We start from the raw sequence: 53,802 nt of genomic DNA on the forward strand, positions 1-53,802 counted from the left end.
GCATCTGCCCCAGTCACCACGCATGGCCTCGCCCTGGCTCTATGTCGGCCCCGAGGCGCTGTACTGGAGCGTGCGCGCCGTCAACGATCTGTGGAAGCCCAAGGCGCTCTACATTTCCGAGAATGGCTGCTCGGCGGACGATCCGGTGTCGAGCGACGGCAAGGTCTATGACGGCGACCGCATCATGTATCTGCGCAACTACCTCACCCATCTCCAGCGCGCCGCGCGTGAGGGCTATCCCATCAAGGGCTATTTCCTCTGGAGCCTGATGGACAATTTCGAGTGGGAGGATGGCTACACCAAGCTGTTTGGCATCCACCATGTCGATTTCAAGACCGGCAAGCGCACGCCCAAGCTGAGCGCGGACTGGTATCGCGAACTGGTCCGCACCAACCGATTGGTGTGATGCTGACCCTGCCCCGGGCTAAGGTGCCCGGGGCAGGGGGCCATACAAAGATGAGGAGTGGGGTATGAACAAGATTGCGATGCTGGCGGCGCTGGCGGTCACGAGTTCGGCGCAGATGGCGTCCGCCCAGACACAGCCGCCACTGCCTGCGCGGGAGGTCCACATCGATGCTGTCGCATCTGGCACGCCGGTCGATCGCTTCTTCGATCTCTCGGTCGGCTCCGACTATCCCGGCACCCTGATCCGAGAGGACAGTCAGGCACAGTTGAAAACGGCGGTCGATGAGCTGGGCTTCCGCTACATCCGCTTCCACGACATCTTCCATGATGTGCTGGGCACCGTCCGCAAGGTTGACGGGCATATCACCTATGACTGGACTGGCATCGACAAGCTCTATGATGGCCTGCTGGCCAAGGGCATCCGTCCCTTCGTGGAGCTGGGCTGGACCCCGGCGGCGATGCGCACATCCGATCAGCAGCTGTTCTATTGGAAGGGCAACACCTCGCATCCCGATCCGGCGATGTGGCGCGATCTGGTCGCCGCTTTCGTCAACCACATGCGCCAGCGCCACGGCGAGGCCGAGGTGCGCAGCTGGTATTTCGAGCTGTGGAACGAACCCAACCTCGACGGTTTCTGGGAAAAGGCCGATCAGGCCGCCTATTTCGGCCTTTATGCCGATACGGTTCGCACCATTAAGGCCATCGACCCGCAGCTGCGTATCGGAGGACCGGCCACGGCGGGGGCCGCCTGGGTGCCCGAGTTTCTGAAATATGCCGATGACAACAAGCTGCCCGTCGATTTCGTGGCGACGCATACCTACGGCGTGGATGGTGGCTTTCTCGACGAGCAGGGCAAGCAGGACACCAAACTCTCGCCGTCTCCGGATGCCATCGTGGGCGATGTCCGCAAGGTGAGGGGGCAGATCGCCGCCTCGGCCTATCCTAAAATTCCGCTGTTCTTCACCGAATGGAGCACCAGCTACACCCCGCGCGACTTCGTTCACGACAGCTATATCAGCGCGCCCTACATCCTCAGCAAGCTCAAGGCCACGCAAGGTCTGGCACAAGGCATGAGCTACTGGACCTACACCGATCTGTTCGAGGAACCCGGCCCGCCGCCCACGCCCTTCCACGGCGGCTTCGGCCTGATGAACCGCGAGGGTATCCGCAAACCTGCGTGGTTCGCTTACAAATATCTCCACTCGGTACGCGGGCAGGCTCTGCCGACCGGCGACGATCAGGCGATGGTGGCCAAGGATGGCGGCAAGGTCTCCGCGCTTCTCTGGGACTTCCAGCAGCCGGTGCAGAAGCTCAGCAACAAGCCGTTCTACACGCGGCAGGTTCCGGCAACGCCGAGCCGTCCGGTGGCGCTCACCCTCTCGCATCTCAAGGCGGGCAGCTATCGCCTGCAGATCCACCGGACGGGCTATCGCGTCAACGATCCGCTCTCGGCCTATATCGACATGGGCATGCCCAAAGCGCTCAGCCCCCGGCAGCTTGCGCAACTCCAGCAGCAGACCGCCGACCGTCCCGAGCAGGACAGGGTGCTGCGCGTGGGCGTAGACGGCCATGCCACGGTCACTGTGACGATGCGCAGCAATGACATCGCCCTGGTCACCTTCGAACCCGTTACTAAGTGAGACGCCAGCCATGACGATGAACCGCCGCACGCTGTTTCAGGGCGCCCTTGCCGGGGCGGCGGTGCCTGCACTGGCGCGTGTCGCCGTGACCGGCGCACCTGCTCAGGCTGCTGCCCCGAAAGCTGAAAGGACAGCCGCGCCGCAATGGGGCGTGGGCGCCGATGGCCAGCGCAAGGCTGATCTGGGCAATGGCTTCTATCGCAATCCGATCGTCTCGGGCGATCACCCCGATCCCACGATCCTGAAGGATGGCGACGTCTATTACATGACGTTTTCCTCCTTCGACTCCTATCCGGCGCTTGTGATCTGGCGCTCCACCGATCTGGTCAACTGGGCGCCGGTCGGCCCGGCGCTGCACCGCAATCTCGGCACGATCTGGGCGGTGGATCTGGTCAGGCACGATGGGCGCTATTTCATCTATATCCCCGCCGATCCCAAGGGCGAGGGCTGGTCGATCTTCGTGATCTGGGCAGATGATATCGCCGGGCCGTGGAGCGAGCCGGTGGACCTCAAGGTCAGCGGCTGCATCGATCCGGGCCATGTGGTGGGGGAGGATGGCAAACGCTATCTCTTCACCAATGGCATCCGCATGATACCCCTGACCGATGATGGGCTGGCCACCAATGGCGCGCTGGTCAAGGCCTATGATCCCTGGCGCTATCCCGATGACTGGGTGGTCGAGAATTTCGCGCCCGAAGGCCCCAAGCTGCTGCGGCGCGGTAAATGGTTCTATCTGGTTACGGCCATCGGCGGCACCGCCGGGCCGGTGACGGGGCATATGGTGATCGCGGCGCGCTCTAAGTCGATCCATGGCCCCTGGGAGCATTGCCCGCACAACCCGCTGGTGCGCACGGTGAGCACCGCCGAACCCTGGTGGTCGCGCGGTCATGCCACGCTGGTCGAGGGGCCTGCCGGGGACTGGTGGATGGTCTATCATGGCTATGAGAACGGCATGCGCACGCTGGGCCGCCAGACCTTGCTGGAACCCATCGAATGGACACCCGATGGCTGGTTCCGTGCCAAGGGTGGCGATCTTTCGCAGCCCTTGCGCAAACCGCGGGGCGGCAAGATCAGCGCATCGGCGCCGGGCCTGTCGGATGATTTCGGCAGGGACCGCATGGGTGTGCAATGGAGCTTCCATGCACCCAAGCGCGATGAGGGGCAGCGGGCAAGCTATGGCGCTGGCGGCCTGACCATTACGGCGAGCGGTCGTTCCCCGGCGGATTCCTCGCCGCTGACCTGCCTTGTGGGGGATCGCAGCTATCAGGCGGAAGTGTCGATCGACCTCAATGGCGACGTCGAAGCGGGCCTTCTTTTGTTCTACAATTATAAAGCCTTCGTCGGCGTGGGCTTTACCTCGGACAAGCTGAAAATCTACGAATATTCCGAGGAATTGCCTTGGGCGGCGGTGCCGCATCAGGCGCGCAGCCTGCGCTTGCGGATGACCAACGACGAGAATGTGTTGACCTGGCATTATTCCCATGACGAGGGGCAAAGCTGGCAACGCCACGGCACTCGCATGGAGGTTTCGGGCATCCATCACAATGTCTTCGGCGGCTTTCTCAGCCTTCGTCTGGGGCTTTATGTCGCGGGAGAGGGCGGCGCGAAGCTGCGTGATTTTCGATATCGGGCGAGGGTGTGAAGATTGGCGGGCGCGACGCGCACTGCCACTGCGGCAGATGATTTTTCCATCGGATAGTCATCGATCTTCAATTGGATTGTCATGACATGGATAAAAATCAGTGATTCGTCTGCGAAAAGGGAATCAAACTAGTATGATTTGAATAATGATGAATCATATATGTCAACAAATAATTTAGAAAAATCTTCAATGGCGCTTTTGTGTCTTCATATTGATTCAAAATATAAAAAGAAAGCCAACGGATATTTTGCACAGAATTTTAAATATTTGACCGGATCGCGCCTTTCTCATAATCCTATAGTAGGACAAATGGTCGCAAGCGCGACGGGTCCGCTTTCAGAGCGAGAGGCGAAGGCCCGGCTCAGTGGGGATTTCAGGAGGGGTAGAATGCGGCGTTTCAAAATCCATACCCATGCAAGCATGATCAGCATGGCGGTGCTGTCTTTGGCAGCCACCCAGCAAGCTCATGGGCAGACATCAGAGCCGGGGGGAACGATCAATCCCGCAGATTCTGCCGCAATCGTTGTGACCGGGCGAAGAGCCGCGCTTGAATCTGCGGAGAACCGCAAAAAGAATGCGGCGACGATCGTGGATTCGGTTGTGGCGGACGATGCGGGCAAGTTGCCGGACAATTCTATCACCGAAGTGTTACAGCGCGTCCCGGGTGTGACCATCGTTCGCTTCGCGGCGATCAACGATCCCGACCACTATTCGGTTGAAGGTTCGGGCATCCAGATTCGCGGTCTTTCCGGGGTTGCTTCGCGTCTCAACGGTCGGGAGATCTTCAGCGCCAACGGTGGCCGCTCGCTGCTGTGGGGCGATGTGACCCCGGAGCTGATGCAAGCAGTCGATGTCTATAAATCCTCTTCAGCAGATCAGATCGAGGGTGGCACCGGTGGCTCGGTGGACTTGCGCACAAAGCTGCCCTTCGATTTCAAGAACGGGTTGCATTTTGCGGGCAGCGGCGACTTGAGCTACGGTGATCTGGCCCTGAAGACCGATTATTCGGTGTCGGGCATGGTGGCCGGCAAATGGAACACCAGCATTGGCGATATTGGCTTCGTGCTCGATGGTGCTTTCAGCCAGTTGACCTCGACCTCGCAATTCGTGCGTATGGAGCCGATGTTCCGGACCCGGATCACCGGAAACGATTATTACATTCCGGGCGGCTTCGACTATGGGCAGGAAAATTTCCGGCGCAAGCGTGACGGGATTTACGGTGCGGTCCAATGGGCGCCGAGCACGGCTCTGACCTTCACCGGTATCTTCTTCCAGTCGCGTTACCGCAGCAAATCGAGCGAGTTCGACTCCTTCGTCACCTCGCAGAGCCTGGCGGTTGATCCCAGCCAGAGCAAATTCGACGCCAATGGCGCGCTGATTTCCTCGCCGGCGGTGTTCCAGCGTGACAGTTCAACCTTCCTGCCCAGCAATGCGCCGATCACCGCCGGCGGCAGCACAGGTGCTTGGAACAGCCGCACCAAGACCCAGGACATATCCGGTGCGGTGAAATGGAATCCGGACCATGGCCGCCTGACGGTCGATGCTGCCTATCAGCACATCAATTCATCCTCGACGCAGCACCGCATGAACCTCTTCAGCACGGTGAATTATCCGACCAGTTATGGCCTGGGTTTGAGCGGCAATCTGCCATCGATCACCGTCGCCCCTACTTCGACCGCAACGCTTGGCGATCCTTCCAGCTATTCCTGGCAGGCCGCCATGCCGCATGACGAGAACAATCGCGGCAAGATGAATTCGGTCTCGCTCGATCTGACCTATGCCGTTGGCCAGGGGTTCATCAAGTCGTTCAAGCTGGGCGGCCGTTGCTCGAACCGGACCGAGCGCGATCTGAACAACAGCTATGCGTGGGCCGCACTGGGCCAAGTCTATAACGGCTATCCGATCGTCCCCTTCTCTGCGAGCCGGCCGGGAGACTATCAGCGTTACACTTTCGCGAACTTTTTCCACGGCGGGATCAATATCCCGTCAAGTCTTTATCTGCCTTCTTATAATTTTGCCGACACAGTCGGTGTGAATGAGGTGCATAATCTCTATGGCGGCACGCCCGGACGCGCTGAGGGCTATGTTCTACCCAACGACCAGACCGACTACAGCACCCGCACGCTGGCGGGCTATGCGATGGCCAATTTTGGCACGGAATGGGGGGATTCCTCGCTCACCGGCAATGTCGGCGCGCGTGTGGTCAATGTCAGGAACTCCAGCTCGGGCTATTTTCAGCAAAACACCGCCAGCTTCGTGCGCAATGGCTCGATCTATAATCTGAACAATGCCGCGCAGGTTCACGGTGGCGGTGCGGAATTCACCCGCGTTCTGCCTGCGGTCAACCTGACCTATTCGCCAAGCCGTCCGATCAAGATTCGTGCGGCCTACAACATCACAATGGACAACCAGTCGTTCAACGATCTGCGCGCTTCCGGGCAGCTGAGTGTTCAGACGACAGGCAATGGCTCTCCACCCTCCTTCGCCAACTACACGACCACGGCCGGCGATCCCACGCTCAAGCCGACGATGTCGAACAATTTCGACCTGTCGGTGGAATGGTATCCGCACGCAGGCACCAGTTTGCACGCGGGCGCCTTCTACAAGCGTATCACCGACTCGGTCGTCTATGGCGCCACCCAGCGTAATGTGACTGTCGCCTTCACTGATGGCACCACTGAGCAGGGCGTGGCGACCACCAATGACGCCCGCACCTCGAGCCAGGCTGCCACCGTCAAGGGCATCGAGGTCGGCGGCCGTGTGTTCCTTGACCGTCTGCCGGGCTGGCTCTCGGGCATCGGTGTGGAGGCGAACTACACCTACCTCGATAGCAAAAACCCGGGCGATCTCTATTACGACATCAATGGCGTGGCGCATAATGACGTGCCCTTGCAGGGTCTTTCTAAGCACAATGCGAATGTTGCGTTCCTCTATGAACACAACCCCTTCTCGCTGCGCATCGCCTACAGCTGGCGTTCGAAGTACCTGCAGTCGACCAATGCTAATGGCACGAACCAGAGCTACACATTCTACACGGCGCCGGGCGTGGGTAGCACCGTCGTCACCGACCTGCCGATCTATGGCGCCAATTACGGCACTCTGGACGGTGGTGTGACGGTGAAGGTGAACGACCGCGTGAGCTTCCAGATCCAGGCAACCAACATCACCAATGCAACCCAGCGGACGCTGATGGGCGGTTATCCTGGAGGTGCGTTGTATGGCCGCAGTTGGTTCCAGAGCGACCGCCGTTACCGAATGGGCCTCAACGTCAACTTCTGATTCCTCACCCTCCCGCCAAGCGAGGCCTATTGGCGGCCTCGCTTGGCGGAACTTCCAAACCCGCCGTCGCCTCTGTGCGACGGCGGGCTTTTTCCCAAATATTGTCAGGCGCGGTAGATGCTCTGACGGCCGTCGTAGCTGTGGCCAAGTCAAGGCAGGCACATCTTGAAGGCGCCCACCGAAATCATGACCGCCCTTGTCGAAACCATGGAATTCTGTCGGCCGAGCCATAGCCAGCAAGGCGCCATACGTGGCCAAGCTGTTGGCGATGGGAACCTGGCCCTCGTTGCTCGCCGCCGTCAGGAAGAAAGGGGTTTCGCTTCGGTGAGTCGGTTTTCTACCGAGGGAGTCTTGCGAAGCTGGGTGCCAGCGTTAGGGTCGAGCAGCGCATCGTGCGATGCCAGCATAGACGAGCGGCGGCGCGAGCACTGGATAGATCATGCCCACCAGATCGGGTCGGGCCGAAAGGCGGAGCGCCGCTTTGATGGGCTCATAGGTGGCTTTGGCAAAGCGCCTGTCGATGCTTCCAGTCAGAAGGCAGCCCGTTGAAAAGCCAAGCACCGATACGTGCATGCGACCAATGTCGATGTCTCCGCTATTCATTACAGTGATCAACAAGAAGTCAGGAAAAGAGGGCAGGGGCATGAAGACATCATTGTTGGAATGGGCGCTGTCCGTCGCGCTGTTAATAGGGGGATGCCTTGCCGCATCGCTGGCCTGGGCCGCGCCTCCGCCGGTGGCCTATGACTGGTCGAATGTCCGCATCGGGGGCGGCGGTTTCGCGCCGGGAATCGTCTTCAGCACGGTCGAACCCGGGCTTGCCTATCTGCGCAGCGATATGGGCGGCGCCTATCGCTGGGATGCGCGCGCCAAACGCTGGGTGCCTTTGCAAGACGGCGTCTCCGAAGGCAGCTATATGGGCGTGGAGAGCCTGGCGGTCGATACGGTGGATGCGGGCACGGTCTATCTCGCGGCGGGCATGGCCGCCCGCATGCCCTCGGCCATTTTCCGCTCCACCGATTATGGCGCGCATTGGCAGGTGACGCGCGCGCCCTTCGCGATGGGCGGCAATGAGGACGGGCGCGGGCTGGGCGAAAGGCTGGCGATCGATCCCTTCGACCATGCGCGGCTATTCTTCGGTTCGCGCCATCAGGGCCTGTGGCACAGCGAGGATGCCGGGGCGCATTGGCGTCCGGTGAGCGCCTTCCCGCTGGCCGGCCTGGGCTTGCCGAAAGCGCCTCGGCAGACGCATGGCGGCCTGTCCTTCGTGGTCTTTGATTCCATGCGCAAGGGTCGCATCTTTGTGGGCAGCGCCGATCCCGGCCCGCAGCATCTGTTCCTCTCGGAAGATGGCGGCGCGACATGGCGCGTGGTGCCGGGCGGCCCGCCCGCCGATCTGCTGGCCGCCAAGGCCATGCTGGGGCGCGATGGCATGCTAACCGTCACGCTCAATGACGGGATTGGGCCGAATGGTATCCGGCGCGGTGCGGTCTGGCAGCTCGACGCGATGGCGATGCGCTGGCGCGAGGTGACTCCGCTGCGTGGGGCCGAAGCGCCGCAGGGCGGCTATATGGGCGTTGCGGTTTCCGCGAAGGACCCGAAGATGATGGCCGTCAGCACGGTCGATCGCGGCAATCCGGTCGACACCGTCTGGCTGAGCCGCGATGGCGGCGCGCATTGGGACGAGCTGTGGCGCCGCTCGGTGCGCGATGTGTCGTCGACGCCCTTCCTCGATTTCAACGGCAAGGCCAATTTCGGGCACTGGATCGCCGGGCTGGCGATCGATCCCTTCGATCCGGGCCATGCTGCCTATGTCACCGGCGCGACGGTCTATGGCACGCAGGCACTGGACAAGCCCGGCGAGATGGCGTGGCAGCCCTGGACCCAGGGCATCGAGCAGACCGCCGTCATCACCCTGACCAGCCCGACCGGCGGCGCGCATCTGATCTCCGGCTTTGGCGATATTGGCGGCTTTCGGCATGATGATCTGGCGGTTTCGCCGCCGCGCATGCATTTGCAACCCTTCCTGACCAACACCAACACGCTGGATTATGCCGGGCTTGCGCCCGCGATCATGGTGCGCAGCGGCAACACCCATACGTTGAAGGTGCCCGATGCCTCGCTGGCGTGGTCGGCGGATGGCGGCGCATCATGGAGAGGTCTGCATCTGCCGCGCTGTGCGCCGCATGCCGATGGCTCGCCCTGTCCGGAGGAGACGGGGGATGCCGCGATCACTGTCTCCGCCGATGGCGCGGCCTTTGTGGCCGAGACCGACAAGCCGTTGCTTTCGCGCGATCATGGTGCGAATTGGACTGCGGTTTCGGGCCTGCCCCGCACAAGGGTGACAGCGGATAAGGTGGATGCGCGGCGTTTCTACGCGCTGGATTTCGCCAAGGGCCGCGTTCTGCGTAGCGACGATGGTGGGGCCAGCTTCCATGCCGTGGCGGGCAAGGGCCTGCCGTCAGATCTGACTGCCGCCCACTCCACCAACCGCGAGGACCCCGCGCCGCTGCTGGCCGAGACGGATCGTGCGGGCGCGCTTTGGCTGGCGCTGGGCGGGGCACTGTGGCGCTCGACCGATTTTGGCGAAAGCTGGCAGCGCAGCGGGCAGGCGATCCGCGTGGAGCGCTTCGGCCTTGGCAAGGGGAGCGTGGCGGGTTTTCCGGCGCTCTATGTGCTGGGTAGCGTGGCTGGCACGCGCGGCCTGTGGCGCTCGCTGGATGGCGGCGGGGCGTGGGCACGCATCAACGACAATGAACATCAATGGGGCCTGCGCATCCGCATGGTCTCGGGCGATCCGCGCCTGTTCGGGCGGGTCTATGTGGCGACAGACGGGCGCGGATTGATTTTCGGTGACCCGGCGAAGGGGAAATGACAGACATGCTGACGAAACTCGCGCCGCTGGCGCTGGCTTGCGCCCTTGCAGCGCAAACCGCCGCCGCTCAGACGACCACCCCGCTGCCCCGGCTGGAAAGCCGTGGCGGGCATCATGCGCTGATCGTCGATGGCGCGCCCTTTGTGATATTGGGCGGGCAGGTCAACAATTCCACCAACTATCCCGAGCCCTTGAAAACCGCATGGCCGGTGCTGGATGCCATGCATGCCAACACGGTGGAGGTGCCCATCGCCTGGGAACAGGTCGAGCCGGTGGAGGGCAAGTATGACCTCTCCTTCCTGCAGGATCTGCTCGATCAGGCCCGCGCGCATGACAAGCGCGTGGTGCTGCTGTGGTTCGGCGCATGGAAGAACACCAGCCCGTCTTACACGCCGGCCTGGGTGAAGCTGAACAATGCCCGCTTCCCGCGCATGAAAGACCCGCAGGGCAAGGATCACGGTGTGCTCTCGCCGCTGTTCCCCGCGACCATGGAGGCAGACCGCCGCGCCTTTGCGAAAGTAATGGACTATCTGCGCGATCATGACCGGCAGAACACCGTCATCATGGTCCAGCCCGAGAATGAGACCGGCTCCTACCGCGTGCCGCGCGATTTCTCGGCGGAAGGCAACCGGCTGTTTGCGCAGCAGATTCCGGCGACATTGGCGCGCAAGACAGGCAAGTCCGGCACATGGACACAGGCCTTTGGCGCTCAGGCCCCGCGTGCCTTCAACACATGGTATGTCGCCAGCTATGTCAATGCTTTGGCGCAGGCGGGCAAGGCGGTGAAGGCGCTGCCGATGTATGTCAACGGCTCGCTGGCGGGGCCCTCGAACGTGCCCGATCCCACCGGCGTGGCCAGCGGCGGGCCGCAGTGGGATGTGCTGGACATCTGGAAAGCGGCGGCGCCCGCCATCGATCTTGCCGCGCCCGATATCTATGATCGCGCCAGCGGCAATGTGATCCAGTATCTTGACAAATACACCCGGCCCGACAATGCGCTGATGGTGCCGGAAATCGGCAATGCCAAGGAATTCGCGCGCTTCTTCTGGCCCACCATCGGGCGCGGGGGCATCGGTTTCTCACCCTTCGGCATGGATGCCAGCGGTTACTTCAACTATCCGCTGGGGGCCCGCGCGCTGGATTCCAAGGAGCTTGCCGCTTTCGCCCTGCCCTATGCCACGGTGAGCAGCATCATGCGCGACTGGGCGAAGATCGCCGCCACACGCCCCACCTGGGGCACGGCCAAGCCCGACAATGGCAGCGACCAGTCGGTGACGCTGGGCCCATGGACCATCACCGCCAGCTGGGGCCAGTGGCAGTTCGGCATGAAGGACTGGACCTGGATCAAGGCCGATCCGGCGCCCTGGGCCAGCGAGCCTGTCGGCGGCATGGCGGTGGCCCAGCTTTCGGACCATGAGTATCTGGTCATGGGCGACCATGTGCGCATCAGCTTTTCGCCCGCAGACAAGCGCGATGACGGCATGGTCGTTTCGGTCGAGGAAGGCACCTTCCGCGATGGCAAGTGGGTCACCGCGCGGGTGTGGAACGGCGATCAGACCGATTACGGCCTGAATTTGATCGACCGACCTCAGGTGCTCAAGGTCACCACCGGCTCTTACGCCGATGGTAAGCGTTAGAACTCCCTGAAGAAAGCAGAGCGGTTTGCTGCTGTCAGTGAGGCGGGAACGCACATCTATGCCTTGCCTGCTTGGATTATTTCATTGTTGATCGAGCAGGCTTCGCCTCATCGCGTCGCGGAAGGGTATTGGAAGCTGCTTAATCTGTGCATTAGCGCTCCTCAAGAAGGGTCACAATTTTCTCATGAACACCGCGACGCAGCGGTGAAAACCATGTTGCCACCACGCTGCCGACCAGACCGATACCGGATAGCAGGGCCATGATCAGTCCAATTTTTTCGGCAGTTTCAGAGGCCACCGGCAGGTTTGGTCGGTAGCCAATGTACGACAGTGAGAGACTGTAAATACCTGCGGAAAGCCCGAGAGCGGCCTTTTGAATGAGCATGAACAAGCCGAACAGCACGGACTCGAGCCTTCGCCCACTGCGCCATTCCCCAAATTCGACCGTATCTGGCAAGGTACCCCAGTAGCCGACCTGGATCCCGGTCGTGATGACCTGCATCCAGGCAAAGAACAATGACGCGCCCAGCACCGAGCTCGGGCGCAGGATAAGAAACAAAGCGAGACCAATAAGGCCGAAAGATGCTGAACTGAGCCATAGGGCCCGTTTGCCGATCTTCTTCCCGATGGCGCCCCAGGCAGGGGCAGACATAAGAGACACGACCGCTGCTGCTGCCAAGGCGTAGCGGGCGCTGTTTTCATCGCCGACAACATATTTGAAATAATAAATCAGCGATTTGGTGATTGCCGTCGTTGACAGTGTGGCAAAAATCAGTCCAGCGACAAGGGATAGAAAAGCAGGGTTGGCCGCGATCACCCTTGGGCATTCGCGCAAGTTCAATGTGGGCGAGGGTACGCCGAGAGGCGGTTCTCGGACTGCTCTAACCGATATCAGGAGCATGAGTGTCGCTGCGATGGCGATGAGAATAGCCGTCCGGGCAAGCCCGCGGCCGGCGTCACCATGTCCCAGTACCTGAACAAGCGGTTGGGTAGCAAAGCCAATTGTCACCGTGGCGGCCGCCCCGAAGGTCATACGCAATGATGCCAGTGTCGTGCGCTCACGAGCATCAGCGGTCAATCGTGCACTCAGAGATGCAAGAGGGACGCCCACGATTGTGTAGCTTATCCGAAAGAGAAGGTGCGTCGCCGAGACAATGAGAAACAACGCAAGTCCGGTCGATGCCGGCGACCAATAGAGCAGCGAAAAGCTCAGGGCTAGCGGTCCGGCCCCAAACATCATCCAGGGACGGTACCGTCCCCACCGAGTGTTCGTTCTATCCATCAATATCCACATGATAGGGTCGATCAGGACATCAAAAATTGACGCAAATGCGTAGATCAACCCTGCGGATGCGACGGGAATTCCGACAATATCTGTATAAAAATAAAGAAGAAAAAACGTGCTGCTCTGCCAGTATAGATTGCACCCGTAATCTCCGGCTGCATAGCCGAGCTTGCGATGAAAAGGAATTTTCGCATTCATACTCGAGATGATTCCGGCGTTGGGTGCGCGTGTTGAGACCGATTTCTGCAGAAGAAAGATTGTTGCTTTCTGTCAATATGGCATATTCGATCTTATCGAAGTGAGCTCAATCACGCAGGCCCTTACTAAGGTTGTTTGGACAGTTTTGTGATCTGCCTCACACCGCTTGCCACGATAGCGTCTTCAGCGCAGCCCGGCTTCAGGCGCGATCCAATGACCTCGAACGTCAGATGGTCAGAGGCGGCGTTCGAGTAGATATATCCGGAATGAGCGTCAGGGCCGCTTGCCAGCGTGACCATAAGGGTCTTCGATGCCGGTGAGACCGCCTTGAGCCGGGTCGCGATGGCGCTGTAAACCTCACCATTGACTGTCACCAGATTGGTGTCGCCGATGCGCAGGGCTCCAACCTGAATTTTAACGTCTGCGCCGTCCCTGTAGGGCGGACGCACGCCTTGCCTCGCGGACATGTCGATCCGATCCCGACCGGGACAGGTCAACTCTTCTGCGGAACCGGTGATTGCAGGCCCAGCCTGCCAGCTGACATCCGGATTTTTGAGCGCCTCGATCGCCGCTTCGCCAAGCAGGACGCCATAGGCATGGACTAGCTCATCATTGAAGCCTTTGGCTTTCTCATAGGCGGGCTCGTCCTTCGCCGATATGGGGTGCTGCATGGCTTTGACGCCATCCGCATTGCTGTTGAGCGTCAGGGAACTTTGATACCATGGCTCGACCTGGCCAATGCGATCATCGGCGCGGTCCGCGTCGCCGTGGCGTGCCCCGGCCAATTGCAGGAAGGGGACCTGATAGAGCGCATTCTGATCACCAGAGGCGCCCTGGGCAAAGATGGCCACGGTCTTTCCATCATAACGCCGCTCGATATAGCTCGAGGCATCGCCGGGGAAATCGGCGCTGATGATGCCGGTGAGATAGTAGTCGATGGGGTGGGCGGCATAATCCATATAGATGCCGATCGGCGTTCCGTCGGCGGCGATAAAGCCGAGAACCGCAAGGGTCTTGTCCGATGGTCCGTTGCGGTCAGGTCCCTGATACCATGTGTCGTGGGCAAAGATCTCCTTGTTGACGTTGATGTCGAGAAGTGTGTGCCCATAGCCGACACGGGCTGGCTGAGCCTTGCCTCTTGCTGCCTGCACGGCCTCGACCATCGCCGCATTGACCGTTTTTACCGTGGGCAGATTGTCGGGTGGTGTGTCGCCGGCGGCGGCTTTCGTGCCTGCCGAATGGCTATGCACGGCCGAGGCCATGATGTTGGTGCGGGGGCATCCGGTGACGCGCGCGATCTCCTGAAGTGTCTGCTCCGATCCGCGCATGCTGCCCTGCTCGACACCAATCAACGCGCCGCAGGTCGTGCCATTGGCAAAATAGATCGCACGCACATGCAGATGGTCCCGGATCGATGTGGCCGGAAGGATCGCGCTTGTCGTGCCCTCTGGCGTGAGGGCCTCGATCGGCGGCGTGATATCGACAATGGCCGCTCCTGCCACGAATGTGTCGCCAGCAAGTGCAGGCGTGGCCAGCATGGCGCTGGCCAACAGGCCCGCCAGCGACTGCATCAGGAACCCCCTGGGTTTCAACGATCCCTTTGACATGATGTGCATCTCCCGAGCTTGTTGTTTGTCCGGATGGAGCCTCGCACGAGGCCTTGCCCCCCTATGGCTTGTCTTCAGCGATGATGGTGACCGGGCCGATAAGGCCGGAGGGGCGAAGCGGAGCGTCCGGTTTGTAAGGCATGCTCAATTCCTTGGCGGCGGCCGATGGGGATGTGCCGGGCTCCACCTTGCCGTCGGCGGCGGTGAAGGTGATCTTGTGCGTCACCCCCGGCTGGACGTCGCCGATCAGGCGGTTGACCCAGAGATTGACCGCGCGGATTGCGATATGGTTGCGGCCCAAGGCAAGGTATGGTGTGACATCGAGGCGATAAGGGGGCTTCCACGCGGTGCCGACGGTTCGGCCATTGATCAGCACTTCCGCGAGGTCGTTCACCTGACCAAGGTCGAGCCAGAGACGCCGTCCGCCGCGCAGATCGCTCTGCTGCAGGATCACGTCCTTGGTGTATGTGGCGATACCCGAGAAATAGCGGATGCCAGGGTCTCCATTCTCTCGAAAATCAGACAGCGTGTCGAACCTCGTCGAGGCGGGGGCGCCGCGACCGGGCTGGAAGCTGACGGTCCACGGGCCGCCGAGCTGCGCGACTGCCCGCATGACCGGGGCGGGCAGGGTGGCCGCATCCCGGGTCGCAGGCTTGCGGAACACCACGAAGAGCGAGCCGAAGCGGTCAAGCGGGACATCGACCTGTGTACGACCCTGCGCGATCCGGTAAGATGCCGGCTGAACCATGCCCGTCGCCGGATCCCAGAGCTCGGGGATCTTGCCGGTCACCCGAAAACTCGCTGAAATGGCTTGCGTGCGATCGATGCGGTTGGACAGGAAATAGGCCTCGCCGTCCTTCAGGCGCCGATGCATGAACATCACATGGCTGTCGGGCTGAGGTTTGGCATAGGTGAAATCCGCCGACAGACCGATCGAGTCCAGCGCGGGACCGGCGTCGGAACCCACATTCGGCAGGGGGTAGACATGGCCCTTGCCCAGCTGAACTACTGTTTGGCCACCGTTGCCGCCCGGCCACAGCTCGTCGAGGACTGCTTTGACGCGTTGGGGATCATCGGCAAGGCTGGGAGATCCTTCCGGCCGCTGTGCGATCAGGGTCGCGCCTGCCGCGACCAGATCGCGGACCTTTTCCAGCACCGGAAGCGAAACACGCGCAGTACCCTTTCCGAAGACGAGCGCGCGATAATCCATGCCCGATGCGGTGGTGAGCCTGCCGCTGGCCGCGCTCAGCTTTGTCAGGATCGCATCGGCATTGACATAGTCGTAGCGATAGCCTTCCGGGATCGATGGGTAACCGTCAGGATAGGCGGTGATGACCGGGCCAGCCTCGCCGTAAAAGACCGCAAGATCGCTTGCGGCATGGCCTTGCTGCAACAGATATGAAGCGCGTGAGAGATAATCGACCCAGGGTTTGGCCTGTTCGGCCCAGGTTTCGTTTCTGGTGAAATATTGACCGGGCCCGAGCGTCATGCCCGGTCCCTTGCTGACGGGCTGATGCGTCGAGGTGTGAATGACGAAACGGTTCGAGCCGGCGAGCAGGATGGCATCGGCGGTCGGCTTTAGGTCCCATGGCGCGGAACCGAAGCGTGGCCCCCCGGTCAGGGACTCTGTCGCGGTGATGTTCTGCCCGTAGATATGGGCAACCGAGGCCGACTCCTGGATGTCGTTGAAATAGACCGGTTCGATTTCACCGGGGTGCTCGACCTGCCACATCGCCCCCATCGGCACGTCGGCGGAGGCCTTCATTTCCATGCCTTCGCCCATTGTGGCGTAGATTGCTTCATGTGCTTCGCCGTAGCGGATCAGGCCATGCTCGTGGAGCATCGCCGTCAACTGGTCATAATGGTTGACCTTGAGCAATTGCTGCAGGGTTCGGCGCCAGTCCCATAGAAAGGCATCGCTGCGTTCAGGGCTTTCGACGACATATCCGGCCAGAGCAGGCAACCACGGCGTGGGATCATAGCCGCGCAGCCGCTTGAAATCCGAGAGGATCAGCGGCGTCCAGTTCTCATTGCTGGCCTCCCAACTGTCGAACATCATCGCGCGCAGGCCATGGCGCCCCATCTTGCCCGCGGTGGCATCGCGGTACATGGCCAGATAATGATCCATATAGCGCTTGACGGCGGCGGCATCGAGCTTGTCGACCTCCAGCCCGGTCGCTTCGGGAGACGCGGGCCGGTTCATGGCCCCGGTCAGTGAGTAGCCGATCCGCAGAATCTCCCAGTTGCCCGGGGGCGGGGTCCAGTCCAGATGCCCATCGGCTTTCATGCGGGCCGTAAGATCGATTTCCTCGACCGTGCGGATCGCGGCCTGCGTTCCCGCTGTGCCCGAAGGCAGGCCATAGTAATCCCCGTTCGTGACAAAGGCGGCCTTGTCCTCGAAGGAGTGGATCGTTGCTTCGGGGCGCAGGACAAGTTCATTGATGGGCACCAGATCCGGGGGCGGGGCAGAGGGCTGCGCAAAGCGCGGCACCCGGCGTTTGGGATCGGCCGGTTGCCTGATGCTGACAAAGCGGAAGTATCGCGCCTGCACGCTGTCGATGGAGATGGTCCGCTCGGGAGCACCACCCTGGATCTGCGCGCCCGTATCCTGCCAAACGTGGCCGTCCTGACTGGACTCCAGGCGGAATGCGAGCGGGGGAACGCCGAGCTTGCGTGCCGTGAGCCCGTCATAATAGTGGGAATTGAGCGAGGTGGCGAAGGTCAGCCCCCGGATCGTCACAGGATGACCGTAGTCGAACTGGACCCAGGAAAGATCCCCGGTTTGCGGCCCGGCGGGCAGATCGATCGCGCTGCGCTCGATATCGCCGTCTGACAGGCCATCGGGGTTGAGCGTCCCGCTGCTGGCGGTGATGACCGGGGTTGGCAGGCGGATATCCGCCGGGATCCGGACGGCGAGGACCTTTTGATCGACATAGAGTTCGGGCGGATTCTGGCCGGGTGCGCGGCCGCCCAGAATCCAGCCTGCGGTGCTCGTCTGGAACAGGCCGGTGGCACTGGGCGGCTTTGCCAACATGCCGTCGAAGTGCTGGCCATCGGTGATACGCGTCACCGACCATGCCATTTTCTTCATGGCATCGGGCGCCTTGACCCACGGGCCTCCCGTTTCGCTCCATCCCGGGGAGGCGGCGATGCCCAGTTCCAGATTCAGCCTGTCGGCATAGGCTGCCGTGTTGCGGAACACCTGCTTCCAGCCAGGGGTCATATAGGGCAGCCGCTTTGCGACCACTTGGGGTGTGGCATGACCGGCGTCAAAGCTCTGCAGGCCGGCTATGCCGATCCTTTTCATCCAGTCCATGTCCAGGCGCACGCCGTCCCATGTGATGTTTCCGTTCATCCAGTGCCACCAGACCCGAGGTCGGGCGGCGGGGCCGGGTTGGCTAAAGCCTGCAAGCAAGGGATCCGCCGGGGCGGGCTTGGAGACATGGTCCTTTCTCTCCCGCGCAAGTGACGGGGAGGTTAGAAAGCTGGCGGCCAGCAAGCCGATCGCAGCGAGTTTGAGCGCGCGCATTGTGTTTCCCTCTCCCTTTGCATTCTATGTTGTGCGGGACGTGATGAGATTGCGTCGCTATTTCGCGACTGTGACCAGGTTCCGGCCGCTGTGGAGTTTTTGGCTCGTGCCATGCCACGCGAATGAGCCTGGCAAATCATCTGGCAGAGTGATGTCGAAGATGCGCCGGTCGCCCTGCGTCTCCATGACGACCGAGACTATGCCGTGAGGCGTGGCCGCGTTGGCCTTGAACTGGTGCAAGGCGCCGGGATGCGGCTCCACACGAACAGAGCCATAGCCGGGCGAGGCCGTCTGAATGCCCGCGACGATGCCAAGGAGATCGGCTGTCGGGTGCGCGCTCCATGCATGGGTGTCCGAGCGAGTGTTGCCGCGCCGCTCGGGCCATGTCGTGAAGTGCTGGCCCATCAGCCCTCGCCATGTGGTGAGCATGGCAGGATAGTGGTCCGCCCATCCCGCATGCTCGACCGCCCGAACCAGATACCAGGCAAAATAATAGCTCGATTCAAGAATACCGTCTGGCGCCTCGATGCCCTCGGGCCGTATCGTCCTGGTCAGAATGTCTTTCATGTCGCTGCGCGGGGCGACATCGTAGAGCACGGCCAGGCTGTTGGTATGCTGGCTGAAGACAGTTTTTGACGGATCGTCGGCATAAAGGCGGCGTTGGGCGTCCCAGCATTGGCCGTTGATTGCCTTACGTAGCGCGCTGGAGCGGCGCTCGTAGTCTGTCGCGACCGCGCCATCGCCAAGCGCGCGTTCAAGGTCTGCGGCCTGGCCCAGGGCGCCCAGATAGACCAGCGATGTCATGCAGGATGTCCCGCTGGCCTTATCGAAGGAGGGGAAGGCCTCCCGTGCCATGGTCGGCTCGCCCACCCAATCGACAAAATTCCATTCGGGGTTACGTGTCAAAAGACCGTTGGCGGCGATATATTTGGCGTACCAGGCAAACACCTTGCGCGTTTTGGGCAGGTTGCGCCGCAGCACCTCGGTGTCTGGCTGTTCCAGCCAGTAGTCATGCATCATGCCGACCCAGAGCAAGGAAAACGGCGGGATGATGTTGCGCATGACATTGGGGTAGGCGCTTTCGGTGGTGCCATCAGCATATTGCGAATTGCCGAAAGCATCGATGGCCTGAACAGGGAGCCTGGCATCGCCCGAGACGGCGTAAGCGATCCGGGCCATCAGGCGCGTGTCGCCGGTGTACTGCAACTGCTCCCAGTAAGAGCTGTCCATGAAGGTCTCGTGAGCGTCGATCCTGGTCGTCCGCCAACCGATGTTCCATATGGCATCGAGGGCGGGATCGTCGCTGACAAACGAGCCGCGCTTCTCGAACGGATAGCCGGTTTCGCGCAGCGACAGGCTATCAAGGATCAGCGGGGCATCTGTGGTTTTCACCGCGATATCGAGATAACGCCAGGTGCGCCACCACAGCGGCGCGAAACTTTGCCCGGCGGTGCCGTCCGCAAGATAACGATCGGTCAGTCCCAGCACTTGCCGGTTGCCAACCTCGTTGCGATCGCCCTTTTTCTTGTCCGCATCATACAAGGCTTCTGCATAGCGCAGCGTCACCTGCGCCCCTTTCCCGCCCGAGAGCGCTAAAGCGGGATATGCTGAAATCATCGTCCCGCGATCGAGCAGGATGTGGACTTCGCTGTGTGCAGGGACCGTCGTCGAGGATTTAGGGAAATTGGTTGCACCGGGCAGATCGCTGCGCACCACATGGCCTGCCTCGGCGTTGGAGAACAGCATCTGAGGGAGCTTGTCTTCAACCAGTGTCCAGGGAGATGTCTCACTTGTCGCGAGGGCGGGGACGGCATTGGTCCACTTGCTTCCGCTTTCGAGAGCCGCCTGCCAGGCCTTGTCCGTTGCAGCCCCATCGACCGTTTCTTGTGAACCCGCAGCGTAGAAAACCTGTCCTAACTGGTCCTTCAGGGCAAGGAAGCCAGGGGTGAATTGGCGGTCGATAGCCTTGGCAACGCGCCAGCCTGCACCGCTGTCGATGGTGCCGGCTGTGCCGAGCCCATGGAGCCAAAAGCCTGTTCGCGCGCTGACCTGTGCCAGCGGGCTGGTCTTGTGAAGAATATCGGCGTCCGGCGTGACAGCGTTCCAGACCTCTGCGGTGATCACATTGTGGCCGCTGGCAAGATAAGGGGCCAGATCGAGGCGTTCATACCGCCAATGGGCAAGATCCCCCCGGGCAGGACCGGCAGCCACCCGCGCACCGTTGACGTAAAGGACGAAGCGGTTGTCGGCGCTCACTTCAATCGGGAAGCTGGCAGGCATCTGGGTGAGGTCGATGCTGCGCCGGAAATGCAGCACGACCGGGCTCTGGCCCGCACCGGCCTCCGGATGGGTGATCCATACAGGTTCCGCGTGGAGCGTGGCGCCAACTCCGATGAGCCATGCCGCGATGATTGAAGAGACGGCTCGGCGCCGCTTGAGCCCGGCGCTCATCGCAGAACCGAGCTGGTAACCGCTGCGGATGCGGACATCTGGACATTCTGGGATGATGCGCCAAGTTCGACGCGGTAAGCGCCAGCACGCACCTTCCAGCCTTTGTCGGGGCTTGACCAGTCAGCCAGCAGCTTGGGATCGACAACAACCGTCACCTTCCTGCTCTGGCCCGGTGCGAGGGATACGTTACCCCAGCCAATCAGGCGCTTGCCGGCAGTGCCGGCGCGATCCGTGACATAGAGTTGAGGGACATCCGATCCGGAACGTTCGCCGATATTCTTGACCGAAAAGTCGATTGTCAGCGTCTTGCCGCCCTTGATGTGCATGTCCGAATAGGCAAAGCGCGTGTAACTGAGGCCGAAACCGAAGGGAAACAGCGGCTTGAGTTGTTTGCGATCATACCAGCGATAGCCGACGTCGGAGCCTTCGATGTTGTAGTTGACGTCGAAGGGCTTGAGGTCATGCGATTGCGATCCCGGTTCGCGCGCCGGATCGGGTGTGTCGTCCACAAGAGGACGTGGCAACTGATCGAGGGACTGCGGGAAGGTGATCGGCAGTCGCCCGGTCGGCTCCGTGTCGCCCACTAGCATGCCAGCGATCGCTTCGCCGCCGCGCGCACCGGGGTACCAAGCCTCGGCGACGGCAGCGACCTTGTCGAGCCAGGGCATCAGCACCGGGCCGCCCGTTTCGAGCACGACGATGGTCTTGGGATTGGCAGCGGCAACGGCGGCAATGAGTGCGTCCTGGCCCTGTGGGAGGTTAAGGTCTCCGGCGTCGAGGCTTTCCGTCGTCCATTGCGTCGCGAAAACGATTACGACATCGGCATTCTTTGCAGTCGCCGCGGCCGCGGTCGGGCTGAGGCCCGCATCGTAGGTGACATGGCTATCGGAGTTCAGCCTGGCTTTGAGTGCCGTCAACGGCGATGAGGGCTGAACCATCATGTCGCGGCCGCCCTGAACGGCCAAGCGCAGGGCAGGGCCCCCTTCGGGGGCAACCTGGGACGATCCGCCGCCGGACATGACCCCGATGTTTGCGTAACCACCGATCACGGCGATACGCTTTGCGCTCTTTGCGAGGGGCAGCACGCCATCGTTCTTGAGCAACACAATGCCTGCCGCCCCGGCATTCTGCGCGATGGCGTTATCGGCTGCTGTATCAATCGGGTGAATGTGCGGAGGATGATCGAACAGCCCTGAAGCGATCATCGATCGCAGGATGCGCCGCGAGGCATCGCGCACGCGGATCTTGAGCGCGGGATCTGCGGCAATGGCCTTGGCAAGATCCTGGCGGAAATAGGGACGCGCATCATAATGGTCGCCCGATTCCCGGTCGAGCCCGGTGCGCAGATCGTCGATGCTGCGCACCGCGCCCCAATCCGACATCACGAAACCGGGATAGCGCCAGTCGCCCTTGAGGACGCCGTTGAGCAGGAAATCGCTCTGGCATGCGTGAGGACCGTTGTAGCGGTTGTAGGAGCACATGACGGCGCCAGGCTGGCCGCGATCCATCGCGATCCTGAATGCGAGCAGATCGCTGTCGCGGGCTGCCGGTTCTGCGATCACCGAATTGACGATATGGCGACCGGTCTCTTGCGGATTGACCGCAAAATGCTTGACCGTTGAAATCATGTGGCTGTCCTGGATCGCTCGGATCGTCTCGCCCGCCAGTGTTCCTGCCAACAGGGGATCTTCCCCGAGATACTCGAAATTGCGGCCATTGCGAGGCTCACGCGTGAGGTTGACGCCACCTGCGAGCAGAACATTGAAACCCTTGGCGCGTGCTTCCTGAGCGATCATCGCGCTGCCCCGATAAGCAAAGTCGGGGTTCCATGTCGCGGCCAGTGACATGCCGGATGGCAGCGCGGTTGCTCCGTCCTTGCGAAAGCCGTCAACCCAGGCGACGCCAAGACTGGCATCCGTTTCCTGCAGCGCCGGAATGCCAAGGCGGGGAATGGGAGGCGTGAAGGAAGCGGATCCGACCGCACCTGGGGACAGAGGCTCCCCGGTGCGGTCAGGGCGCGCAAAATCACTGTAAAGCAGGCGGACGCGCTCGGCATCGGTCATTTGTGCTTCAAGCGCCGCAGCTTGCTTGTCCGGCGATCCGGCGGGAAGCGAGGGAGCCGCGTGAGCAGCAGTCGTGCACAACAGCATTGCGACCATGGATCCGCTGAAACTACGCAATTGTCTCTCCTGTAAATCGGTTGGTACCCGCTCTCCTGAACGGAGCAGGTGTTTGTGATAACGTTGGCAGGCAGATCGAAAGCCATTGTCCTGCGAGTATCGCTCGCGCTCCGGGACGTGCGGTTATGCGCGTTTCCAGACACGATACCGCCTGGAGGAAAGATTTATAAGAATTTGTAAAAAATGACTTTTGTGTAAGTTTCGACTTTCAGTGGGGTCGGCATGCTTGTTAGACGATCTTATGATAACGTTGGCAGATCGGTCAAATCTAACGATTGAGCGGAAACTGATCAGCCCCATTCTCGCTTTGCCAGAAGCGCCGTTCGATGCCCTCCGGATCCATCTCGATCCGGCAGGTATCGGAGATGATCATAGTGGCGCGCTCCTTGATCGTGAATGCGGGCCATGATGGCTGACCCAAAGCGCCGGGCACGCCGTCGCGCGCAAAGGTCGCCCACATTTCACTCATCGTCCGGGCGGTTCGCAGACGGGCCGGACTTTGCTCACCCCTGAGATTGGCCGTGTCGAACTTCATTGCAATGTCCGAAGCATGGGGCGAGCCCTGCGGGTAGTCGGTTCCCTCCACGAACTGTGGCGAGCGATAATCGAGAATATAGGAATAAACGGGTGCAGCATGCTGGGCTGCCTTGGCTTCCGCGATATGAAGCGCATGCGCCCGCCATGGTCGTGCAGTGGTGATCGCAAAGAACAGTTGTGACGGTGAGGCAGCCGGCCTTGAGTGCTTGAACGTCTCGATCCAGGCGTCTGTTCGTGATCCGAGTGTTGGTGACAGACGCGCTTTCAGTCGGGCTTCATCCAATTGAAAAGCTGATCGGTCCAACCGATTGAAAAACACAGTCTCGTCTTTGCATCCACCAACGATCAGGGGTTTCGCGCGCGACATTGCCGGAACGGTGTCTGCGAAAGGCTCGGCAGGAAGATAATCACCGTCAACGATAGGCCCGAAGGAAATCGGGCGCTCCCCGGCTGGCGTGCCCGGCGGCGGTAACGTACCGGGAGCAAGTGTGTTGGCACCCATTTGGGCCTGTAGCAAAAGCGATGCGGGCATCGTCAGCAATTGGCGTGGATCGCTTATATCCAAGCGCCGCATAGCCTCACGAGCCAACTGCGTAGCATGGTCAGGGGTGAGGTGACCGGGACCGACAGGGCTCTCGATCGAGGCTTTGTTGAAGTAACTCGCTGCTGCAGGCATAGTATAGAGACAAGCGGTTTTTCCGCCGCCGCCGCTCTCGCCGAAAATCATCACATTGTCGGGATCACCGCCAAAGGCGGCTATGTTGCGCTTCACCCAGCTCAGTGCCGCCACCAGATCGGTCAGTCCCTGGTTTCCAGCGTATTCCGGCCCGAGCAGCCCCCCTAAGTAGAGATAACCCATGATTCCGAGCCGATGGTTCGCCGCGACGACAACGACATCGTGATCTCGCGCAAGGTTGCTACCATCCTGCATGCGCGCTCCGGCCGACCCGGTCACAAAGCCGCCCCCGTGCTGGTACACCATGACCGGGCGCTTCCTGCCGTCAGTCGCCGGCGTCCAGACATTGAGGAACAGGCAGTCCTCTGCCATTGTCGGCTCGTCAATGCCCGACGTCTGGTTCGGTGGCTGAATCGAAGGCGGGCCGAGGCGTGAGGCGTCCCGTATGCCAGTCCATGAGGTGAGGGGAGGGGCGGCTTTGAATCGTTGCTGGCCGGAAACAGACCCGGCGTAGGGAACGCCCTTGAACACTGAAATCCCGGAAGAGCGAACACCGACGAGGCGGCCCTCCGCTGTTTCCACGACATCGCTGCTCGTCTGAGCGGCATGGGTATGAAAGGCTGGAAGCAAAGCGGGAATGAGCAGACCGCTCGTACCCAGAAGCTTGCGCCTGTCGAAGTACAGGATGCTTGTCATGACGCTGTCCTCTCTGGCTTGCCTGACAAGGCCATTCATTTGTCCCATATGTTATTTATCGATCCCATTTATTGCAATGGAGATCCGTCAGTCACATAAAAATTTCCTGCAGATGTGACGTAAGTGTCTTGGAAAAAATGGAATTATAGAATTTTCATGCCGGGGCGTGGTGCGACTGGGATCCACGTTGCAAGGATCATGCAAGGGATGCATGCTCACCCAACAAGAATGGGTGGCCGCCGGATCAGGCTATGGTCAGTCGATTCGACGGCTTCGCCAGTGCGGCCAGGCTGAGCGTGTCAGAGGTCAGGGGGGCGTGTCGTCGAGGCCCGCTTGATGAGGGTGAAGTCGAAGCCGATCGCCTTCCTTTGCTTGGAGGAAAGCAGCTGTTCGACCGCGCATCGTGCCATTTCGGTAAGAGGCTGTCTCACCGTGGTCAACGGTGGCCAGATGTGGCGAGAGATAGGGCTGTCATCAAATCCGCACACTGACAGATCCCTGGGTGTTATCATGCCCAGCTCGCCCGCTGCGGCGATTGCGCCCGCTGCCATGAGGTCATTGGAGGCGAAGATCGCCGTCGGACGTCTTGGGCCAGAGAGCATGGCTTGGGCAGCCCGGACGCCTGAATCGTAACTGTAATCCCCCTGGCCCACGACGATATCGGAACGCTGCAACCCGCATTCATCGACCGAATCCCAAAAAGCCTGAAGGCGGTTTTGGGCTGATGCGTGATCTGGGTGACCGGCGACAAAACCCAAACGCCGGTGGCCGAGTTCCACGAGGTGGTGCACCATTTCCCCGGTGGCGGCCGCATCGTCCATAGTCATTGCGGATGATCGGTCTTGCTGGCGGGCAGGAGCAAGTCGGGTGTAACGGATCCCGCATTCGTCGAGTGCGTCGAGTAGAAAGTCGTTATCGCATAACGGAGGCAGGAGCACGGCTACATCGACTCGGAGAGCTTTGACGGCTTGGCGGATGCCTGCTTGGGATGCCAAGGCCTGGGGGCCGAGTTCCTCGACGACGAGTTGATAACCGAAGCCCCGACACGCTTCCAGAGCTGCCAGCTGAATATCGAACAGGTAATTTGCGCTCAGTCTCTGGAATATCAGGCCGACCGCGTAGGTTCGCGCACTGGGAAGGGCTCTGGCCGCAGCGCTCGGCACAAAGGCCATTCGGTCGATGACCTGCTGCACGCGTGCCCGCATTTTTTCACCGACATATTTCTCACCATTGAGAACACGCGATACCGTTCTGATCGATACCTCGGCCTCTCGAGCAACATCGACGATTGTAACGTGAGGCTCGACCGGCGCAAAATCGCCGGCTGCCTCGGGAACCTCTGCGATACGATCCGACATTTCAAATTATCCTATTTCCCGAATCGAGCGCCGACCGCCGTGGGGACCGCTGTGGTCCGTGTAAAATCATCATACGCGCTTTGCCAGCTTATGGCGGGTTTGGCGGAAATATCGCTGACATCGCCGAGGAAATCCCATTCTAGAAGGGTGAAGAGTGCGAGGGACGGTACCATGCTGCAATGACCCTCTTGGCCAACTGTGCCATTATATCCCATATTGTGGTAGTCATTTCATATCTTGACTTGCACGGTGTCCGGTCGCATTAGGAGAGGGCGGCGCGATAGATCGTTCGCCCATTCCGTCAGCGTAAGCTGAAGGATGGAAAAGGGGAGTTGGTTTCTTAGCCGCTGACGACAGCGGACGGAGTTGTCGCTGGGCGAAACTTTATCGCTATGTTTCAACATAATAATCGATTGAGCGTGTTCTAATCGCACACTGATAACGTTGGCAGAATTCACTATGCCGGTGATGATAACGTTGGCAGAAATCCGGTGCTGATTCTGATAACGTTGGCAGAATTAAATATTTGGCTCCGTTTCACCAGCGAGGCGGGCACATTTTTTCAAAATAATCCGTTGAAAATACGGGAAAAAGGGAGGTTTTCATGAAGGTCCGAATGTATTCTGGCTGCAGTGTCGCTGCACTTGCCCTCATCGGCGCTACCACCGCGTCTGCCCAGTCCGCGCAAACTGCCAGTCCGAATTCCGCAGCAGATGCCGCAGCCGCGCAGCAGCCGGGCAACGCTGGCAGTAATTCGTCGTCGGCAGCCGCCTCGATAACGTCTGCCCAGGAGATCGTCGTTACCGGGTCGCGAACGATCCGTACTGGCGCGGCTGCTCCCACGCCTGTCACGACCATCTCCAGCCAGGCATTGCTGCAGACTGCTCCGAGCAACATCGCGGACGCGCTGAACCGTCTGCCGCAGTTCCTTGGCTCGTCGAGCCAGTATCACAGCGCTACCTTCAACGCGACGACTGGACTGCAGGGCAATTACCTGAATTTGCGCGATCTTGGCCCGCAGCGTGTTCTGGTCCTGCTTGACGGCACCAGGATCCCGCCCACGTCTCAGACCAACGCCGTTGATACCAATATTCTGCCTCAGATGCTGATTGAACGCGTGGACGTGGTCACGGGTGGCGCTTCGGCCGCTTATGGTTCAGATGCTGTGAGTGGTGTCGTCAACTACGTGCTCAACAAGAAATTCAAAGGCGTTGAACTGCAAGCACAGCGTGGAGTCTCGACGTACGGCGATGCTCCGTCTTATCGACTTGGTCTCGCTGCGGGCACCGACTTTGCACAGGGCAAGGGGCATTTCGAATTCAGCGTAGAGCATTACCGCAATGACGGTATACGCAGCCAAGCGGATCGTCCGCTTTCGTTCGATCGCGCACTGATGGTCGGTAACGGAACGCAGGGCAATCCCTATACCCAAGTCAAAAACGCGACTTTCAACGATATCACTTTTGGTGGCCTGATCCGCTCGGGCCCGCTGGCAGGCAATGCCTTCAATCCGGACGGCTCGCTTTATCGCTTTCAGCCGGGAACCCCGACCGGAACCTCCAATGTGGTCGTTGGCGGACAGGGGGCCTATGTTCCTCCCACCGTACTGGTACCACAACTGGAAACGACGCAGGCATTTGCGCGCGCGTCATATGAATTCACGGATTCGATCTCGGGCTTTGTGCAAGGCAGCTACGGTCGCAGCAAGACCGGCTACCTCTCGGCTTTCGACACCCGTCGTGCAGGCACCAGTGCCGGGATCACCATCGCTGCAAACAATCCCTATCTGTCGCCTGCAGTTGCGGCTGCATTGGGCGGACAGAGCTTCGGCCTGTCCCGCCTATTCAGCGATGGGCCCGGAGATCGTCAGACCTCGCTCACACAAAGCTACAATATCCAGGCTGGCCTGAATGGCAAGCTCGGCGCCCTGCGTTGGGATGTGGAATACACCCACGGGCAGTCGCAATTGGACCTCGAGCAGACCGAGCAGAATAATCGCAATTTCTACGCTGCGGTCGATGCCGTTCGGGCGCCGAACGGTCAGATCGTCTGCGGTGTGACGCTGCGTAATCCCACTCTGCTCCCCGGCTGCGTGCCCTTGAACGTGTTGGGAACGGGTAATCTCGATCCCGCAGCGATGAATTTTATCTATCAGACTTCGCGCTCGCGGATTACCAATCGCCTGGACAGCATCGACATCAATCTTCGCGGCAATCTCTTTAACCTGCCGGCCGGGCCGGTTGCCTTTGCGATCGGCGGTGAAGCACGCTGGCAGAAACTGCTTGAAACGAGCAATGCGGACCCGGCTGTTGCAGTGGATTACACCGGCATCTCGGGCGTGCCCACAGGTGTCCTACCCTTCATTTCTACAAATGTCGGCGCAGCTGCGGGGCAACAGACGGTCAAGGAGGCCTACGCCGAACTTAACGTTCCCCTTCTCAAGGACGTCCCCTTCGCGCGAAACCTCGAGTTGAACGGTGCTTTCCGTTACACGGACTATAAAACAAGTGGCGGCGCCAAGACATGGAAGATTGGCGGCGTGTATGAACCGGTGAAGGGCGTCAGGTTCCGCAGCACGGTCTCGCGTGATATTGCGGCGCCGAGCCTTTTCAATCTCTTCGCCGGACAGCAGGCTCAGTCTGCGGTTAATTCCGATCCGCTGACTGGAATGGCGTCAACATCCAACATCATCAGCACTGGCAATCCCGCACTCAAGCCAGAGACCGCCAATACGCTGGTGGCCGGTCTGGTGCTGAGCCCTGGCTTTATTCCGCGCCTGACCGTTTCAATTGATGCCTATCGCATCTCGATTACCAATGCGATCGGGTCGCAAAGCACACAGGATGAGCTGAATGACTGCTACGCCAGCAAGGGAACGGCACCTGTCTGTGCCCTGATCATCCGCCCGACGCCCACGAGCTTCCCCTCCACGATCCTCGTACAGCCCCAAAATCTCGCCAGCGTTATGACCAAGGGCATCGATTTCGAGGTGAATTATGGCATCCCGGTTCCCGGTTTGCTGGGGGCTGGAGACAGCCGCTTCGATTTGCGCGCATTTGCCTCCTATCTCGGTTCCTACAAGACCAGGGCAAGCCTGACCTCACCTCTGATCGAGCGGGCCGGCGACGTGCTGGCGACGGCGACGACCGCCGGCCTGCCGAAATGGCGGGGCATGTTGCAGGAATCTTACCACGGCAATGGGTTTACCGTCCAACTGACCGAGCGCTTTACTGGAAGCTATCTGCGTACGACTCCCATTGAATACCTCGATGCTGCATATGTCCATGCGCCGAATGTGGTTTATACTGACCTCTATGTCTCGAAGGATGTCGGCGGTCGAACGAAGTTCACCATTTTCGGGCAGGTCGACAATCTCTTCAACGCGCAACCGCCCGAATTGCCTGCAACGGTCAACCCCGGTTTTGTCTATCCTACCGATAAATCGCTTTATGATGTCCTGGGACGCTATTTCACCGTCGGTGTGAAGATGCGTTACTGATACGATTTTCCTTATTAATCTATGGTGGCTCGCGGCAGCCACCATAGATCATCTGGTAATTCATTTCGGCTTGTGGCCGGCTTGGATGTGTGAACGGCCGTGATCGGCCTTTCGCCATGATACCCCTCCTCTTGCCTGGCCGGGAGCCCAGAGATCTCGCGCGGATCGATCATTCCCGGTCAGGCAACTTTTTGCATCTTCAATCGGGAGGAGGGGGAGCCGTCAAAGTGCATTGGTGCTGCATTTTCGGGTGCGAACGAACCATCGGAGAGAACCAGTGACCCTGCTTGCCGGCAAAAGAATGTTGATCACCGGAGGATCCACTGGGATTGGCGCTGCCGCTGCTATCAGCGCAGCCCGTCAGGGGGCCGATGTTGCGATTAACTATATCGGTGATGAACGTCCCGCCCTAGAGGTCGTTGCGGCCATTCAAGCGTTGGGCAGAGTAGGAATAGCCCTTCACGGCGATGTCGCCGATCCAACCATGGCGACTGATTTCTTGAGCAAAGCGGTGGAAGCTTTGGGCGGCGTGGACGTGTTTGTCACCAACGCCGGGATCTGCCCCTTCCACGCCTTCCTCGATATGCCGGCCGAGGTGGTGGACCGCACCTTTCAGGTGAACCTGCATGGCGCATATTACATGGTCCAGGCTGCGGCCAATCAGATGGTGAAGCAGGGCAAAGGTGGCTCCATCGTCGCGGTCTCCTCCATTTCCGCATTGGTGGGCGGTGAGTTCCAGACCCATTACACTCCCACCAAGGCGGGCGTGCATTCGCTGATGCAAAGCGCCGCCATTGCGCTGGGCAAGCACAACATCCGCTGCAATTCGGTGCTGCCCGGCACGATTCTTACCGAGATCAACAAAGACGATCTGGCCGACACCGAAAAGCGCGACCGCATGGCCGCCCGCGTGCCGTTGGGCCGTCTGGGCGAGGCCGACGATCTGGCCGGCCCCATCGTGTTCCTGGCCTCCGATATGGCAAAATATGTCACCGGTGCAGCGCTGCTGGTCGATGGTGGTGCTTTCGTAAACCTGCAGTAACGTTGAGTTGACTTTCAGCCGTTTAGTTATCGATGGTTTGTCCGCTCAGCCTTCGGTTTCACTTTCGATTTGGCGATTTATAACGCCAAAAGCACGGATGTATGAGGTCAGGTGCGGGGTGAATGAATTTCTGATAGGATTTTATCGCAACTGTCTTCTGTGGAGTAGGGGGAAAGTGAATGAGTTGTTTGGCGGTATTTTAGCATGAAATGAGAGATTCTACCCGAGGTTGCTGATCTGCATTTTCGCTCTTCGTAAATTTGTGATATCTCCGCCTTGAAAGGATTTCGTGATGGATCATGGAATCGAAGGGGTGGTGGGCGCGGTTTCGCCACGACCAAAACCCCACAAGCTCTATTATTTCTGGCGGCGGCCTCTGGCGAAGGTCCTTTGGGGAGCGTTTGCGCTTTTCTGGGCGGGTTTCCTGGTCGCGCAGATGGTGGATTGGTTGGGTAGTATCTATGAGACGATGCCTGCGAACTATCTCAAAATTCTGCTGCAGCCCGTCCTCATCCTCATTTTACTGACCCCTCGCTATGTCCGGGCTTGGATTGAAAGCGAGGATTGGGTTGAGGACGAAGATTACGATCCGAATGCATGGCCAAATGGGCCGCTGGTTGGGCCGGGCAGCCCCTATAGTGATCCAACCAATCCACGGTCAGGGGGGCTATACCTTCGGCATTTTGGTTACTGGAAGGACTGAGATTTCTATTCGTCCCGTTGCTTGAGTGAGCTATCTCCATCACCGGGGCCTTTGGCTGGGTCCAAGGTGAAGCGTCCGGTGCGCAGAAGGGAAGACTTTTCCATGGATGTGATTGGGCTGGTCAGATCGAACGTTCCTCGAGCTCCGTCAGCTTGTTGCAGGTAACGGTTGCGCAAGCCATCGTGTCCCAATACCTGTTCCCTAAGTTCGTGGGTAAAGGTTGCAGCGGGTTGGCTGGAGTGGAGGGACTGGGCTTCCGCAGCGGCAATCGCTGCGCGAATGTCGCTGCTGGTTATATCTAGCGTTGCGTGTGCGCTTTCCGTATTCGCCCCTCTGTCGTTGCTCTCAATGTTGAGTCGACCTTCAACTCCGCCACCCAACTGACCGCCACTGCGCTGTCCTGACCTCTGGCTCGTGACATTTCCCAGCGAAGGGCTTGATCGTGTGGCAGAGCCTGAAAGTGACCCAACTAGAGTTGTCCCCGCACTTGCTGTCGTCTCGGCCGATCGCGAAAGCGAACGTGACCAACCCGTCTGCGCAATGATCGCTTGGACGTCTCGCTCAAGCGTATCGGCAACCTGAGGCTTCAGCCGCCATTCGCCCTTGCGATCCATCTCGAAACCACCGCGCAGCCAGTTCTCCATCATCACCTGGCCTTGCTGACCGCCTCCAAGGAAGTGCTCGATCGTATCGGGTCCTGCTTGTTTACCGGCCTCGAAGCGCGTGCTGGTGTCTGAGCGCGCTGATTGACTAAAGCCAGCGCTGCTGGAGACGAGCAGATCGTTATGCGCAAAGCTGAAGCGTGCCCGTCCGCCAGATGCCAGCGCGCCAAGCTGGCTTTCGTTGAGCAAGCCTCCCTTCCACATGGCGGCCGCCGTTTGCGAAGTCAGGTTGAGGTTGACGTCGCCATTCTGATCCATGGCGATCTCCCTCTTCGAGAGCTGGACGCCATGATTGGCTAGCAGGCGCTGTGCTCGGGTGAGACGCTCATTCTCGACCATCCGCCCAAGGCGTTCGTTGCCGGCACGGTCTGCGATACCCGCGGCACCGCCCTCTGCCATATCGGTCTGATTTCCGACAGTGCGAGACAGCGCCTGGATGAAGCTGTCGAGGCGCGCGGCCTCCCGCACCGATGTACCGGCTGCGGCGGCTCCCGAGGCAAAACCGGCGTTGCCGGACTGACGGCGCTCTTCGCCGATCCGGGCCGCTGCGCGCGTGCCCGAAGGACCAACCTCGCGTTGGGCATCGAGCTTCCCGGACCTTTCCGCAAAATCGTAACGGGCGCCCTCGCGCGTGCGGCTATAGACGCTGGTGCGCTCGCGGGCCGCCTCAGCTCCCGCGCCATCGGCAGTGCCGAGCTGGCTTGCCGCATTGTAGGTTTCCAGCGCTTTCTCGACCTGGGCTTCAGTCCGTCCGGTGGAACGCGACAGCTGGCTCACGGCAGAGGCCCGAGCCTCGCCGGAGAGGGCATTGATGAAGCCGATCCGGCGACTGGTTTCGCCGATGGACAGTGACAACATGGCCGCAGCGTGGCTCTGGCCGATGTTGCGCCCGGTCCGCCATTCCTGCTCGACCGCAACATTCCCGCGCTCCTGCGCACTGACCTCATTTCCAGCGGCATCGCGGCGGCCCTCCATCGCACCGGTTTGAACCTGCGCAGAGGTCAGGTCGTTACGCAACATCTGGTCCTGGTCAAAGGCGTTGGCCGAGAGTTTGGCAAAAGTTGTATCCGCCGAGGCCTGGGCGATCACGCTGGACGCCTTTAGAGCTGCATCTTTGGGCGCGTAGCCATCCCGTTCAAAATGACGCTGAGCGCCCGTCTGCATCATGTCATAGGCCCGATGGTCCCCAAAAGCTTTCCACTGAACCATGCGCTGACTGAAGGCGGCAAAAGCCTGCTCTCCGGACTGGCCGGCCCCGAAATAGCTCTGTCCAAGCGAACGCAATGCATCCTTCTCCGCGAAATTCTGGATGGCCGTGGTGGTGGCATTCGCCCGGACGGCATGGGCCGTCGCCGGATCGCTCAGGTCCCGCCCGGCAAGGGCGGGTGCGAAGCCGCCCAATTCGCGTGCCGCATCAAGCCCGCCCATGGCAAAGGCGGACTGACCGGCAAGTGTGCTGCCATGCTCGCCCGTGACCATTCCCGCCGCGCCAAAGGAACGGTTGGCGGCAAAGGAACTGCGGTCGCCGAAATCTCCGAAGCTGGCCGCCGCACCGCTGCGCGCCATGGTGCCCGAGGCGGAGGCCTGCGTTTCAAGCGCGGACGCATATCCTTCCCGGGTCAGGAGCGGGCTGGCGGCAGACGTGCCCATGCTCTGAGCCTGTAATGCCTCGCCGGTAAAGGCGGAAAAGACGTTCCCTGAGAAGCGGAATACCGTGAACGTGAAGGCACCAGCGAGGCCCGCCGCAGCCGTCCGGAACGACCCGAAGATTGCGAGTGCTTTCATCGCCGAGGAAGGGGCCAGCATCCAGGCGTTGGCGCCAACGTGGTTGGCCCGCATTTCGGCCAGGACAGCCATCGCCCGGCCAAGCGTCAGCTGATAGATCCCGGCATCGATCACCCCCCACATGGCCACGAAGACGAAAAGCCCTAGAGCAAAGCTTGCAACACGCAGATTGATGGGCGTCAGGATAAAGAGAAGCGCGATCGGTGTCATGAACAGCATGATGCCAAAGACCGTGGCACGGATGGTCGGCATCCATTCATTGGCAACCGAAAGCGTGGCGAGCCCGCTCGAGATCACCGCACGGTTCGCCATGACCCTGGCCGCCGTTGCCGGGCTGTCTTCGAAGAGCACATCGCCCACCGCATTTCCCAGCGTAATGTCGGTCAGGAAGGCCTGCATGGTGAGCGGCGTGCCGAGCATCATCGTGCCCATTTCGCCAAGCTGGCTCTTGCAGCGCGTCAGCTGATTGGCATCACTCGTGTCATACCCGCTGCGCTGGCAGACCTGGTTCGCGTAAGCATCGAAGGACGAAGCGTCGGAGAGGCGCGTCTGGATCGCGTCCCAGGCTTCGGTGCAGCTCATCGTCGTACCTACCTTGTCAGCGGCGGTGTAGACGGTGCTGTAGGTGGCAGGTCCTGCCATGGCCGCAAAGCTGGCGGGAAGATCCGTCGAGGTGCGGAAGAGCTGATCGTCATCGACGCCGTAAGCCGATGACCCTCGCGCGACGGGATAGCATTGCCGCACGTAATCCTTGATCGAGGCATCGAGGAAGGTGTCGGTGATAGGCCCACGCGGCGAGACAGCATTGAGGAAAAGGTCGAAAGCATGGCCGCCTGCGCCGAATTCCAGCTTGGCGTCCGGATCTGTTGTGTTGTCGTCGATAACCTCTGAAAGCGCACGCTCCATCAGATTGGTGACGCCGGCCACAATGACGATGAGGTTGGGGACCCCGCCGACCGGTTGGTAGGTATTGCGCACCTTGTCGTAGACATTGACCGTGCCGGTCGTCGAGACCAGCCCGACGAACAGACCGATGCCGAACAGCATTTGGAGGCCAAAGCTGACAATGCCCATTCCTTGACCGCGAACGGTCGCCAGCACCGCACCCAGCGCGATCCCCACAACAGCGCAAATCACAACCAGCGTTTCATAGCGGGGATCGGCAAAGATCAACGACACTAGGCGGAAGGCATCGACCGTTTCGGCAAAGCCGTCATAGGTGTAGAAACTGGAGTCCACCGCAAAAGCAGGCACCGGGGTCAGCCCAAGGAACAGGGAAACCACGGCGCCACGCAGCGAACGGTTGAGTGCCAGGCGCGGAAGGGAAGGACGAGCAAAGGGCATGGCTGGGCTTTCGGATCAGCGGTTGCGCCAGGAAGCGGTGCCGGCGGCGTCGCGCGCGTCGCGGTCACGCTGGCGCAGCAGGGCGGCATAATTGGCCGAGAGGTTGGCTGCAGACAGCGCGGCCAGATAGGACTGACGCATCTGTCCGCGCTGGCGCAGCACCTCCTCACGCAGGTCCCGCAATTGCTCAATCCCCTTGGAGAGGATTTTTGTCTGGCAGACCTTCGTGCTGTCCAAACTGTTGGCGCCGGCAACGGTCGTCCCGCGCTCGGCGTTGGTGACGGCAAAATCGATCGAGCGGCTCAGATCATTGAGCATCTGATAGGCGAGGGTGAGGGCGACCAGTTCATCGGTATCGGCTATAACCGAGTCCGGCACGCCCTGGCGCACGCCCCATTCAAGCATGCGATAGACCGGCAGCGTCTTCACATTGGCGACGAACTGTTTTTCATCGCTGGTGAGTGCCGAGCGGCTGTGGATCTTGGTCGAGATAGATTCCAGCCTGGTGCGGGCAAGTTCAAGCGCGCCCTTGCCGCCGTCCGCAGAGCAATCCGCCGAGGTTGCAGGAACATTGAGTGCCCGGGTCTGGACCTTGCCCGTCAGGAAATCGTCCGAGGAGTCGGTGTCCTGGTGCGGGCAGGCCGGGATCGCCGAGAAGATCGGCACCTTGTCGCCGGAATCCCAGCGCATATAGACGTCGCCGACCCGCGCTCGCATCACGCCCGCCCAGTCTCCGGCTCCCACACGCGCGGCGGCATGAGCCAGCAGGGAGCCGGTCTTGAAGATGTCGGTCACCTCGGTCGGGCAGTTCTCCAGAGCGTCCTTCAGATCCTCGGTGGGATTGTTGTTGTTGGATTTAAGCTTCTCGCGGCTCTGCTGGTAGCTTTTGGCAAAGCCCTCGGAGACGGATTTTGAGCCGGTCATTTCCTCGATGATCCCGCCCATATTGTCATCGCCCTTGGCGATCTGAACCATGCGATTGGCGAGGCGACAGTCGTTGACCTGGATGGAGTTGAGGTAGTTGGTGACCGCCTCCATCTTGGAGAGGATGTTGCCCATCTTCTCATCGAGCGTCTCGAGCAGGTACTGGAAGGCGATGGCGGGCGCGGCCTGCAGGATGCTCTCGAGCTTCTGGACGAGATAGTCAGCGTCGAGGAAAGACATGCCGCCAAGAAACATATCGATGCCGCCGCACCCTGCCTTTACCTTGGGCAGGCTCATGGACATCAGATAGTCGTCATGGACATCGACGCGCCCTGACATGCCGCCCGCCGTCACATAGCCGCGGGTCTGGTCGGAAAAGCTGCCCGGTGAGGTATAGGTGACATTGTCGAACCAGCTTTCGGCCCAGCTCTGAGCATGGGCGGGCGTGGAAGCCGCACAGGTTGCGAGAGCAGTTGCGCAGGACAGGCTCAGAAGATGACGCAGCTTGGGCATGGCGGACCTCGTCGAAAGGAAGGGGACGCAGAATGCCGGCCCGCCATGCGCGGCAATCTTGCGGGTGAAGGAAGGGGGAGGGTCAGCATCAGCGCCGTGGCCCCGGTTTCGGGCCCATCGTACCGACGATGCCGGTGTAGCGAGCCATACCGCGCAGAGCGATGCCGGGCTTTACGCCTGAGAGCATCTTGGTCGCCAGATAGGCATTGCGCGAGAGGTTGGAGAGATGGTCGGTGCCGATGGCGATCGGGATCGTGCGGTCCGGGTCGGCGATCGGTCGGACCCACGCCACAGGATGGCCGACCCAGGGTAGACCGAGGCGGCCCGAGCGGAGCAGGGCTTCCTGGCCGCTTATGGTGCGGATCTGCCAGTGGTAGCGGGAACGAAACTCGCTAAGCTTGGACCAGAGATCGGCGCAAGGCACGCAGCTGGGCGAGGTGGTCATCTCGATCATGCTGACCGATGCCGCACTGGCCAGGGTTTCGGTAAAGTCGGGAGGAAAGGCCTGCGTTTCCGGGACGCGGGTCAGCAAGCTTTGCAGGGAGGCAGCGTCAGCCGCAACGTGGATCGGACTGGCCGTCCCATTTCGGGACGGTTGGGCCAGCGCCAGAGCGGGCAGCAATGCGGTCGCCAGGAGCAGGGCCGCTGGTCGGGTCAGACGGTTGCGCATGCCTACCTCCCGTAGCTGACAAGATCGCCGCCGATGGCGCGCGGGTCGAGCGCCGAGACCGGGCCGTTGGAAAGGGCATCAAAGAAGCCGTCTTCCTCGCCCGCACCGGTCAGGAACTGCTCGGGCCGGATATCGCCCGAGAGCAGCCGCACGGCCTGATAGGCGGTCTGGATGAGGTTGGGATAGGCCTCGACCCCATTGGCGATGACCATGCGCTGCTGTGAGTTGCGGCGGATAACCATCGTGGTGGGCGTAACCTCGACCCCGAAGCGGTGCCCCATCTCAGGCCTGCGATCGAGATCCATCAGGGTAACCTGCCAGCCCATCTCATCCTGGAAGCGCTGCACGATGGGCCACTCGACCTGGCAGTAGGCGCAGGTCGAACGACCGAACATGACGAGTGCGAATTCCCCGGCATGGGCGCGCAGATATTGGCGGCGCACCGCATCCTTTTGGGCCAGCAACTGATCGCGGGCATCGCCCACCATGGGATTGGCCGATTTGGAATTGAGCTCAGGATGCAGCAGCATGGCGATCTGGGTGACGCCGGCAAAGGCGCGGGCCTTGCGCCGCGCAAAATCCTCAAGCTTCCAGAAATCGGCCACCGCGTCGACAGTCAGTACGGTCGCTGCATAATCGCGTTGCTCCTCGATCAGCTTGCGGATTTTGGGCGGTGTCCAGGTTGCCAGCTCGGCCATGGGGGGAATGGTCGGCTTTTCGAGGCTGTTTGGCTCGTCGGCTTTCTCGGGGAGCTTCGGCGGGGCCTGGTACCACCAGTATCCTTGCTTGAGGGGAGCGGAGTGCTCACCGCTTACGGGCTGAGCGTGAACGGAAAGGGGCACCGCGAGCAGGGCAGCCAGCATCAGCGTGCGCGAGGCGGCCGTCACAGGACCTTCTCCATGCGATGCAGACGCTCGATGGCGACAAGCCCGAAATAGCGACTGTCAAAGCCGCTGGGGTGAGACGATCCCACATAGGCAAAGCCCGGCGGTATGACGGCGGCATCGGGTTTCCAGTGGTCAAGATGCTGACCTCCATGGCCGCGGGCCTTGCTCACGCCGAGGAGATGACCGTTGCAATAGAACCAGCCATCGCTCGCCCCTCGTTCCATCTGCGAAGGCTTCTCGATCATGGCGATGCGGTCGCCTGGCAGGCAGAGGGCATATTTGGTGACACCAACCGGCTTTGGCCCCGCGAGCGGATGCGAAAGGCTGAAGGAGACCAGATCGCCACGCATGATCGGCCCCGGTGCCGCGCGCACCGCCCAGGCATCGATCGACGGGCTGGCGACCAGCGTCACCTGGGGTATCGCCCACCAGGTGAGAAGCCCGATCGGCAGCACGATGCCGTAGGCTTTCCAGAGCTGGCCCGGGCAAGGAGGGGCGCCAAGACCGCCCGCGCCCAGTGCGACCGCAGCCTTGAGGGGCAGCAGCTTGACCTCGGGCCAGAGTGCCTTACCGGTGTGCCATGCGAGCCTGAACATCGGCCACCTCCTTCTTGCCGCCCAGACGGGCATATTCTTCGAGAAGGCCGGAGAGCGCCGCATCGCCATAGACGAGCTGGCTACCATGGGGGCTGTCGTCCTCCCGCTCGCAATAGGGCTGGGTCGGATCGCCGGGGATCATGGTGAGTGCCGGGACGCGCGTCACGCCATGCTGGCGAAACACCAGCGGATCTATGATCACCTGGACCCGGCGCATGACACAGGCTGGGCCTTCACAGCCGGGATCGACCCGCAGCATTTGCGCGGAGAGCTTTGCCATCGGCCCGACTTTGCGAAGCCCGCCCGGCATGCCTCGAAAGGCGATGACGCCGCCGACGGGTTCGAGCTGTGCCGCATAGGCCCGCAACTCGGCTATCGGCATCGAAGAGGATGCGAAGATGACGGGTACGAAACCCTTCTCGGCCGACGGCTGCGCAACGCCGGCAAGGGCCTCGCGCGCGGGTGCTTCAAGCCCGAGTGCCTGACCGATCCGCTTGGCCATCGCTTCGCGCTGCGCGTCGAGATCGCCGCGCGCGGCAGCCGCAGCCGATCTGGCGCGGGCATCCAGGGCTGGCGAGGTCAAGCGGTGATGCAGACCGTCGAAGGCGCGCCGCTGCGGGGCGTCGGGCAGGTTCGGGAGAACTGGACCTTGGGCTACAGGAGGGGCCTTCTGTTGCGCAGCAATGGCAGCGCGCAACCGGTCAGCAGCGATTTGACCTTGGGCCTCAATTGCTCCGCGCGCTGAGCTTTTTGTCGCCGTCTCCTGAGCCGAAAGGGTGGCGGGAGGGATCAGCAGAAAAGCAGCGGCGAGCGCCGCGGCCCTACTGGACAGCCGTCTGCATATAGGCATCGATCTTGTCCTTCATGTCGATCTGGATGTCGGACTGAGCCTTGCTCGTGACGTCCGCGTAATATTCCGAGAGATCCATCTTGCTGAAGTCGAGCGCCTGGAACTCCTCGGGCGTGAAACCCCGGCAATAGGGCGCCTGAGGCGTGCCCCAGCCCACAGCGTTGAAGCTCTTGAGCTGCGGGCGGCCCTGCTCCTGGATGATACGGGCAAGCTTGGTGTTGAAGCAGCAATTGCCGACCGACTTCTGGATGCAGATGCCCAGGATCTTCGAGCTGCACCAGGTGCCGACCTCATGGCACATGGCCGATCCGCGCAGGACGCCTGCCTCCATGTCCTGCTGGTCGCAGCCCGAGAGCAGGAACTCGAGCACCAGGTTGATCGCAAGATCGATGGCGATCGAGGTGGGATCGATGCCCACGATGATTGCATGGCCTGCCGCGCTGGCGGCCTCGCTTGCCGTGGCGCCGGCCTTGAAGGCTGTATAGGCAGCCTTCATGCCGGTGAGGACGCCCTTGGCCACCGCGATCTTTGTGGAAATCGAGGTGAGCGACGAGCCCATCCCGTCCTTCACGATCGTGCCACGGTTGCGGCAGCAGTTGGAAAAGGTGGTGAGGAGCCCGGCCGGGCGGCAACGCAGCGCGCGGCCGGAAAAAATCTCGATCGCGCCATAGCAATTGCCGTCGGCGTCGACCGCGCCATCGCTCGCGACGCCCGGATCATCGGTCACGGGATCGGTGCTGATCGCGGTGCTGCCGGCAGCACAGCTGTTGGGTGAGCAGGCGGGCGTACCGCCGGCTGCCGGGGTCAGGCATTGATACTGAGACCCGAGCGGGCAGGCATATTGGCCACTCGCATCTGCGTTGCAGGGGACCTGCTGGAGCGGGCACATCCAGGCGCCGCTTGTGCTCGCGGTGCAGGAGGCAACCTCTCCGCTGTCAGCGGCATCACCATTGCCGTTGAGATCGGCCGCGCACAGAAATTGGCTCTGGGCATAGGCTGGCGGCGCGCCAAGGAGCAGCAAGGCGGGCGACAGCGGGGTGAGCAGCCATCTCCAGGCCGGGAGGCGGACCCGCGCGTTCATCGCTGGGTCGCCGTGCAGACGAGGTCGGCGCCCGAGAGGCGCAGGGACTGCATCATCACCACGGCCTCAGGGAAATCATCGATGCAGCCGCAATCGGTGACCAGTTCCTCACCGCTGCCCAAGGGGCAGGTGTTGGCGCTCGTGCAGGCGTGATAGAAGGTGTCGTAGCTTGCAGCATCGTTCTGCTTCGATCCGACGACACCGGCGAGAGCCGCATCGGCATTGACCTTGGGGGCCCGCGTCTTGCAGACCGCCTCGCAGCTTGAGACCGTCCCTCGATCGGGCAGGGCAAAGGCGCTGTTGGAGGTCGTGACCGTGCCGTCTGCTGCCGTTGTGCGGTCCGCCAGCAGGGTTTCGGTCGAATGGTCGATGATATAGGCGCCGCGCGTCAGATCCGGCGTGGCTGTCGAGGCGACACATTGATAGCGCCGGTCGCGCTCATAGAAATCACGGGTCACGCTTTGCTGGCAGGCCGAGGAGCTGATGATCCGGCTTTGCGACAGCGGCTTTAGCCCTGTGTTGATACCATTTACGAAGGTCTGAACCCCATCAACCGTTTCGTTGTAGAGATGGCAGCTGGTGTCGGCGGCATTCGCGACGCAGGTGTCGGTCAGGGTTTCGGTGAGGTGGCATGCGGAGTCCACGGAGGCCGAGATCAGTGCGTAGGTCTCGCCGCCAAGCGCGACCGCAACCCGCAGCCAGATATCGTGATCGCCATTTGTGAGGTAATGGGTGAGGTCGAGATTGGGGTAGGCGTAGAAGGTCTTCTTCTGCTCGCAAACGCCCCCCGGCAGGCCATTACCCTGCCAGTCTCCCGGCCCCCAGGAGACAAGCTTGCCATCGATCCGCACCTGACCCCAGTCATCAGCAAACCAGCTGGTGAGCCTGACGCTCGTGAGGCGGGACGCGTCGGTGACATGCAGCGTCATATGGAAATCGTAGAGGGTGCAGGAGCCCGAGAGGCTGTTGTCCGAGGGCGAGCCCATGGCAAAGGCAATCGTGCCGTCACCATAATCATAGCTGGCAAATCCTCCGGCACTGCGCTGGATGATATCGCTTGCCGTAGAGCTCTGGAGGCTGAGATTGCGGGTGACCGCACAGTCGCGCATCTCCTGGCTCTTGCCGAGACCAGCGGGCGACCCAGCCAATGTCTGGAAAACCGAACTGACCTGTGAAGCGGCATTCGCGTCACTGGTGAGGCTGGAGGCATCGCTCGCATAGCTGGTGACCGAGACTGCGGGCGCGGAAGTGCAAGATGTGGTCTGGGCGCCGGTGTAGCGGATGACCGGCCCATCGACGGCGGCCTGGGTGACGGCAATGCGCGGGTCGGCGGTGGTGAGCGCACCCACCACGCCGCCACCGATGTCCTTCAGCACAGTGGCCAGATTGGTCCAGGCGAGATTGCTGCCGCAGGAGGCATTGATGCAATAGCAGGCCGAGAGGGCGGAGAGGTCCACCTCGGAGAGCTTGAGTTCTCCCGCGCTGCCCACCGCCCACTGGTAGTTGTGGCAGTTGTTCCAGGTGCCGGCATCGCAGCCGATGATGCCATTGGCGCAGACCCCGGAGACAGGTTTGGGCATGCTGAGCGCCTCGTCGAATGTGCCGTCGAGATCCTTGTCACGCGAGATCGACAGTGTTCCCAGATCGCCCGTACTTGCGGGCTGGGCGAGGATCTCGATCATGGTGGCCGTCTTTTGACAGGCGAGGTTCGGCGAAAAGCTGGTCGCACCGTTGATGGTGCTGACGCTGCCGCCCGAAAGGCCCGGCGTCAGATAATTCTGTTGCAGCGCATCGCTGTCGCCGGTCTTCGCCTGCGATGCGGAGGCGGCAGCTCGGGCACGATCTTCAACCGTCTGTGCTGCAGCATTGCCGGTCAGAGCCAGCATCATCCAACCTGCCAGCGGGGCCGAAAGGAGGCCGGCTTTGCTCACCATCGGATGCCCCCTGTCACTTCGCGCAGGCCCTTGCGCAGGCGAAAAAGCATGCCGGTGGGAAGCTCGGCCACATTGCTGCTGGTCATGCGAAACACTGCCTGCCCTTCAAAAATGGTCAGCACGGCCTGAGGCGAAGCGGGCGGGAGAGGATCGCCCGCTCCGACCGGGACAGGGGCGGCCGTGCTGACCAAGGTTGGAGCAACGCCTCCGGGGTTTTGCGGCGTTGCTCCCTCCACGCAGCAGTCCGGGCAGTCGTGGCGACTGTGGCGGGCAGACCAGTGAGTGCCCGGAACTGCTTCGAGGAAGGGCGGGGAAGACGGGTTCATGGCGCGGAGACCCCCGCGCAGCAGATCGTCTTCTCAAAGATCATGAACTGGGCATTGTCCTTGCCCGGGGCATGCTTGGCCGAGGTCCAGAGCGAACCGGGGCGGCCGATGTTGACGCAGCTGCCGCCCTTGACCGGCTCCATCAGCTGGAGTTTGTAGCGGCTCTTTGTCCAGATCGGCTGCTTCTTGAAAGAGCAGCCATCGGCGGAATTGATGGTGAGGAGCCCCAGGCGCCCCATCATGAAGATGCCGCGCGAGGCAAGTCCGGCCCAGGCCTCGACGCTGTCGTCGAAATGGATGTCACCGGCGAGCGGATAGGTGTTGCCCCAGGATCCCATGCACCAGAAGAGCGGATCGAGCACGGTGCCTGCAGCGGCAGCCGCGCTGTCGGCCATGCAGGCGAGACCTGCCGCCGGATTGCCAAAGAGAATGCTCTCGGGCTGGATGATCGCTGCGAGCGCCCCTGACTGCCAGGTCGGCATGACCTCGGTCATCATGGCAACATCGAAGCCATCGTCCTGGAAGCAGGGGAGGTCGGTGAACAGATCGAGCATCTTCCAGACCGGCGAGATGTAATAGTGCATCTGGGCGAAGAGCTTGCGCGTGTTGGTGCCGTCGGTGATCGAGGACTGGCTGCCCTGGAGCTTGCCGCCGGTCGGCATGAGGTCGGCGCCCAGCGCCATCATGCAGCCCGGCTCGGTCACCACATCGACCATGCGGTTGGGCGACCAGAAGCTTACCTTGATCCCGAACCAGAAGGTTGCGCCCTTGCGGCAGGCGCAGAGCGGCGCCGAAGCGGACTGTGCGTCGAGCGCCTTGTCGAGCTTGTTGTAGGGCCCCACGCGAACGCCGCCGATGGTGATGGGAAAGATGCAGGTCCAGCGTACTTTGGTGATCGGATTGAAGACCGTGCCTGCCTCACATTTCGAAGCATGGGCAGGAGCAGCCATCGCCAGCAGCGAGGCGGCAAGGGCGCCCGCGGCGGCATGAGCAGCGCGCTTTGTGAGTTTGGTGCGGGCAGATTTCATGCGCCGGTCCTCCGCGTCTCGACATGGACCTCGCGCAGCTCCAGTCGCTGACCTGTCTGGCGGATGATGACTGGCGCGACAGTGAGGCCCAGACGGGACTTGATGCGGTCTTCGAGGATGAAGATCGGGCGGTGATGCTTTGTGCCCAGCGTGATGGCATCGGTGTCGCCCGGGCTTCCCGCCGTCAGCAGGATATCGTCACCGGGTTGGGCCTGACCCATGGCCCAGTCCAGATCCCTTGGACACACGACGATCAGGCGCTGGGGCAGGGAGGTGTAGGCGAGCGGGTTGAACGTGTAGCCCTTGGCGTAGAGCAGTCGGCCATCGGGCAGCCGGATATCGCCATCGAGCGTATAGAAGGGGACCACAAAGCGCGTGCGGCTGACCGTTGCCGGAGAGAGCGAGGCTGCTTTGAGTCCGCTCCAGCCAGATCGGGGGCCGAAGCGTGCAGGATCGGCAGGCGTCGATGCCGCCTTGCTCTCGATTTCAGTCAGGGCGTCGGTCTCGGCGATGGGCCAGGTGCGGCCGATGGTCGAGCTGCCTGCCATGGCCGCCGAGGGGATCAGGGCGAGGACGCCGAGAATGAGGGAGCATTGCCTCCTCATGGCACATCGTCCTGCAGCCCCGCGAAGGGGCCCATGTCCCATTCGATCCGCATCATGGTGATGGCGAGCAGTCCGGTGCCGCAGCCAAAAATAAACCCGGCAACAACGGCGCGGACCGGATCGTTGGAGATGGTCAGCGCTGTGATTGCAGTGGCCAGGCCGTTGAACAGGCCGCACGCCTCCAGCGATGCATAATCCTTGTCGAGCGGGTAGATATAGCCAGCCTCAACCCAGGGTGTCGGAGGAGGCGAGAACCACCTGAGTTGGCTGCACAGCCATTGCCGTCGAGACATGGCGATTATCTCCGACCGCTGCGGATTGCGCGCAACTGCGCGCCAAGCCGGGTGAGAAGCTGGCCGGCAAGGCCGGCGAGGCACACCGTTGCCAGACCGGCGATCAGGCACAGCACGCCGACGATTGCCGCATTGCGCAGGGCCGTGAGCCAATCATGTGTCAGCGCCCCCAGGGCCCCGAAGAGCAGGGCCGCCATCATCACGCTTTCCAGCGCCACCAGACGCAGGCGCCAATAGAGGGCCTGGGCCTCGGCTTGCGCGGCAGCGCGCTTCTCGACGAGCTCGTCGACCTCTTGAGCCTGGCCGAAGGAGAGTTTGATCTGGTCGGGATGGGATGAAAGGCGGCTCATGGCATGACCTCCGCTTGGGCAGGAAGAATCTCGGCGGGATCGACGCCGGCAAGTCGGCAGACCGCCTCGAGAGGGCTCAGGCCCTGGCGCAGCAGCGCATCGAAGGCCGCCACCTCACCGGGCGCCGAGGTGTTGATCCAATAGGAGAAGGGATCGACCACAAGGCGGGCGATGCCCAGCCCCAGAGGGCTGTCGATAAAGACCTCGCTGTAATGAGGCTTGGCGTTGCGCACCGATTTGAGGAGATCGAGGACGAAGGGCGAGTAATCGAGCACCTTGTTCTCGACCGCCTGACCGTAGGTCGAGCCCTGCAGCAGGAAGCGTGTGGCGGCGTTCTCGAGGATCACCTGGCCCGTACCGCCGAACAGCAGCAGATCGTTCATGCTTTGAAGCACGACGCCGAAGCTGCCCTGGTACTTGCGAGCCCGGCGGTAACCCTGGCCGAAGGCCTCGGCGAGGCGGGAGAGATCCTGGCCGTCGCTGCGGCTCATGAATTGAGCGGCTTCATCACAAAGCACGAAGCGGGGCTTGTCGCGCGCCGAGAGGTAGAGCTCCTGCGTGACGGCATTCACCACCACCATGACGATCACATTGAAGAGATCGGGCATGGCCTTCAGGCGCTCAAGCTCGAGCACCACGAACTCGTCGCGCGAGATGTCGAAGCTGGAGGGGCCGTTGAAGAAGTGCCCATAGGCGCCCTGCGACCCGAAATCCCGCAGATTGAACGCGAGCTCCCGCGCGGTGGGGATGAGATGCTCGACCCGGTCAAGATCGGTGGTGGCCTGTGCCGGATAGGCACCGAGCCAGACGCGCACGGCATCGATGCCCTGTTCGGCCCGGCCCGTCTCGATCGCCCATTGCACGGCCGATTTGAGCAGGTTCCATTCCGACGTGGAAACGCCTTTTCGCGTGGCAGCATTGGCCATCTCGGCGACAATCGCCACGGCCATGGAAATCGCCGACTGCTTGTCCTCGCCATCGAGCGCAAAGCCCATATCGAAGGGGTTGAGGACCAGGCGCTCCTCCCCGATGTCGATGTAGCGGCCCGAGCACAGCGTGCAGAGCTTGCGGTAGGAGCCGCCGATATCGATGATGCGGATGAGCGCGCCTTGCGCGTAATATTGCTGGCAGAGGTTGTTGAGCAGGAAGCTCTTGCCCGCGCCGCTTTCGGCCGAGACGATGAAATTGTAATTGTTGATGCGCGGATCGAAGAGGTCGAGGGTGACGAGCTGACCCTTGCGCCCGGCATAGAGCAGGGCAGGCCGGCCGCCGCCGCGAAAGTCGCTCTGGACCGGGGCCAGCAGCGCTGCGGCTTTCACCGGCATGCGAAAGTCACGCTCGAGCAGGCGCATGGTGCGCTTTTCCGGATAGAGCCCGAAGGGCAGGCTCATGGGCAGCAGCACGGGATTGAGATAGCTTTCTTCCTGCATCATCCAGGGCAGGGGTTCCGATTCCCAAAGGCGCTTGGCGCGGGCCGCCATCTCTCGGGCCTGTGCGCGGTCGCGGCCAAAGACCCAGACCATGGGAATGATGGTGAGAAAGCGGCTGTTGCCGGCTTCATCGAGCACCCAGCCAATCTCCTCGATCTGTTTGCCGACCTCGACGGCAAAGGAGCCGGCGGCTTTCTGGGCCGAAAGGATCTGGGCGCGTTTGTGGATCTCGAATTGGGAGTGGTCGAAGAGGATGTTGAGCGTGACCAGAAATGGCCCACCGATCTGATCGCTGTCTTCGGCGGCGCCGCGCATGCCGCCCAGCAGGCGATTGGCCCTCTCGGCGGTGATGCGGCGGGCCGGACTGCGCGGTGTCAGGCAGCGGGCCACCTGATTGCCGAGGAAGACCTCGGGGCCATCAAAGGCAAGGTCTGGCCCGGCATCGATGATCTGCTTGCGGATCGGGCGTGCATGGCCACCATCGGCGCCATCGGCAAAGCCGCCGGCCCGGTCTGTGAACAGGCCGTTGAAAATGCGGCGATAGAAGCTGACGGTCTCCTCCGGCGCGAGGCGGCGGATGCCCATCTTCGCAAGTTGCTCCTCGACCTGACGGCGCAGGTCCTGCCCGAGGGGGGCGCGGGTCTTGACCGAAAGGAAGAGGCGAAAGTCGCGCAGGGGGATACCGTGCATGGCCCCAAGACCTGCGGTTCCTGCGCGCATATAGTCTGCCGTGCGGCGGGCGGAGGCCTGGATCAACGGATCGGGACGGGTCTTGAGATCCAGGAAGGCGTCGAGGGCCTGATCGATAACCGGGTCGGCAAAACAATGGAGCTGTGCGACCGTGCCTTCGGGGAAGTGGATGTTGAGCAGGCCCGTGAGCGCCTGATGGACATGAGCGAACATATAGGCGGCGGGGACAAGCTCCCAGGCATAGCCCCAGCCATCATCGATGCAGAGGAAGGCTTCTTCCTCCCTGTCCCACGCCACCAGCGGCAGGAACTCGGAAAAGGCGTCGCGCGAGACCGAGCGGCGCAGGGCGGCGAAGGTGAGGCCGCCGGCCCCCTCATGCTGCAGCCGCTTCATGGCCGTGCCTCCTCGGGCGCGGCGGGGACGGGCGCGGGATCGCCATCGACTGCAGGGTCGGCGTGGCCCTTGTCCTTGACCTGCTGGAGTACAGGCGCGCGCGTGGCCGGGTCCTGCTGGCCGACGAGATAGTCGCCGACCACCCATTGCGGGCGTTCCAGGATCGAATAGACGTAGCGCGGCATATAGAGCCGGTCGGGCCGCTCGCGATCGGCATAGGGCAGGATCAGGGTTCTGACCGTTTTGCCCGCGCGCAGCATTGGCGTTGTCGGTGCATCGATCAGGCCCTGAAGCTCGCGATAGACGCTGTCACGGTAGGCGATATAGGGCGCGACCCCTTTCGTGCCGCCCTTGGCCGTAACGGCATGGCCTTGCCCGTCCTCATGATTTCGCGCCCCTTTGAGCATGGCCTTGTCGTGGGTGATCGCCGGGTCGGAGTGCGAGGGTACGCCCGCCACCGCATCGGCATAGGCTTTGTCGGGATGGATGCACTGGCCGTGGTCGGGGTTCTTGCAGGAGAATTTCTCGCTGTAGGGAGACATCAGCGAGCCGACAGTGGTGCAGCCTGTCAGCATCGCGACTGCCACGGGCGCAAAGAGTGCTGCGGGAAGCCGGACGCCGCGTGTAGTTGATCCGGGCGTGATCATGGGGGGCATGGAGCCATCTCCTTTGAGCGGGGAGCGCATCAGAACTTCACCCCGGCGGTGGGCTTGATCTCGAGGGTGACGCCCTCCTGGATCACCACCACCACATCCTTGGCGGCGCCGACCTCGACGATGGGGCCGGCCTGCCGTGCGAGATCGAGGTAGAAATCGGTGAGCTTGTCGGAGGATTTCGAGAGACCACCGGCCAGACTGGTCTTGGCGGCATCGGAGGCATCGAGGGTGCGGACCGAGCCCAGCGCCGAGGTGGAGGTTGAGCCGAAGGTGTTCTCGACCGCGCTGGCGAAGCCCGAGACGGTGCCAGCGATAAAGGAGCGGGCAAGAGCCGCCCCGGCGCGTGTCACCACCTTGCCGGAGAGGCCCTTCTTGCCGTCGGTATCGACAAAGAAGCCCTTGATCGGCTGGTCGACCACCGAATGCTCGTCGAAATCTACGCAGGAGAGCGAGACGAGTTGGACCTCGACGCGTTCCTTGGCGAGGCTCCCTGTCGCATTGCCGATGACAAAGCATCCGGCGAGGTTCGCCTTGACGTCATTGGGCAGCACGGCGGGTGCCTGAACGCGGGCGATCAGCGGTTCCGGGTTCTGCGTCGCGTCCTTGCTCGCCAGAGCGTCGATGCCGGTCAGCAGCCGCGCCTTCATAAAACCAGGCGGTAAAAAGATCGTCCTGGTCTTTTTTTTAGCGCCAGAGCCAGCGAGATCCTTGGCGCCATCCTTGCCGGAAGCAGGCAGGATGCTGCTGGTCGCGCCGCCGATGGCGCCCACCGTCTTCTCGACCGGCGGTGCGGGTGGGGCTGGCGGCGTGACCGGCCCAACAGGAACCGAAGGTGGTGCCGGAAGGCTGTCCATATCGTCCGAGCCCTTGACCCGGCCTGCCCTGCCACCGCTGGGCGGGGAGGACGGGATTTTCACGCCAGGTAGCGCAGGGGGTAATTCGCCCATGTCGGGCGTGCTGCTTGCCGCCTTACCGCCAGGCTGAACCTTGCCTTCCTCGATGGCGGTCACCCGGTCGCCCAACTGCTGTTGGCCATCAATGATCTTCTTGAGATCGCCATGAAGCTTGGTTTCCAGGCTGTCGCCGCGCAAACCGGCGCCCATATCGAGTTTGGCGGCATTGGCCGCGACTGCGGGCTGCCCCTTCGATCCTGAGGATGCAGTGTAGAGTCCGTAGCCCAGCAACGCGACGGCCATGCCGATGCCAGCCTGCTTGACCCGCAACTTCTGTTTGGCGGAAAGAGCCTGCCAGTGGGATTTGATGTCGAGGCCGGATGCGATGCTCGCGCTGCGGCCACCATTGTCCTGCGCCTGATCGCGGGCGGCTTCCGCCTCGAGATGGGCTTGATAACGGCTTGGTGACTTATCCGAGCCGCCCGCAGCGTCCTCGCCGTCCATGGGCTCGAAGGGAGGTTCCTGGCTCATTGGACCTCTCCCCGACGCACAATGATGACGCGAGACCGCTCGCCGGCTTTGAGCGACAGGTGGTCCGCGCTGACGGCAAAGATGCGCGTGCCGAATGTCCTATCTAGGAAGATACGCTCATCGAGCACGGTCTCGGCTGGCACATCCACGCTGTATTCCGAGGCCGAGAGGCCAGAGCCCTCGATCTCCACCCGGCGGCGCTCGATGATCGTTGCGCCGTCGAGCGATGGAATGGCGATCCTACCGGTCCGTGGCGCTACCGCAGAGAAGCTGGCAGGAATGCGATCCTGCAGCAGGGCCAGGGTAATCGAGACAGCCCGTTCCTCCTCGACCAGCGGGGAGAGTAGATCATCATTGGCTTTTTGGCGCTGAGCCTTGCCGGGCATCAGCGTCACCGTCTGGGCGGGCATATCGCTGGGCTCGGCATAGAGCGGATAGATCGCGCCGTTGCAGGAGACGAAGAATTCCGAAGGGGTGGTCACATAGCTGCGGGTTACCTGCCCGGCATCATCCACTTCCTTCACGAGGAATTTGATCCAGGCATCCGATCCGCCCTTCTCGACCGCAATGGATTTCTCGGCAGAGAACTTGACGTCCTCGATCTCGCCGCCGCTGCAAATGACGTGGTTGACATCGCGGTTTGAGAGCCGGATCGATGCGGTCTGGTCGGGCAGGGCGATGATCGCCTGGGCGCTGGCGGGCGGACTGATCTGCAGTGCCATCAGTCCTGCTGTGAGGCAGCGGGCAGGCGAGTGAAGGAGCTTACCGGGTTTCGGCATCGAAATTGTCCTCGATAAGGTGGGTGAGCCAGAACCGGCCATTCTCGATGGCGTAGCCAATCTTGAGATTGCCCCGGAATTTGCGGATGACGCCGCCGATGACGCGGACTTTCTCAACCGGCACGATGATCTCGCTGCTGGTCCAGGTCACGGGCTGATCGGCGCGGATATAGGTCGCGATCGAGAGCGTGGGATTGTCGGAGAGATCGTCGAGGATGCTGTTCAGGCTGTCGCGCATCTGGTTGTAGGCTGAAGGATGCGCGATCGAGAGCAGTTCCTGGAACTGGGGGCCCGCTGAATAGGCGGAGTAGCTGCCCGAGAGCTCGACGATGTTGCGGGCGATGGCACGCAAATAGTCGGTTGAGGGCTTGGAGCCGGTGACATAGAGGTCACCGCCTGCACCGAAAGGCACGATCACCGTGCGGCGGTTCTGGTCCGAGGAATAGATCTCGGCGCCCAAAACCGCTGTGATCCCGAACAGGCCGACAATCGCAAATTTGAGCAGCCGGTTCTCCTCGAAGAGATTGGCCGAGCCTTGCAGGTAGCGGTGGATGCCGAAACTGGCGGGCTGACCAAGCATCGGATCGCTTTGCGCCGCGGTCTTCGGTTTGAGGAAGGGAAAGGGCATGGCGTGCCTCACTCGTAGAAGCGGGTCTGGGTCGGACCCGGGTAGAAGGGCAGGGAGACAAGCCCCCAGCGCCAGGCCAGTTGCGAGAGGAAGCCGCGCGGTTTTGAGCGCTTCCAGGGCAAGAAAAGGAGAAGGGCCAGAACGAGGCTCCACCCGATCACGCCGCCGACGATGGCAGCGACGAAGATCGTCGAGAGGACCAGGATGAACTCGTCCGAGGCAAACCAGAGGATTTGTACCGGGCGATGAAGATACTGGGGCAAACGTTCGTCCATATGCCCTTCTCCTCCTGCTTCACCACTTGGCGGAGGCCAGGTGGAGGGCCGAACCTCACTCGCGAGAGGTCCGGTTCAGTGCGGCCGCCAGCTGGACGCCTTGATCAGGCGCTGTCCGGCGTCCGAATTTTCAGATCACCATGCCGAAGGTCTGGAGGATCGAATCCGCCTTGATGAGGCAGACTGCCGCCACGATCGTCGGGATGCCGATCATGATGTTGGAAAACAGGCGCGAGACACCAAACAGGAAGGCGGCGACTCCACCCACAAAGCCCAGTGGACCTTTGACACCCTTGTTCACGACGATGTCGTAGATGTCGTAGCCAAGGTCTCCCTGCGCTGGCGCCGAAAACGCATGGGCGGCACTGGCTATTGCGAGAGTAGCGATGAGGCCGGTGAGGGCCAGATCGGTTGAAGCAGCGCTGCGGAAACCGGAGGCGCGCAGAACCGGAAGTCTGATCATGAGGATACTCCGTGTCGGGTGAAGCCATCCGGAATGCTGCGCCGTCGAGATGCCCCGTTGGCTGCCGATGCTCGCGTCGGATGGCTTCGCGGAGCCCGCGTGTATCGGCATCCCGATCCGCCAGAACCGCAGCCCTGCTTGCGCCGGTCATCTGCAGTCTGCTGGCGGCCGCCAGAATGATTGAACTTAAGGAAGATGATCGCGGGTGGCGGTCGAGACCGGTGTGGGCGTCGAATTGGCCACAGCCTTGGAATGGGCGACGAGAAACGTCTCAATCTGGCCCTGCTGGAAGCCCGAGATGATCTTGCCATCCAGGATAAGCGTTGGCGTACCGCTGACTCCAACCCGCGCGACGAGGGCTGCATCCTCCGCTACCTTGGCGTGCCCTTTCGGGCAGGTCGCCAGCGCCGACGGGGATACGCCTGTGTACATTGCCTTAAAAGAGGCAACTGGGTCCGGCGAGCACAGGATATGCTCAGCCTTTGCCGCGGCCTGCGGGTGGATGCCCGACACGAAGTAGACGAGCCTTCGCACTGGTTTGCCTTCAGCGGCTTTGGCGATCCAGTAGCGCTCCAGCGCCTGACAATAGGGACATTCGGGATCGGTGAATTCGATGACCGTTGGTAGCCCTGCAGGGCCGATAACGAGGGCCTTGGCCGGATCGATAGAAGCGAGCTGCTTTTCGGCTCTTGCGCTCTGCGCAACTGCGGTCACATTGATCCCGTTGCGATCATAGACCGTCGCAAAGAGAATATGCTGACTTTCCGGGGCGTAATAGATCAGCCGACCGCCGGCGCTGGCTTGATAGATCGGGCCCCTGACCGGAGCCGGGCCAAATTCGTCGAACTGTAGGTTCGAGAAGGTCTGATGCAACCGAAGTTCCGCTTGGGCCGCAGCATCGCGTAACAGCCGGTCATCGCTTTGCTGGATCGACGGAGGTGCCGTTTGGGCGGTCGCGACGGATGTCATGCCAAGGAGCAGGCAGGTTGGTAGCACGAAATGCAGCAGGCTGCGGGAGATATTCATCGGACGCTCTCCTGGCGAAGGAATATGGGGGCGAGGTGCCCTCCGAACTGCCCGGGCGCGTCGTCAATCCACACATGATTTCCCAGTCGATTGAGCCGGATGGCGGGGACGGCCGAAGGCTGAGGTTGCGATTTCCGGGCGACGATGCTGAAGCCGTCACCATCTTCGATGGTATCGAGAGGTACCGTGCAAAGCAGGGCGGGAGGAACGATGGCCGGGCAAGCGATCAGCCTGCCGGCAGAAAAGAGGAGGGCGAGGCTCGCCCAAACATAAGTGACCATTCGCATCGATGGGATCCTTCCGAAAGGGCTGCATTGCTTGGGGCAGCACATTGGCAGCCGACGGCCTTGCCAAATGCAAAGAGTTTGGCTCTTTGCGCGGTGTATGAACGCCACGCTTGCATGAAGGGCATCGATCACGGCATGATGATCCCGTAAGGGCAACAAGCCGGCAGGCACCTAGGCCATGCTGTCGCGTGGTCGCGGTTCCGTTCTCCTGTGAGCTGAAAAAGCGCAGAGGAAGGAAGGTTTTGCAGGCCGGTTCGCTGCCCGGGCGATGCTGTTGTTTCCTTCCGTTCTTCCGAGCCGAGGGATGGCCTGCTTCACCCCCGCCCCGCAATAGCGAGGGCAATCAGCTTCCGGTTGGGGGAGTTCGGGTGCCGTTTGTCGGCAGCATGCTTCCTGAAACCGGAAATGAAATTCCGATTGTGACGTCTACGCTCATCAATGTGCCGCTGCGCGATGCCAAGCGGAGCACTTTGCCGAGTCTTTTCAGACGTCCCGACCAGTTCCTGGAGGTGTATGTGACCGTTACCCGCACTCGCGCTTACAAGCTGCAGCTCTCCAAACAGGGCATTCAATTCTATCTCAAATGCCACGATAGCTTGTGTCGTCGGGTTGGTGATCTTCTTCCTTACGGGAATACCTTGTTCGTCAGCATGCTGTTGATGCG

General features: G+C 61.5%; 38 protein-coding genes and 1 pseudogene. 11 read left to right on the top strand and 28 right to left on the bottom strand.

The window, feature by feature from the left end; all coding sequences use genetic code 11:
• From SR3_RS20530 to SR3_RS20545, 4 genes are all read left to right on the top strand, one after another.
• A partial coding sequence (locus SR3_RS20530) for a family 1 glycosylhydrolase (RefSeq protein ID WP_157099000.1) occupies positions 1-406 on the top strand: 406 nt, incomplete at its 5' end.
• Between the two features lie 64 nt (positions 407-470).
• Positions 471-2,045, top strand: a complete 1,575-nt coding sequence (locus SR3_RS20535; RefSeq protein ID WP_068090208.1) for a GH39 family glycosyl hydrolase — start codon at positions 471-473, stop codon at positions 2,043-2,045.
• Between the two features lie 10 nt (positions 2,046-2,055).
• A complete protein-coding gene (locus tag SR3_RS20540) occupies positions 2,056-3,687 on the top strand; it encodes a family 43 glycosylhydrolase (RefSeq protein WP_068090210.1) in 1,632 nt (543 codons plus the stop codon).
• Between the two features lie 387 nt (positions 3,688-4,074).
• Positions 4,075-6,966: a TonB-dependent receptor gene (locus tag SR3_RS20545; protein ID WP_068090212.1), complete on the top strand. Its 2,892-nt coding sequence runs from the start codon at positions 4,075-4,077 to the stop codon at positions 6,964-6,966.
• A 372-nt stretch (positions 6,967-7,338) separates the two neighbouring features.
• Here the strand turns inward: SR3_RS20545 and SR3_RS20550 are convergent, their stop codons facing one another.
• Complete coding sequence (locus tag SR3_RS20550; RefSeq protein ID WP_157099001.1) at positions 7,339-7,611, bottom strand: hypothetical protein; 273 nt, start codon at positions 7,609-7,611, stop codon at positions 7,339-7,341.
• Between SR3_RS20550 and SR3_RS20555 the strand changes: the two genes are divergently transcribed.
• Both SR3_RS20555 and SR3_RS20560 read left to right on the top strand, forming a co-directional pair.
• Positions 7,610-9,841 carry a WD40/YVTN/BNR-like repeat-containing protein gene (locus SR3_RS20555; protein WP_084455772.1) on the top strand — a complete coding sequence of 744 codons (2,232 nt, stop codon included), beginning with the start codon at positions 7,610-7,612 and terminating at the stop codon, positions 9,839-9,841. The genes SR3_RS20550 and SR3_RS20555 overlap by 2 nt on opposite strands.
• 5 nt (positions 9,842-9,846) lie before the next feature.
• The gene (locus SR3_RS20560; protein ID WP_068090216.1) at positions 9,847-11,478 is read left to right on the top strand and encodes a DUF5597 domain-containing protein; all 1,632 of its coding nucleotides are present in this window, start codon (positions 9,847-9,849) and stop codon (positions 11,476-11,478) included.
• A gap of 151 nt (positions 11,479-11,629) precedes the next feature.
• Here the strand turns inward: SR3_RS20560 and SR3_RS20565 are convergent, their stop codons facing one another.
• The 7 genes from SR3_RS20565 to SR3_RS20595 form a co-directional block, all read right to left on the bottom strand.
• The gene (locus SR3_RS20565) at positions 11,630-12,961 is read right to left on the bottom strand and encodes an MFS transporter (protein WP_068090218.1); all 1,332 of its coding nucleotides are present in this window, start codon (positions 12,959-12,961) and stop codon (positions 11,630-11,632) included.
• Positions 12,962-13,086: 125 nt separating this feature from the next.
• Positions 13,087-14,532, bottom strand: coding sequence for a hypothetical protein (locus SR3_RS20570; RefSeq protein WP_068090220.1), 1,446 nt, complete (start codon positions 14,530-14,532; stop codon positions 13,087-13,089).
• Between the two features lie 97 nt (positions 14,533-14,629).
• Positions 14,630-18,097 (bottom strand): glycosyl hydrolase, encoded by a 3,468-nt coding sequence (locus tag SR3_RS20575; RefSeq protein ID WP_084455773.1) that lies wholly within the window; start codon positions 18,095-18,097, stop codon positions 14,630-14,632.
• Between the two features lie 57 nt (positions 18,098-18,154).
• Positions 18,155-20,548: a family 78 glycoside hydrolase catalytic domain gene (locus SR3_RS20580; RefSeq protein WP_068090224.1), complete on the bottom strand. Its 2,394-nt coding sequence runs from the start codon at positions 20,546-20,548 to the stop codon at positions 18,155-18,157.
• A complete protein-coding gene (locus SR3_RS20585; RefSeq protein ID WP_245654024.1) occupies positions 20,545-22,728 on the bottom strand; it encodes a beta-glucosidase in 2,184 nt (727 codons plus the stop codon). The genes SR3_RS20580 and SR3_RS20585 overlap by 4 nt, the downstream gene beginning before the upstream one ends.
• Positions 22,729-22,996: 268 nt before the next feature.
• On the bottom strand, positions 22,997-24,637 hold the full coding sequence (locus SR3_RS20590; protein WP_157099002.1) for a carboxylesterase/lipase family protein: 1,641 nt from the start codon (positions 24,635-24,637) through the stop codon (positions 22,997-22,999).
• Between the two features lie 299 nt (positions 24,638-24,936).
• Positions 24,937-25,995, bottom strand: coding sequence for a LacI family DNA-binding transcriptional regulator (locus SR3_RS20595; RefSeq protein ID WP_068090230.1), 1,059 nt, complete (start codon positions 25,993-25,995; stop codon positions 24,937-24,939).
• 604 nt (positions 25,996-26,599) lie between these two features.
• Here SR3_RS20595 and SR3_RS20600 point away from each other — a divergent pair.
• The 3 genes from SR3_RS20600 (at position 26,600) to SR3_RS20610 (ending at position 31,239) form a co-directional block, all read left to right on the top strand.
• Entirely contained in the window at positions 26,600-29,494 is a 2,895-nt protein-coding gene (locus tag SR3_RS20600) for a TonB-dependent receptor plug domain-containing protein (protein WP_084455774.1), read from the top strand.
• Between the two features lie 277 nt (positions 29,495-29,771).
• The gene (locus SR3_RS20605) at positions 29,772-30,536 is read left to right on the top strand and encodes an SDR family NAD(P)-dependent oxidoreductase (RefSeq protein WP_068090234.1); all 765 of its coding nucleotides are present in this window, start codon (positions 29,772-29,774) and stop codon (positions 30,534-30,536) included.
• Between the two features lie 292 nt (positions 30,537-30,828).
• A complete protein-coding gene (locus tag SR3_RS20610; RefSeq protein ID WP_068090236.1) occupies positions 30,829-31,239 on the top strand; it encodes a hypothetical protein in 411 nt (136 codons plus the stop codon).
• Between the two features lie 5 nt (positions 31,240-31,244).
• Here SR3_RS20610 and SR3_RS20615 read toward each other — a convergent pair whose 3' ends face one another.
• The 20 genes from SR3_RS20615 to SR3_RS20715 form a co-directional block, all read right to left on the bottom strand.
• Entirely contained in the window at positions 31,245-35,030 is a 3,786-nt protein-coding gene (locus SR3_RS20615; protein WP_068090238.1) for a conjugal transfer protein TraG N-terminal domain-containing protein, read from the bottom strand.
• A 15-nt stretch (positions 35,031-35,045) separates the two neighbouring features.
• Complete coding sequence (locus SR3_RS20620) at positions 35,046-36,467, bottom strand: conjugal transfer protein TraH (RefSeq protein WP_068090240.1); 1,422 nt, start codon at positions 36,465-36,467, stop codon at positions 35,046-35,048.
• An 88-nt stretch (positions 36,468-36,555) separates the two neighbouring features.
• Complete coding sequence (locus SR3_RS20625) at positions 36,556-37,137, bottom strand: hypothetical protein (RefSeq protein ID WP_068090242.1); 582 nt, start codon at positions 37,135-37,137, stop codon at positions 36,556-36,558.
• 2 nt (positions 37,138-37,139) lie between these two features.
• Positions 37,140-38,000, bottom strand: a complete 861-nt coding sequence (locus SR3_RS20630) for a conjugal transfer protein TraF (RefSeq protein ID WP_068090272.1) — start codon at positions 37,998-38,000, stop codon at positions 37,140-37,142.
• A gap of 20 nt (positions 38,001-38,020) precedes the next feature.
• Complete coding sequence (locus SR3_RS20635; protein ID WP_068090244.1) at positions 38,021-38,620, bottom strand: S26 family signal peptidase; 600 nt, start codon at positions 38,618-38,620, stop codon at positions 38,021-38,023.
• Positions 38,592-39,203 carry a type-F conjugative transfer system pilin assembly protein TrbC gene (locus SR3_RS20640; RefSeq protein ID WP_307563092.1) on the bottom strand — a complete coding sequence of 204 codons (612 nt, stop codon included), beginning with the start codon at positions 39,201-39,203 and terminating at the stop codon, positions 38,592-38,594. The genes SR3_RS20635 and SR3_RS20640 overlap by 29 nt, the downstream gene beginning before the upstream one ends.
• Before the next feature lie 238 nt (positions 39,204-39,441).
• Complete coding sequence (gene traN, locus SR3_RS20645) at positions 39,442-40,551, bottom strand: conjugal transfer protein TraN (RefSeq protein ID WP_068090248.1); 1,110 nt, start codon at positions 40,549-40,551, stop codon at positions 39,442-39,444.
• The gene (locus SR3_RS20650; protein WP_245654025.1) at positions 40,548-42,485 is read right to left on the bottom strand and encodes a hypothetical protein; all 1,938 of its coding nucleotides are present in this window, start codon (positions 42,483-42,485) and stop codon (positions 40,548-40,550) included. The genes traN and SR3_RS20650 overlap by 4 nt, the downstream gene beginning before the upstream one ends.
• Before the next feature lie 322 nt (positions 42,486-42,807).
• Entirely contained in the window at positions 42,808-43,761 is a 954-nt protein-coding gene (locus SR3_RS20660; RefSeq protein WP_245654027.1) for a TraU family protein, read from the bottom strand.
• 74 nt (positions 43,762-43,835) lie between these two features.
• Positions 43,836-44,444 (bottom strand): conjugal transfer protein TraW, encoded by a 609-nt coding sequence (locus tag SR3_RS20665; RefSeq protein WP_068090253.1) that lies wholly within the window; start codon positions 44,442-44,444, stop codon positions 43,836-43,838.
• A complete protein-coding gene (locus tag SR3_RS20670; RefSeq protein WP_068090255.1) occupies positions 44,441-44,737 on the bottom strand; it encodes a hypothetical protein in 297 nt (98 codons plus the stop codon). The genes SR3_RS20665 and SR3_RS20670 overlap by 4 nt, the downstream gene beginning before the upstream one ends.
• Before the next feature lie 5 nt (positions 44,738-44,742).
• Positions 44,743-45,087, bottom strand: coding sequence for a hypothetical protein (locus SR3_RS20675; protein WP_068090257.1), 345 nt, complete (start codon positions 45,085-45,087; stop codon positions 44,743-44,745).
• On the bottom strand, positions 45,084-47,600 hold the full coding sequence (locus tag SR3_RS20680) for a TraC family protein (protein ID WP_068090259.1): 2,517 nt from the start codon (positions 47,598-47,600) through the stop codon (positions 45,084-45,086). Before SR3_RS20680 ends, SR3_RS20675 begins: the two co-directional genes overlap by 4 nt.
• Positions 47,597-48,247 carry a TraV family lipoprotein gene (locus tag SR3_RS20685; protein WP_068090276.1) on the bottom strand — a complete coding sequence of 217 codons (651 nt, stop codon included), beginning with the start codon at positions 48,245-48,247 and terminating at the stop codon, positions 47,597-47,599. The genes SR3_RS20680 and SR3_RS20685 overlap by 4 nt, the downstream gene beginning before the upstream one ends.
• Before the next feature lie 38 nt (positions 48,248-48,285).
• Positions 48,286-49,680, bottom strand: a complete 1,395-nt coding sequence (locus SR3_RS20690) for a TraB/VirB10 family protein (protein WP_407668186.1) — start codon at positions 49,678-49,680, stop codon at positions 48,286-48,288.
• Positions 49,677-50,402, bottom strand: coding sequence for a type-F conjugative transfer system secretin TraK (locus tag SR3_RS20695; RefSeq protein ID WP_245654026.1), 726 nt, complete (start codon positions 50,400-50,402; stop codon positions 49,677-49,679). The genes SR3_RS20690 and SR3_RS20695 overlap by 4 nt, the downstream gene beginning before the upstream one ends.
• A 40-nt stretch (positions 50,403-50,442) precedes the next feature.
• Positions 50,443-51,087, bottom strand: coding sequence for a TraE/TraK family type IV conjugative transfer system protein (locus tag SR3_RS20700; protein ID WP_068090263.1), 645 nt, complete (start codon positions 51,085-51,087; stop codon positions 50,443-50,445).
• An 8-nt stretch (positions 51,088-51,095) separates the two neighbouring features.
• Positions 51,096-51,362, bottom strand: coding sequence for a type IV conjugative transfer system protein TraL (locus tag SR3_RS20705; RefSeq protein ID WP_068090265.1), 267 nt, complete (start codon positions 51,360-51,362; stop codon positions 51,096-51,098).
• Positions 51,363-51,492: 130 nt separating this feature from the next.
• Complete coding sequence (locus SR3_RS20710) at positions 51,493-51,825, bottom strand: hypothetical protein (protein ID WP_068090279.1); 333 nt, start codon at positions 51,823-51,825, stop codon at positions 51,493-51,495.
• 186 nt (positions 51,826-52,011) lie between these two features.
• The gene (locus tag SR3_RS20715) at positions 52,012-52,851 is read right to left on the bottom strand and encodes a DsbC family protein (RefSeq protein WP_407668187.1); all 840 of its coding nucleotides are present in this window, start codon (positions 52,849-52,851) and stop codon (positions 52,012-52,014) included.
• A gap of 35 nt (positions 52,852-52,886) precedes the next feature.
• On the opposite strand from SR3_RS20715, the gene SR3_RS31485 reads away from it, so the two are divergent.
• Both SR3_RS31485 and SR3_RS31490 read left to right on the top strand, forming a co-directional pair.
• On the top strand, positions 52,887-53,288 hold the full coding sequence (locus SR3_RS31485; protein WP_157099003.1) for a hypothetical protein: 402 nt from the start codon (positions 52,887-52,889) through the stop codon (positions 53,286-53,288).
• A gap of 218 nt (positions 53,289-53,506) precedes the next feature.
• A pseudogene (locus SR3_RS31490) lies at positions 53,507-53,802 on the top strand (hypothetical protein); the annotation flags it as partial.

The organism is Novosphingobium rosa NBRC 15208, from assembly GCF_001598555.1.
Classification (GTDB): domain Bacteria; phylum Pseudomonadota; class Alphaproteobacteria; order Sphingomonadales; family Sphingomonadaceae; genus Novosphingobium; species Novosphingobium rosa.

What these genes read in the sequence shown, in the direction of transcription:
- SR3_RS20615 (WP_068090238.1), bottom strand. Translation starts at nt 35,030, where the DNA reads ATGCCCTTTGCTCGTCCTTCCCTTCCGCGCCTGGCACTCAACCGTTCG.
- SR3_RS20620 (WP_068090240.1), bottom strand. Translation starts at nt 36,467, where the DNA reads ATGCCCAAGCTGCGTCATCTTCTGAGCCTGTCCTGCGCAACTGCTCTC.
- SR3_RS20535 (WP_068090208.1), top strand. Translation starts at nt 471, where the DNA reads ATGAACAAGATTGCGATGCTGGCGGCGCTGGCGGTCACGAGTTCGGCG.
- SR3_RS20565 (WP_068090218.1), bottom strand. Translation starts at nt 12,961, where the DNA reads ATGAATGCGAAAATTCCTTTTCATCGCAAGCTCGGCTATGCAGCCGGA.
- traN (WP_068090248.1), bottom strand. Translation starts at nt 40,551, where the DNA reads ATGAACGCGCGGGTCCGCCTCCCGGCCTGGAGATGGCTGCTCACCCCG.
- SR3_RS20685 (WP_068090276.1), bottom strand. Translation starts at nt 48,247, where the DNA reads ATGATCACGCCCGGATCAACTACACGCGGCGTCCGGCTTCCCGCAGCA.
- SR3_RS20540 (WP_068090210.1), top strand. Translation starts at nt 2,056, where the DNA reads ATGACGATGAACCGCCGCACGCTGTTTCAGGGCGCCCTTGCCGGGGCG.
- SR3_RS20590 (WP_157099002.1), bottom strand. Translation starts at nt 24,637, where the DNA reads ATGACAAGCATCCTGTACTTCGACAGGCGCAAGCTTCTGGGTACGAGC.
- SR3_RS20545 (WP_068090212.1), top strand. Translation starts at nt 4,075, where the DNA reads ATGCGGCGTTTCAAAATCCATACCCATGCAAGCATGATCAGCATGGCG.
- SR3_RS20570 (WP_068090220.1), bottom strand. Translation starts at nt 14,532, where the DNA reads ATGCAGTCGCTGGCGGGCCTGTTGGCCAGCGCCATGCTGGCCACGCCT.
- SR3_RS20580 (WP_068090224.1), bottom strand. Translation starts at nt 20,548, where the DNA reads ATGAGCGCCGGGCTCAAGCGGCGCCGAGCCGTCTCTTCAATCATCGCG.
- SR3_RS20710 (WP_068090279.1), bottom strand. Translation starts at nt 51,825, where the DNA reads ATGATCAGACTTCCGGTTCTGCGCGCCTCCGGTTTCCGCAGCGCTGCT.
- SR3_RS20625 (WP_068090242.1), bottom strand. Translation starts at nt 37,137, where the DNA reads ATGCGCAACCGTCTGACCCGACCAGCGGCCCTGCTCCTGGCGACCGCA.
- SR3_RS20690 (WP_407668186.1), bottom strand. Translation starts at nt 49,680, where the DNA reads ATGAGCCAGGAACCTCCCTTCGAGCCCATGGACGGCGAGGACGCTGCG.
- SR3_RS20695 (WP_245654026.1), bottom strand. Translation starts at nt 50,402, where the DNA reads ATGGCACTGCAGATCAGTCCGCCCGCCAGCGCCCAGGCGATCATCGCC.
- SR3_RS20600 (WP_084455774.1), top strand. Translation starts at nt 26,600, where the DNA reads ATGAAGGTCCGAATGTATTCTGGCTGCAGTGTCGCTGCACTTGCCCTC.
- SR3_RS20575 (WP_084455773.1), bottom strand. Translation starts at nt 18,097, where the DNA reads ATGCGCGCGCTCAAACTCGCTGCGATCGGCTTGCTGGCCGCCAGCTTT.
- SR3_RS20610 (WP_068090236.1), top strand. Translation starts at nt 30,829, where the DNA reads ATGGATCATGGAATCGAAGGGGTGGTGGGCGCGGTTTCGCCACGACCA.
- SR3_RS20650 (WP_245654025.1), bottom strand. Translation starts at nt 42,485, where the DNA reads ATGGTGAGCAAAGCCGGCCTCCTTTCGGCCCCGCTGGCAGGTTGGATG.
- SR3_RS20550 (WP_157099001.1), bottom strand. Translation starts at nt 7,611, where the DNA reads ATGCCCCTGCCCTCTTTTCCTGACTTCTTGTTGATCACTGTAATGAAT.
- SR3_RS20555 (WP_084455772.1), top strand. Translation starts at nt 7,610, where the DNA reads ATGAAGACATCATTGTTGGAATGGGCGCTGTCCGTCGCGCTGTTAATA.
- SR3_RS20705 (WP_068090265.1), bottom strand. Translation starts at nt 51,362, where the DNA reads ATGGACGAACGTTTGCCCCAGTATCTTCATCGCCCGGTACAAATCCTC.
- SR3_RS20660 (WP_245654027.1), bottom strand. Translation starts at nt 43,761, where the DNA reads ATGGCTGCTCCTGCCCATGCTTCGAAATGTGAGGCAGGCACGGTCTTC.
- SR3_RS20675 (WP_068090257.1), bottom strand. Translation starts at nt 45,087, where the DNA reads ATGAGCCGCCTTTCATCCCATCCCGACCAGATCAAACTCTCCTTCGGC.
- SR3_RS20595 (WP_068090230.1), bottom strand. Translation starts at nt 25,995, where the DNA reads ATGTCGGATCGTATCGCAGAGGTTCCCGAGGCAGCCGGCGATTTTGCG.
- SR3_RS20635 (WP_068090244.1), bottom strand. Translation starts at nt 38,620, where the DNA reads ATGTTCAGGCTCGCATGGCACACCGGTAAGGCACTCTGGCCCGAGGTC.
- SR3_RS20670 (WP_068090255.1), bottom strand. Translation starts at nt 44,737, where the DNA reads ATGTCTCGACGGCAATGGCTGTGCAGCCAACTCAGGTGGTTCTCGCCT.
- SR3_RS20560 (WP_068090216.1), top strand. Translation starts at nt 9,847, where the DNA reads ATGCTGACGAAACTCGCGCCGCTGGCGCTGGCTTGCGCCCTTGCAGCG.
- SR3_RS20680 (WP_068090259.1), bottom strand. Translation starts at nt 47,600, where the DNA reads ATGAAGCGGCTGCAGCATGAGGGGGCCGGCGGCCTCACCTTCGCCGCC.
- SR3_RS20630 (WP_068090272.1), bottom strand. Translation starts at nt 38,000, where the DNA reads ATGCTGGCTGCCCTGCTCGCGGTGCCCCTTTCCGTTCACGCTCAGCCC.
- SR3_RS20715 (WP_407668187.1), bottom strand. Translation starts at nt 52,851, where the DNA reads ATGAATATCTCCCGCAGCCTGCTGCATTTCGTGCTACCAACCTGCCTG.
- SR3_RS20665 (WP_068090253.1), bottom strand. Translation starts at nt 44,444, where the DNA reads ATGAGGAGGCAATGCTCCCTCATTCTCGGCGTCCTCGCCCTGATCCCC.
- SR3_RS20700 (WP_068090263.1), bottom strand. Translation starts at nt 51,087, where the DNA reads ATGCCCTTTCCCTTCCTCAAACCGAAGACCGCGGCGCAAAGCGATCCG.